Genomic DNA, 55969 nt, shown 5'->3' with positions numbered 1-55969 from the left:
TTCGAGCACCTGCGGGTACTTGTCGTGAAGGATCTGGGTCAGGTCGCCGCCGTCGTCGAGGATCATGTTGGCGTCCCACGGCTGGCCGTCCTTGAGGATGGTCTGCTCGATGCACCACTCGTATTCTTCTTCGGTCTCGCCCTTCCAGGCGAACACAGGGATGCCGGCAGCTGCGATGGCGGCAGCGGCCTGATCCTGAGTCGAGAAAATGTTGCACGAGGACCAGCGCACTTCGGCACCTAGCGCCGTCAGCGTCTCGATAAGTACAGCGGTCTGGATGGTCATGTGGATGCAGCCGAGGATCTTCGCGCCCTTGAGCGGTTGCTCACCGGCGTACTTTTTCCGCAGGCCCATCAGTGCCGGCATTTCCGATTCGGCGATGATGATTTCGCGGCGGCCCCAGTCGGCCAGGGAAATGTCGGCAACCTTGAAATCGTTGAAACCGGCAGGCGTCATGACAGCGCTCATTGAACAGTTCTCCATTCGTTTATGCGAATGGGCGCCGTTGGTGCGTATGGTTAACGCCCTGACCGAGCCTGACAGGTGAAACCTGATGGATCTGCTGTCGCGACAGCTCAGCCGCGTGGCTTTTGAGATCCGGAACAGGTTTCTGCCCTGCTGCAGCGCCCCTCGGACAGGTGGCGGGCACGGCCGAACGGTGTCGGCTGTGTGAAGCCTGGCGAGTATAGCCGCGCAGGCGTGCAATCCCAAGCCTGGGCGTGACCGGCTCAGTGCCGTTCGGCGCTCTGCTGAGTGCATATCCGGCGAACTAGGCGACCGATGCTCAGGCCCTGCACCAGAATCGAGAACAGCACCACCAGGTAAGTGATGTTGAGCAGCAGGTTGCGCTCCTCGCTGGCTGGCAACGCGAGCACCAGCGCGACTGAAATACCGCCGCGCAAACCACCCCAGGTCAGGATGCGCACTGTACCGTTCGGCAAGGCACGGCCCATCTGGCGCAGCAGCAGGGCGGGCGGGCCGACCGCGACCAGGCGTGTGCCGAGGATCAGCAAGGTCACGCACAGTGCGATCAACAGATACTGCGCGCTGAACGGCAGCAGCACCAGCTCCATGCCGATCAGCACGAAGAGCACCGCGTTAAGGATCTCGTCCAGCAGTTCCCAGAAATTGTCGAGGTTCTCCCGGGTGTGGGCCGACATGGCGTGGCGGCGCCCCTGGTTACCGATTATCAGGCCTGCCACCACCATCGCGATTGGGCCGGACACATGCAGGTGCGTCGCCAGGGTATAGCCGCCGAGCACCAGTGCGAGCGTCAGCAGGACTTCCACCTGGTATTGGTCGATGCTCTTGAGCAGGGCGAAGGTCATTGCGCCGAGCAAGGCGCCGAAGAGCATGCCGCCGCCCGCTTCCTCGACGAACAACCACACCGCTTCGCCCGCTCCCGGCGCTTCACCGCGGGCCAGCACGCCAAGGAGCACGGTGAAGACGACCACCGCGACGCCGTCGTTGAATAGCGATTCGCCCACAATGGTGGTTTCCAGCGCCTTGGGTGCGCCTGCTGAACGCATGATGCCGAGTACCGCGATAGGGTCGGTCGGCGAGATCAGCGCACCGAACAGCAGGCAGTAGATCAATGGTGGTTGCAGGCCGAAAAGGTCCAGCAGCCACCAGCTACCGAAGCCAATCACGGCCGTCGAGAACAGCACGCCGACGGTCGCCAGCAGGCCAATGGCCCAGCGCCGCGCGCGCAGGTCGGCGAGATTGATGTGCAGCGCACCGGCGAACAGCAGGAAGGACAACATCCCGTCCATCAGCAGGTGATTGAAGTCGATCCGCCCGACCAGTGCCTCGATCCGCTGTTCGAAGGCCGGCAAGCCGAGCATCGCCAGGCCGTGCAGCAATACCGAGAACACCAGGGCTGTCGCCATGACGCCGATGGTCGGAGGCAGCCCGATGAAGCGGTAGTTGAGATAGGCGAGCAGCGCAGTGAGGCTGATGAATATGGCGGACAGTTCCAGCATGCGGACCCCAAGCCGTTTCGGGTGACAGTCATGTGTGGACCGTGCGGGGCACCGATTTGGTGCGGCTGCCCACGGGACGAGCGGACGAACTCAACCCGCTGCCTGTCGTCGAACCCTTAAGGTTCGGTGAACCTCGCCGGGCGATTGTCCTTCAGGAGCTGCCAACCATGAACATCGCGTTCCGTGCTGTCCTGCTAGCCGTTGCCGCCATGCTGAGCCTGCCGGCGGCGGCCAATTCCTGCTACGTCACTGTCGACACTTCCGGGGCTGTGCCGCCACCGGTAGTGACAGAGAAGTGCTTCGAGTATCAGGGGGTGGAAGACAACTCGATCGACTGGGTTTGCCAAGATAACGAAGCGATCAAAAATACCCGCAATGAGATCCGGGACAGTTGTCCGGCGGGTGCCTTTGGTATCTGTACTGCTCCGATGACGCCCGAGACATTGGCCAATCCGCGTGCTCAGGGCAGCCAGGCGACGACGACGCCCGCGCCGTCCACCGTGCCGGAGCACGCCCACATCGTGACCTACAATTACGCCGCCAGCGATCGTGCGCAGGCGAAGATCGATTGCGAAAACGCCGGCGGTCAATGGTCGCAGTAGAGCGGTTTGGCGAAACCTCCGGCAGCAGGGATAATCGCGGCCCGTCCTGTTACTGGTAGATCGGCCATGAAGTCGCTGCTCCTCGTTTCGCTGGTGGTGCTGTTCGCCCTGACCGGGTGCGACCGTATCGACCCAAACTCCCCGCTCGGCAAGCGCAAGGCCATCTACCAGCAAATGCTCGACGTCAAGGAGGACCTGGGTGGCATGCTGCGCGGCCGTCTGGCGTTCGATTCGCAGGGCTTCGCCAGCGGCGCGGCGAAACTCGACGAGTTGTCGCGCCAGCCCTGGCAGTTCTACCCCGAGGTCAAGGAAGCCGGGAGTGACGCGCGTGACGAAGTCTGGCAGCAGCAGGCGCGCTTCAACGAACTGGCCCGGGCGCTCGAAGCGCGCACAGCAGCGCTGGTGACGGCCACGACCTCGGGCTCACTGACGCCCAAAGCTGTCGCGCCGGCCTTCCAGCAGGTCGAAGACGCCTGCGAAGCCTGCCACAAGGAATTTCGAAACTACTGATGGTTTAGCGCTTGGCGGCTTCCAGCTGCCGCCGCGCGTGGTCGAGGCGGCGCTTGCTCAACTCGATCCGCGTCGGATCGCCGCTGCCCAACGCTTCGCGCAGCTGGGCTTCGCGCTGCTCAGCCAGGCGCGTCGCTCGTTCGATGGCCAGATGGTTGGGTTGCACCGGTGTCACGCCTCGGCATTGTGTCGCGAGCGCCTGCAACTGCTCTTCCAGCGCAGTGCGCCTGGCGTTGTCGCCCTTCAGCCGCGCCTCGGTGATCTGCTCGCCAATCATCCGCCTCGAGTCGCTGCAGGGATCGACCGGGTCCGGCGCGGCCGTCGCCAACCGCGCCAAGCTGGCAAGTACCAGTGGAAACAGGATGTATCGCCTGACAAACATGCACGCTCCGTTCTTATTGTTCTTGCTTTGAGACTGGAGCAGGCCGGCTTAGTGCCCTTGGAAGCCGGCGATGCCCTCGGCCTGCAGGGCTTGTTGCAGGGCCTGGACGTCGCGAGAAGCGAAAAATGCATGCAGCTGTTGTGCTCGTCGTGCACCAATGCCTGGCTCTGCTTGCCACTGCGCCTGGCTGCGCGCCGCCAGCGCCGCCCAGCTCGTATCGTCCGCCGGTATATAGCCCGGCGGCAGGCCGAGGGCGCGTAGCCAGGCAGAAAAGGGCCGCGTGCGGGCCAAGCGGAAACTCGCGATCAGTTCGCGCGCCGTGCTTTCGCCGATACCCGGCAGCTGGCGCAGGCGAACTTCATCGAGTGAAAGCCAGCCGTGCAGGTCAGTCAGCGCACCGGTTTCGATCAGGCGTTTCCAGGTGCCTGGGCCTAGGTGCGGCAGGTTGAGACCCTTCTTGCCGCTTAGCCAGACGAGCCGGGCCAGGAATTGCTGCTCGCAACCGGGCGTCGCGTGCCAGCAACTGTCGGCATGGTAGCTGGAAGCGGTCGGCGCCTGGATGGCCGACCTGTGTCGTGCGCGCCAGGCAACGCGTTCGAACCGTGGGATGGCATGGCCGGCGAGTCCCAGCGTGATCTGGTCGCCGGGCAAGATGTCCGCCTGCCGCCACCGCTCGACCGAGCCTAGGCTGACGCGGCTGATACGGCGCCCATCCAATAGCAGCGGATCCAGCTCAAGGATCGGAGTGATGCGCCCGCTGCGGCCGATGCTGAACGTCACCTCGCGGACGTCGGCCAGCGCGGTGCGCAGCGGGTATTTCCAGGCCGCGGCCCAATGCGGTGGTTCGGCTTGCCAGCGCGTGGCGTCGGGGCGACGGCCCTGGCGCAGCACCACGCCGTCGGTGGCGAAGGGCAGCGGTTGGCGATACCAGGTGTCGCGCCAGTGGGCGGCCTGCTCTGGAGTCGCGACGGAGTGGGTCAGCGCGGTGCTCTCGCCGAAGCCCATCGCGGCGAGCCCGTCGAGCCGGGCCTGCATGGCCTCGGGGCCGGTTGGCCAGTCCCAGACGAACAGGCCGATCTGCGCGGCCTCGTCGTTGGTCAACGTATCGCGTGCCATGGCACCGGCTACTTTTCCTCGCGCGCCAACACCGCCTGCGCTTGCTTGGACATGACTATCGAGTCGCCAGTAGAGCTCGCCCTGCAGGACCAGCTCGCCAGTTTGGGCGATGCGCTCAGGCACGGCGGGCAGGTGCCGGGCGACCCGGGTCCAGTCCTGCCCGTGGCGGCCATCACCTCGGCTGATCAAGCGGATCAGCGCGCCCTGGCGGTAATGCAGGGTCACCGCCACACCGTCGACCTTTGGTTGGATCCACAAGTCGTTGCGCGAGGACATCCAGCGCGTGACGGCGGTGCTGTCGGCCAGCTTCGCCAGGCCGGTCTGCGCCACCGGATGGCGCACCTCGCCCGACGCAGTGTCCAGCGGGTCGGGCAGGGCTGGGGTGCTGTCCGGGAAGCAGGCGCGCCAGTGTTCGAGACGCTGGCTGGCTTGGTCGTAGACTTCATCGTCGACCAGCGCCACGCCACGACGGTGGTAAGCGTCGTTCCACTCGGCCAGCTGTTGATGGAGGGCGGCGGTTTCCGTCCGCGCCTGTTCAGGCGACCAGTCAGGGCAGCCGGCGAAGGAAAACGTGGCGGCGAAGCACAGCGATAACGCGCTCAGGCGTTGCATAGGAGCATCCTTGCTCAAGAGGGAAGGCCGCATTTTGCCCACCAGCACGTAGGCTCGCTATGCACTGGCGCACGTTGGGCTGTGCAGGGTCTGGTTGCCGTCGCGCCAGCGGGGTGAACCATGCGTGCGCGTTCGGGCCAGATACACAGGCATCCCGGCCAATCGACAGACGAAACGCCGCGAAGCTGCGAAGGCAGTGCGTAGGACAGCACGCGTAACGAACTCGCTTTACAATCACCCGCCCATCGTCGTGGAGTTATCGACCCGTGCAGCCCGTGATATCCATCGAGAAGCTGAGCAAGACCTATGCGTCGGGCCATCCGGCGCTCAAACAGATCGACCTGGAGATCCGCCAGGGTGAGATATTCGCCTTGCTGGGCCCCAACGGCGCCGGCAAGACGACGCTCATCAGCATCATCTGCGGCATCGTCAATCCGGGCGGTGGGCAGGTGAAGGTTGGCGGCTTCGATATCGTCAAGGACTACCGAGATGCGCGTTCGAAGATCGGCCTTGTGCCGCAGGAGCTATTCAACGAAGGCTTCGAGAGCGTCTGGGCCACGGTGCGTTTCTCGCGTGGGCTGTTCGGCAAGGCGCCGGACGACGCCTATCTGGAGAAGTTGCTGCGCGACCTTTCGCTGTGGGACAAGCGCAAGGCGCGGATCATCGAGCTGTCCGGCGGCATGAAGCGCCGCGTGATGATCGCCAAGGCGCTGTCGCACGAACCGAGCATCCTCTTTCTCGACGAACCGACCGCGGGCGTGGACGTCGAGCTGCGCCGCGACATGTGGGAGATGGTCCGTGGCCTGCGTGAGCGCGGCGTCACCATCATCCTCACCACGCACTACATCGAGGAAGCCGAGGAGATGGCCGACCGCATCGGGGTGATCAGCAAGGGCGAGATCATTCTGGTCGAGGACAAGCACCGGCTGATGCAGAAGCTCGGCAAGAAACAGCTGACGCTGCACCTGCAACGCCCCCTCTCGGCGATCCCCACGGAGCTGGCCGGCTATCCGCTGGAACTGGTCGATGCCGGCAACCAGCTCGTGTTCACCTTCGATGCGCAGCATGAAGACACCGGCATTGCCGACCTGCTCAAGCGCCTTGCCGAGCACGGCATCGATTTCAAGGACCTGCAGTCGAGCCAGAGCTCGCTGGAGGAAATCTTCGTCAGCTTGGTCAAGGGCAGCCGCACATGAACCTGCACGCAATCCGCGCTATTTACCTGTTCGAACTGGCCCGCACCTGGCGCACGCTGCTGCAGAGCATCGCCACGCCGGTCATTTCCACGTCGCTGTATTTCGTGGTGTTCGGCTCGGCCATCGGCTCGCGCATGGAGGCCATGCATGGCATTCCGTACGGCGCTTTCATCATTCCCGGGCTGATCATGATGGCGCTGCTCACCGAGAGCATCTCCAACGCCTCGTTCGGCATCTACATGCCGCGCTATTCGGGGACGATCTACGAAGTGCTATCGGCGCCGGTGTCCTATCTCGAGATCGTCATCGGCTATGTCGGCGCGGCGGCGACCAAGTCGATCATTCTCGGCATCGTGATACTGCTGACGGCGCGGCTGTTCGTCGACTACGAGATCGCTCACCCGTTCGTCATGGCGTTGTTCCTGTTGCTGACGGCGGTGACCTTCTGCCTGTTCGGCTTCATCATCGGCATCTGGGCGGACGGCTGGGAGAAGCTTCAGATCGTGCCATCGCTGATCGTCATGCCACTGGCCTTCCTGGGCGGCAGTTTCTACTCCATCGAGATGCTGCCGCCGTTCTGGCAGAACGTCACGCTGTTCAATCCGGTGGTGTACCTCATCAGCGGGTTCCGCTGGAGCTTCTACGGGGTTTCCGACGTCAACGTTGGCATCAGCTTGGCCATGACGCTGGGCTTCCTTGCGCTGTGCCTGGTATTGATCGGTTGGATCTTCAAGACGGGTTATCGGTTGAAGAACTAGCGTCAACCTGAGACGGAGAAAGCCCCGCTCAGCAACGCTGGCGGGGCTTTCGTTTGCCGCTGGCGGGTACGTTACAGGTTGGCCGCCGCGCGCAGGGCGTCGGCCTTGTCGGTCTTCTCCCACGTGAAGGCGGTAAAGGTGTCGTCACCGACCGTCATTTGGTAGGGGTCGCGACCGAAGTGGCCGTATGCCGCGGTGGCCTTGTACATCGGGTGCAGGAGATCGAGCATGGTGGTGATCGCGTAGGGGCGCAGGTCGAAATGCTCGCGCACCAGCGCAACGATCTTCTCGTCGCTGAGCTTGCCGGTGCCGAAGGTGTTGATCGAGATCGAGGTCGGTTGGGCCACGCCAATGGCGTAGGAGACCTGGATTTCGCAACGCTCGGCCAGGCCTGCGGCGACGATGTTCTTGGCTACGTAACGACCGGCGTAAGCGGCCGAACGATCGACCTTGGACGGGTCCTTGCCGGAGAAAGCGCCGCCACCGTGACGGGCCATGCCGCCGTAGGTGTCGACGATGATCTTGCGTCCGGTCAGGCCGCAGTCACCTACCGGGCCGCCGATGATGAACTGGCCGGTCGGGTTGATGTGGAACTGCGTGTCCTTGTGCAGCAGTTCGGCCGGGATCACGTGCTTGACGATCAGCTCCATCACCGCGTCCTTGAGGTCCGAATGCTTGACCTCGGGATTGTGCTGGGTCGACAGCACGATGGCGTCGATGCCGACGACCTTGCCGCCTTCGTAGCGGCAGGTGACCTGGCTCTTGGCGTCCGGGCGCAGCCACGGCAGCAGGCCGTTCTTGCGGGCCTCGGCCTGGCGCTCGACCAGCGCGTGGGAGAAGCGGATCGGGGCGGGCATCAGCACGTCGGTTTCGTTGCTGGCGTAGCCGAACATCAGGCCCTGGTCGCCCGCGCCCTGGTCTTCCGGCTTGCTGCGGTCGACGCCTTGGGCAATGTCCACCGACTGCTTGCCGATGATGTTGATGATGCCGCAGGTGGCGCCGTCGAAACCGACGTCCGAGCTGTTGTAGCCGATGTCGATGATGACATCGCGCACCAGCTGCTCGAGGTCGACCCAGGCGCTTGTAGTCACTTCACCGGCGACGATGGCTACACCCGTCTTTACCAGCGTTTCGCAGGCCACGCGGGCATGCTTGTCCTCGGCGATGATGGCGTCCAGCACCGCATCGGAGATCTGGTCGGCAATCTTGTCCGGGTGCCCTTCGGACACGGACTCGGAGGTGAAAATCGAGTATTCGCTCATCTATCGGTTTCCTATTACCGGTGGGTGAGTCGGCTGTCAGTGGCGGGCCGGGAAAAGTACCGGGCCTGGATCTGAAAACCGTTCTTCAAGCCAATGTAGAGGCTCTCGCCGGGCGTGAGCCCCGCGGCATCGGCCCAACGGGCCAGATCATCCTGTTCGAAGCCCAACCAGAGATCGCCGCAGGCCTCCCTGGCCCAACTCTGGTTGTGGCTGCACAGTTCGGTGACCAACAGGCTGCCGCCCGCGTTCACCAGCCGTGCCAATTGTTTGAGTGCCTCGCCCGGCGCCGCTAGGTGATGAAGCACCATGTTCAGCACCACGCAGTCGGCCGGCGGGCAGTCGTCCTGCAGCGCATCGGCCAGCTTCAGTTCGACATTGCCAAGCGCCGCCTGCTCACAACGGGCACGTGCCAGTTCGAGCATCGCCGGGCTGTTGTCGACTGCCAGCACGTGAGCGAAGCGGTGCGCCAGTTCGGGTAGGAAACTGCCATCTCCCGGCCCCACTTCGAGTGCCGTCGCGTTTGCAGGGAAGTTCAGCGCATCGAGCAGGGCCACCACGCTGTCACGGTATTGCGGCAGGCCGGCGATCATGTCCTGGCGCGCCTGGAAGCTGCCCGCCATGCGCGTGAAAAAGTCGGCGCTGGCGGCGTTGCGCTGGGCATGCACGGCGCCGATGCGTGCCTGCACGTCGGCGGGCAGGGCCAACTGGTCGACCTCTTCAAGCAACGCAGCGTGAAGCCGGCCGCCGAGGGTTTCGGCCAACGGCAGGGCGCGCCGGTAGAAGATCGCGTTGCCTTCGCGGCGCGTCGCGAGCAGGCCGGCCTGGGTCAGTACTTTGAGGTGATGGCTGATGCCTGACTGGCCTGTGGCGAAGATCTGCGCCAGTTCGAGCACGCCGAACGAGTCGCTGGTAAGTGCGCGCAGAATGTTCAGCCGCAGCGGATCGCCGCCGGCCTTGCACAGGGCGGCGAGCTGGTCGCTGTGATCGAAGGACATCCGAGGAATACGCAGGCTCATAGGCTGCGCAGTCTAGTCGGTCGTTTTTCGTCCAGCAACGCCAATATCAAAAAGTTTTGATATTGGCGTGCGCGATTAGCTGATCAAGCTGTTGATACCCATCCCGCATGACACCAGGCCCAGCCCAAGCAGGAAGAAGCTTGGCAGCAGCTCCAGTGCCCGCTGCAGTCCTTCACGGCTGGCCAGCTGGCGTGAGACGAGGCTGTAGGTCACCAACACCGAGATGTCCACCAGTGCCCAGATGGCGATCAACGTTACCGCCTGCGGGGCGAAGGGTTGCGCGGGCAGGATGAAACCGGGCAGGAAGGCGAGGAAGAACAGGATGTCCTTGGGGTTGGACAACCCCACCGCCATGGCGCGCCAGAAGTAGTGGGCCTGCGAGCGCGGCGCCTGATCATTCGTTGTGCCGCCGCCGCAGAGGCCGTCCGCGCCGAGCCAGATCAGATAGAGCCCGCCGATGACCTGGCCCCATTCAAGAATCACCGGCTGCAGATCGAGCGCCAGGTAGATGAGCACCAGCGCCGCGACCATCAACACCTGCGCTGACAGCACTCCGCCGAGAATTGTCCAGGCCGGCCAGCTGCGTCGGGCATCGGCGATGACGAGCGCGACCACCGGCCCGGGCGAGGCGATTAAGAGAATGACGGCGGCGGCAAAGGCGAGGTAGGTAGCATTCATAGTTCGGTTACCAGTTCGAAGATGCGCGACTGCTTGCCCAGTCGCTCGGTGTAGAACCGCTGGTTGCAGCTGGCGAAGGTGCGCTGCATCCAGCGGTCGTTGCCATCGAAGTTCGCAGTGAATGGGCTGCGTGCGTGGGCGGTGCGGCGGTTGTCGATGATCAGCAGATCGCCGCGCCGCAGGCGTACCGGCTCGACCACATCCCACGCGACGGTGCGGAGGCGTTCCAGGGCCTGCTGGGCGCGGTCGCTGTAGGCAACCATGAAGTGCGGGTCGAATCGCATGAACGGCGCATCCGGGTCGCCGTAAAGCACGGTCTGGTGCTTGTCGATATCGATGCGCTGGTTCTTCTCGCTGGGGCCGTAATCCGAGAGGAAGTTGTAGGGTTCGTTGAGAAAGAATGCCTGGTCTTCGTAGGACAGGCGCTCGACGATGCGATCGGCCGAGGCGATGTAGGTAATGGCCTCAGCGGCTGGATCCTGGCGCAGGCAGAGCAGCAGGAGGTAGTCGGGCTGTACCGCGTGGAAAGCGTTCTCGGTGTGCAGGTCCAGCTCGGTATCGAAACTGTCCGAGGTGGCTGCGCGTGATTGGGTCTGTTGCGGGAAAAAGTTGTTGACGATGGCGCCGCCCGATTCCTGCACATAGCCGATCGGCTCGCCCAGCAAGGCAGTGGCTTGCAGCAGCAGGCGTTCGCTGCGGCTGTCTGGCTTGTTCAGGGCATTGCGCGAGGCCGGCGTCGGCGGAATTTCACCGATCTCGGTCTCCTCCAGCAACAGGAAGCCCTTGGCGTTGCCGAACAGCTTGAACTCGAGGATTTGCGCCATCTGCGCTTGACTGAGCCCTCCATGGCGGATGCTGGCAGATAAAAGTTGGTCAAACTCACGAGTGGGCATGTCATCCTTCCCTAGTGTTATGTGCGGCTTGGGCCTTGTTATGGCGTCCGTGCCATTGCAATGCTGGCCCGGTTGCCGGCGAGTATTGGTGGGGTCTAGGGGGTTGCAAAATGGAAAAAACGGCCAGCTCCGATGAGTTTTACTCATGCGGTCTTTACCCGGCATGACGGTGCGCATGCCGCCGCTGTATGCGCTGCGCGCCTTCGAAGTTGCGGCGCGCTTCGGCTCGTTCACTCAAGCCGCCGAGAGCCTCTGCATCACCCAGAGCGCGGTAAGCCGGCACGTCAAGACCCTGGAGGAAAGCCTTGGTTGCCAGCTATTCGAGCGGCGCGGTTCCCGGCTCGCGCTGACCGATACCGGTCGGGTGCTGGCGCAGGAGCTCAAGGCGGGGTTTCGCACCCTGGAGAACGCCTGCATTGCCGTGACACGCCAGCGTGACGCCTTGCGCTTGAAGGCGCCGTCCACGCTGACCATGCGATGGTTGCTCGGCGTGCTGGACGACTTCCATCTGCACCACCCGCAGGATCGCGTTCAGCTCACCAGCGCCTGGATGGACCTCGATGCGGTGGACTTCCACAACGAGCCTTTCGATTGCGCGATCCTGCTCGGCCACGGTGGTTTCCCCGCGGACTGGAATCGCGTCAAGCTGTTCGATGAATGGCTGGTGCCGGTCTGCTCGCCCGCGTATCAGGGCGGGCCGCCGTGGACGCAGGCGCGCCTGAGCACTGCCGAGCTGATCCATCCGTCACGTGACTGCCGGGACTGGCGCCGCTGGCTGCAGCGGATTGGCTGGGTCGATGCGGTCGCCTGGCAGCAGGGCAAGCTGTTTGACACCCTGGAGCTGGGCATCTCCGCCGCCGCGCAGGGCCACGGAATCTCCATCGGCGATCTCGCGTTAGTCGATGCCGAACTGCAAAAGGGCTCGCTGATGCTGCCGTTCGACCAGGCGGTGCGCTCTGGTGACAGCTACTACCTCGTTTGGCCGGCCAGTGGCGAGACGCCGCTGACCCTGACGCGCATGAAGGAGCATCTGCTGCAGCACTTGCCGGACCCCGACAACCGCGGTGTGCGCCTGCTCGATTGAGCGCGACGAGGCAATCATTCAGTCATTGCCCCACTCCGCCCGGTAGGGGAAAATGGCCGCCTTTTTCTCAGTACACCCCCGCAGGAGATTCAGCGATGCCCAGCCGTCGTGAGCGAGCCAATGCCATCCGCGCCCTCAGCATGGATGCTGTGCAGAAAGCCAACAGCGGCCACCCGGGTGCCCCGATGGGCATGGCGGACATCGCCGAAGTACTCTGGCGCGACCACTTGAAGCACAGCCCGACCAACCCGCAGTGGGCCGACCGCGACCGCTTCGTGCTGTCCAACGGTCACGGCTCGATGCTGATCTATTCCCTGCTGCACCTGACCGGCTACGACCTGTCCATCGATGACCTGAAGAACTTCCGCCAGCTGCACAGCAAGACCCCGGGTCACCCGGAGTTCGGCTACACCGCCGGCGTCGAGACCACTACCGGCCCGCTGGGCCAGGGGCTGGCCAACGCCGTGGGCTTTGCCCTGGCTGAGAAGGTCATGGCTGCGCAGTTCAACCGTCCAGGCCACGACATCGTCGACCACTTCACCTACGTCTTCATGGGCGACGGCTGCATGATGGAAGGCATCAGCCACGAGGTCTGCTCGCTGGCCGGCACCCTCTCGCTGAACAAGCTGATCGCTTTCTACGATGACAACGGCATCTCCATCGACGGCGAAGTGCACGGCTGGTTCACTGACGACTCCCCACGCCGCTTCGAGTCCTACGGTTGGCAGGTGATCCGCAACGTCAACGGCCATGACGCCGACGAGATCCAGATCGCCCTGGAAACCGCGCGCAAGAGCGACCGCCCGACCCTGATCTGCTGCAAGACCATCATCGGCTTCGGCTCGCCGAACAAGCAGGGCAAGGAAGAATCCCACGGCGCCGCCCTGGGTGACGCCGAGATCGCTCTGACCCGCGAAGCGCTGGGCTGGACGCATGGCCCGTTCGAGATTCCGGCTGATATCTACGCCGAGTGGGACGCCAAGCAGAAGGGCGCCGATGCGGAAAACGAGTGGAACAAGCGCTTCGCTGCCTACGAAACCGAATTCCCGGCACTGGCCGCTGAATTCAAACGCCGCATGGCCGGCGAGCTGCCAGCCGATTTCGCGGAAAAGGCCAGCGAGTTCATCCGTGAAGTCGCTACCAAGGGCGAGACCATCGCCAGCCGCAAAGCCAGCCAGAATTGCCTGAACGCCTTCGGCCCGCTGCTGCCGGAGCTGCTCGGCGGTTCGGCGGACCTGGCCGGCTCCAACCTGACCCTGTGGAAAGGCTGCAAGCCGGTGGTTGCCGAGGATGCATCGGGCAACTACATGTACTACGGCGTGCGCGAGTTCGGCATGGCCGCGATCATGAACGGCGTCGCCCTGCATGGCGGCCTAATCCCCTACGGCGCGACCTTCCTGATGTTCATGGAATACGCCCGTAACGCCGTGCGCATGTCGGCGTTGATGAAGCAACGTGTCATCTACGTCTTTACCCACGATTCCATCGGTCTGGGCGAAGACGGCCCGACCCACCAGCCGATCGAGCAGCTGACCAGCCTACGCACCACGCCGAACCTGGACACCTGGCGCCCGGCGGATACCGTCGAATCTGCCGTCGCCTGGAAGCATGCGGTCGAGCGCAAGGACGGCCCGAGCGCGCTGATCTTCTCGCGTCAGAACCTGCCGTTCCACGTGCGTGACAACGAAACCGAAGCGGCGATCGCCCGCGGCGGCTACATCCTGAAGAACTGCACCGGCGAGCCGGAGCTGATCCTGATCGCGACCGGTTCGGAAGTCAGCCTGGCGGTGCAGGCCGCGGACAAGCTGACCGAACAAGGCCGTAAGGTGCGCGTCGTCTCGATGCCGTGCACCAGCGTGTTCGACAGCCAGGACGCCGCCTACAAGCAGCAGGTTCTGCCGGTGGAAGTGGGTGCGCGCATCGCCATCGAGGCGGCCCATGCAGACTACTGGTACAAGTACGTCGGCCTCGAAGGGCAGATTATCGGCATGACCACCTACGGCGAATCGGCCCCGGCCGGCCAGCTGTTCGAGGAGTTCGGCTTCACCGTCGATAACATCCTCGCGGTAGCCGGAGAGCTGCTGGAAGACTGATACCGCGCAGCGGTGGATGGCTTCGGCCATCCACCTACGTCACGCCACCTTCCGTAGAGTGGAAGACCCGCAACGCGGTTTCCACCGCCAGGATCGATGAATCCAATGGCCAATGCCCGTCCCTATCGCGTCGCCCTCAACGGTTACGGCCGCATCGGTCGCTGTGTGCTGCGTGCCTTCTATGAGCGCGACGCCGCTTTCGATTTTCAGATCGTTGCCCTCAACGACCTGGCCGACATGGCCAGCATCGAATACCTCACCCGTTTCGACTCCACCCATGGCCGCTTTCCCGGCGACGTGGGTGTCGACGGCGATTGCCTGCACCTGAACGGCGATTGCGTAAAAGTGCTGCGCGAATCTACGCCTGAGGCCATCGACTGGCGGGCGCTGGATGTCGACCTCGTCCTTGAGTGCTCCGGCGCCTATAACACCCGTGCAGGCGGTCAGCGTTTCCTTGAGGCCGGTGTGCCACGCGTGCTCTTTTCCCAGCCCATGAGCGGCGCAGCGGATGTCGACGCCACCGTCGTCATGGGCATCAACCACGGCCAGCTGAAAGGCAATGAGCGGCTGGTGTCCAACGCCTCTTGCACCACCAACTGCGGCGTGCCGCTGCTCAAGCTGCTCAACGATTCCATCGGCCTGGACTACGTCTCGATCACCACGATTCACTCGGCCATGAACGATCAGCCGGTGATCGACGCCTATCATCACGATGATCTTCGCCGCACCCGCTCGGCCTTCCAGTCGGTGATACCGGTGTCCACCGGCCTTGCGCGTGGCATCGAACGGCTGCTGCCGGAACTCTCCGGGCGGATTCAGGCCAAAGCGGTGCGGGTGCCGACGGTGAACGTGTCCTGCCTGGACATCACCGTGCAGACCTCGCGTGACACGGATGCGCACAGCGTCAATCGAATCCTGCGCGAAGCCGCCGAATCCGGACCCTTGCACGGCCTGGTGGGCTACACCGAATTGCCGCACGCCAGTTGTGATTTCAACCACGACCCGCATTCGGCGATTGTCGATGGCAGCCTGACGCGCGCCTCCGGCCCGCGGCTGGTGAACCTGCTGGCCTGGTTCGACAACGAGTGGGGATTCGCCAACCGCATGCTCGACGTGGCCGATCACTACTTGCGTGTCGCCAACCGCCACTAACCGGCGGTGGTAACCGGCTCGACGTTTCGCCGTTCTTGAACTTAAGGAAGATCACATGACCGTTTTGAAGATGACCGACCTCGACCTCCAGGGTAAGCGCGTGCTGATCCGCGAGGACCTCAACGTGCCGGTCAAGGATGGCGCGGTAAAAAGTGATGCGCGCATCCTGGCCTCGCTGCCGACCATCAAGCTGGCGCTGGAGAAGGGCGCTGCGGTGCTGGTCTGCTCGCACCTCGGCCGCCCGGATGAGGGCGTCTACAGCGAAGAAGATAGCCTCAAGCCGGTCGCTGACTACCTGGCCAAAGCCCTCGGTCGTGAAGTGCCATTGGTCAAAGACTATTTGGACGGCGTCGACGTGAAAGCGGGCGAGCTGGTGCTGCTGGAAAACGTGCGCTTCAACAAGGGCGAAAAGAAAAACACCGACGAGCTGGCGCAGCAGTACGCGGCGCTCTGCGACGTTTTCGTCATGGATGCTTTCGGCACCGCCCACCGCGCCCAGGGCTCGACCCATGGCGTTGCCAAGTTCGCCAAGGTCGCCTGTGCCGGCCCGCTGCTGGCCGCTGAGCTCGACGCGTTGGGCAAGGCGCTGAAGAGCCCGGCCAAGCCCATGGCGGCCATCGTCGCCGGCTCCAAGGTGTCCACCAAGCTGGACGTGCTCAACAGCCTGAGCCAGGTCTGCGATCAACTGATCGTGGGCGGTGGCATCGCCAATACCTTTCTCGCAGCGGCCGGCTTCCCGGTAGGCAAGTCGCTGTATGAAGCCGATCTGGTCGACACCGCCAAGGCCATCGCGGCCAAGGTCAGCGTGCCGTTGCCGGTGGATGTGGTGGTCGCGAAGGCCTTCGCCGAAGATGCCGAAGCCACCGTCAAGGCGGTGGGCGATGTGGCCGACGACGACATGATCCTGGACATCGGCCCGCAGACCGCGGCCAACTTCGCCGAGCTGTTGAAGTCGTCCAAGACCATTCTGTGGAACGGCCCGGTCGGCGTGTTCGAATTCGACCAGTTCGGCAATGGCACCAAGGTCCTGGCGCAGGCCATCGCCGAAAGTCCGGCGTTCTCCATTGCCGGCGGCGGCGACACCCTGGCGGCGATCGACAAGTACGGCGTGGGCGAGCAGATCTCCTATATCTCCACCGGTGGTGGCGCCTTCCTTGAGTTCGTCGAGGGCAAGGTTTTGCCAGCGGTTGAAGTGCTCGAGCAGCGCGCCGGCTGATTTCTAGCCATACAAGCGCAACGGCAAAAGGCAACCCTACGCAGTCGGTGCTGTCTCTGTTCTGTTCAGACAAGGAATGGAGACTCACCATGCGTCACGTCGCGATTGCGGTATGCCTGCTCGGCTTGGCCGGGTGTGCGGGAAACGGTCCGGATTCGGCCTGCGAAGTGTTCGACCCGCCGCCTGCCCAGAGCCCCACGGCGCAGAACGATCAGCGGGTAGAGATGCAAAGCACCGGCGACCCTACCGCTGGCACCACCGCCGACGTACAGGACTGCCCCTGAACCGAGGCGGCCAAGGCAAGGAGAAGCAATGAAAGGCCTGTTCATTCCCATCACAGCTGCCGTGCTGCTTGGCGGTTGTGGCTACTGGCAGTCTGGTCCCGATGCGCCCTTTGTTCGCTGGAAATGCCAGAGCGCGCAGAACATTGCCTGGCGTTATGCCGACGACGGTCGGCAGGTGGTAGACCTGAAGATCGGTAGCAGCGAAGAGGTTCATACCCTGCGCAAGGAACCAGCCACCCGCGGTGCTTTCTATAGCGATGGCGTAGTGGCCTTCCACGACAAAGGTAACGAAGCGCTGGTCTACCGGATCGCCGACGACAAGCTGCTGGCCCACGGCTGCAGCGCTTCGCTGATTACCCTCTGATTGGCGGCCGCTACCCGAACCCTGTTTTTTAGCGGATGGCTTTTACCCCGTTCGCCACTACAATGCCGCGCCACGTTGCGCGGTGTTTGAATACCGCCAGCCGCTGCGGCAGGCTACAGATGATTAATCGACCCTAACCGGGAGAAAGGAAACCATGGCACTCATCAGCATGCGCCAGATGCTCGACCACGCCGCCGAATTCGGCTATGGCGTGCCGGCTTTCAACGTGAACAACCTCGAGCAGATGCGAGCCATCATGGAAGCGGCCGACAAGACCGACTCCCCGGTGATCGTCCAGGCTTCGGCCGGCGCTCGCAAATACGCTGGCGCGCCGTTCCTGCGCCACCTGATCCTCGCCGCGGTGGAAGAATTCCCGCATATCCCTGTCGTTATGCACCAGGACCACGGCACCAGCCCGGACATCTGCCAGCGCTCGATCCAGCTGGGCTTCAGCTCGGTGATGATGGACGGCTCGCTGAAGGAAGACGGCAAGACGCCGTCGGACTACGAATACAACGTCCGCGTGACCCAGCAGACCGTTGCCTTCGCCCACGCCTGTGGTGTGTCGGTAGAAGGCGAACTGGGTTGCCTGGGTTCGCTGGAAACCGGCATGGCCGGCGAAGAAGACGGCGTCGGCGCCGAAGGCACCCTGGATCACAGCCAGCTGCTGACCGATCCGGAAGAGGCGGCCGACTTCGTGAAAAAGACCAAGGTCGATGCCCTGGCGATCGCCATCGGCACCAGCCACGGCGCCTACAAGTTCACCAAGCCGCCGACCGGCGACACCCTGTCGATCCAGCGCATCAAGGAAATCCACCAGCGCATCCCCGATACCCACCTGGTGATGCACGGCTCCTCCTCGGTCCCGCAGGAGTGGCTGAAAATCATCAACGAGTACGGTGGGGACATTAAAGAAACCTACGGCGTGCCGGTCGAAGAGATCGTCGAAGGCATCAAGTACGGCGTGCGCAAGGTCAATATCGACACCGATCTGCGCCTGGCGTCCACCGGCGCGATTCGTGAATTCATGGCCAAGAACCCCAGCGAGTTCGACCCGCGCAAGTACCTGGCGAAGACCGTAACTGCAATGCGCGACATCTGCATCGCGCGTTACGAGGCCTTCGGCACCGCCGGCAATGCCTCGAAGATCAAGCCGATCTCCTTGGAAGGTATGTTCCAGCGTTATGCCAGCGGCGAGCTGGACCCCAAGGTTCGCTGATTCATCGCGCTAACAACGACGAGCCCGCCCTGTGCGGGCTCGTTGCGTTATGGGGATAGGCGGGTCAGGCGAGCAGCTGGCGGATCTGATCGCGCAAGGTGTCGAGCGAAAAGGGCTTGGCCAGGATCGGCGCGGAGAGGGCGATTTCGCTACCCGACTCGTAGATCTCGATCGGGTAGCCGCTGATAAAGATCAGCTTCATGTCCGGACGCAGCTTGAGCGCCGGTTCGGCGATCATCACGCCTGACACGCCGCCGGGCAGCCGGAAGTCGGTCACCAGCAGGTCGAGCTGCGGCTTGGTCGCAAGGATATCGAAGGCTTCGGTGGCGTCTGCCGCTTCCAGCACCTGATAGCCTTCACTGGCGAGGTAATCGGCCAACAGGGCGCGAATGTGGGGCTCGTCTTCAACGAGCAGGACGACTTTGGCAACGTGGCTCATTGGAGCTTTACTCGGCGTGTTTCAGAGGCGGATCGCTGACGATACTACGCGAACCTCTAGGCGAGGGGTTTGAGCTTCCCAGCCCCATGCAAGTTCAGGGTCGTCGACCATCCGTCAATCGCTCGTTGAGAATTGCCAGGCAATGCCGTTTTTGAGGATTGAAACATGCCAGAACCGAGCACCCGGGAAATCACCGAACGTACGCTCGATGACTACCGTGCCAACGCCGACGCGTTTCGCGAGGGCACGCGCGATCACGATGTCAGCCAGAACATCGAGGCGTTATTGCGGCATATCCGTGGCGAGCCACCGTATCGCATTCTCGATCTGGGATGCGGGCCGGGGCGCGACCTGAAGACCTTCACGGCGCTAGGGCACGTTGCGGTCGGGCTCGACGGCGCGGAGCCGTTCGTTCGTATGGCCCGAGAGGCGACCGGTTGCGAAGTGCTTCACCAGCAGTTCCTGGCGCTGGACCTGCCCGCGGCATCGTTCGATGGGATTTTCGCCAACGCGGTCCTGTTCCATGTGCCAAGCCGAGAATTGAGTGCGGTCTTGAGCAACCTGCATGCGGCACTGCGACCTGAGGGCGTGCTCTTCGCCTCGAACCCGCGCGGCGAGAATCAAGAGGGGTGGAGCGGTGCGCGCTACGGTGCCTGGTACGACTGGCCAGCTTGGCAGCGCTGCATGATCGCAGCGGGGTTCATCGAGTTGGAACATTACTACCGGCCCGCCGGCCTACCGCGCGACCAGCAGCCCTGGCTGGCCAGCGTATGGCGAAAGCGAGCGTTGGCTGGCACAGGGCTCTGAAGGGCTCGCGGCGCCGGCCTGGACATCCCATGCCGGATGCTTCAGCCGTTTCGGTTGCGGCCAGCCCGCATCCCAGAGCCTTCGTCAGGGCAAAGCAGAATGCATGCCGTATCCGGCTTCTTCATGCGTTTTGCATGCAAACATATTGCCATTATGTGACGTAAGTCACTGATTTTAGTGGCCTCGGCTATTCGCTCCGGTTGGCACGAACGGTGCTCCAGCACCGTACGCTGGAAACATAACCGGAGTAACAATAATGATTGCCGCTGATAAAGTTCTCGCTGCCGCGTTCCCCGAATTCGAAGTAGTCACCAAGCCCCGCCCGGATGGCGGGTTGTTGCTCACGCTGCGCAACGACGATCGGGACATCATCAGGCGCGCCCTGTCCCGAGGGCAGACGCAGACCAACATCCAGCTCGAATGGGTGGTCAGCTCGATCCGCCGTGACCTCGCCCTCGAAGCCGGCATGTCGCCCGCTATCGCGCGTCTTCAGAGCCAGAGCCGCACCGGCCTGCCCACCTACGATTACGCCTGACTTGCCTGCGAGGCTCACCCGGTGGGCCTCGCATCCGCTTGACGCTGCCGTCGGCAGCAACGCATGCACCAGTCCGTAGAGCCTGGGCAGCACCCCTGATGAATGATGAGGAAGCCCGCATGAATGCCATCGACCTGTTGATCGAAGACCACGAGACCCTCAAAGACATCCTGTCCCGCCTGAGCGACAGCACCGAACGCGCCGTCAAGACGCGTACCGAGCTGCTGCAGAAGCTGGAAATGGAAGTCTCCATCCACACCCAGATCGAAGAACAGATTCTCTACCCGGCCTACAAGGAAGCCGGCGGCAAGGAGGAGCTGCGGATGTTTCACGAGGCCAAGGAAGAGCATCGGACCGTCGATGCGCTGGTCTTGCCTGACCTGAAAGCAACCGATCCGGCGAGCTACGAATTCACGGGCCGCGTGAAAGTGTGCAAGGAGCTGCTCGAACACCACATCGAGGAAGAGGAAGAGGAAATGTTCCCGCAGGCGCGCGAGTTGTTCGACAAGAGCAAGCTCGAAGAGATGGGCCAGCAGATGGCTGAGCTCAAGACCCGCCTGAAGAAAGAGTTCAACGCACGCAACGCGGCGTGAATGCCTGGGCGGGTCTCGCTTGACCCGCCCGATTGTTGCAGTTGCCCCGCCTGATTTCGGCGCTCGCCGACCTCGCTACATCCCGCTGACCTGTATCAATAATCCAGTCCCGCCGTGCTGCCACGCTTAATGGCTTAGTGCTATCTGTTGGTGTCTGGTCACATGGCTGGTCGCCTACAGGCGGTAGCAGCGGTTCGACGGGGTGGCCATGGACAACAAAATAAAGGCGGTGCTCGATCGCATGGGTCTCGATGCCGAGACCATAGAAACGCGCAAGCGCTTTCTGCAATGGAACGAAGCCGACACGCAGCGCCTCAACGGCCACGCAGCGGCGGTTGAACAGGCGCATCAGCAGTTTATCGAGCGGCTATACGAACACATGGGCCGATTCGACGTGCCGGCCGGGTTGCTGTCCGACCCACAGCGCCTGGCTCGTCTCAAGCGCAAGCAGCAGGAGTATTACCATCGGCTTTGGAGTGGGCCCTACGAGCGCAGCTACGTGGACGACCGCCTGCTTGTCGGGCTGGTGCACCAGCGCGTCGGGGTAGACCTCGAATGGTATATGGGCGCCTATCGACTCTACCTAGGCGAAATGGCCGCGTCGCTGATCGGCGACGCGCCCGGGCGTGAAGCGTTCGACAGCCTGCTCAAGGTCGTCTTCTTCGACATGATTCTGGCGATCGACACCTACACCATGGCGCAGCGCAAAACGCTCGAAGACAGCGAGGCGCGGCTGGCGCGAGCCCTGCGCGGCACCGAAGACGGCATCTGGGACTGGCACATCGACGATGACCAGCTCTACCTGTCCGAGCGTTGGACGGCCATGCTCGGTATACCGGCAGCGGCGAAATACACCAGCGATAGCTGGTTCTCTCGCGTCCACCCCGACGACCTGGCCGGCCTGCGGGAGTCCATCAGCGCGCACCTGAATGGCTGGACCAACGCGCTGGCCCACGAATACCGCATCCGCACCCAGTGCGGCGATTACCTCTGGGTGCTGGTGCGCGGCGTGGTCGAGCAATCGGCACGCAGTGGGCGGCGCATGGCTGGCTCGCAGACCAATATCAGCGCGCGCAAGGTCGCCGAGAGCTGCCTGCAGCACGCCGCTCGACATGATTCACTCACCGGCCTGGCCAATCGGCTACACCTGGACGAGCTGCTCAAGGCACTGCAGCAGCGCGGTGGCACCCGGGCATCGGCATTACTGTTCGTCGATCTGGATCGTTTCAAATTGATCAACGACAGCCTTGGCCATCGCGTCGGCGATCAGGTGCTGGTGGAAGTGGCCAAGCGGCTGGCCTGTTGCATTCGCCCGGGCGACCATCTGGCGCGATTCGGCGGCGACGAGTTCGTCGCATTGCTTGGCGACCTGGCCTGCGCAAGCGATGCCGAGCGGGTCGCTCAGCGAATGCTCAACGCCTTGCGTCGCCCTTTGATGATTGGCGAACGCACCCTCTCATTGAGTGCGAGCATTGGCATCGCGCCGCTGCAGCGCGACGGCAAGCCGCTGGACGCTCTGCAGGCTGCGGACCTTGCGCTTTATCGCGCCAAGGGTGCCGGCAAAGACCAGTTCGCGCTCTATCACGACGGTCTGCAGAGCACCGCGCAGCGCCGACTCGAACTGGAAAGCGCCCTGGCCCCCGCGCTCGCACGGGGCGAGTTCGCGCTGCATTACCAGCCGATTTGCCGCATCGTGGACGGTCGGCCATACCTGGCAGGTGTCGAAGCCCTGCTGCGCTGGTGCCATGACGGGCGACTGGTGGGCCCGCAAGAGTTCATCCCGATCCTTGAAGAGTCGCGCGAGATCGTTCGGGTGGGCGAGTGGGTGCTCCGCGAGGCCTGTACACAGGTGCGCCGCTGGCAGGCCGAAGGGCAGCCCGACCTGCACTGCTCGGTCAATTTGTCGACTCGCCAGTTGCAGCAGCCGGACTTCACGCGCCGCCTCGCCCGGGTCTTGGAGGAGACCGGGCTGTCACCGGCCCATCTCGTACTGGAGATCACCGAGACGCTGCTGATGCAGCAGTGCGACGAAATGCTCGCCGCGCTGCATGGCATCGCCGACCTCGGCGTGCGTCTGGCGCTGGACGACTTCGGTACCGGTTATTGCTCGCTCGGCTATCTCAAACGCTTCCCGCTGCACATCCTCAAGGTCGATCGCAGCTTCATCGCCGGCGTCCCGGACGATGCGGACGCTGCGGTGATCAGCCGAGCCATTATCGGCCTCGGCCATAGCCTCGGGTTGACCGTGGTGGCCGAAGGCGTGGAACAGGTCGCGCAGCTCAGGTTTCTTGGCGAGGAGCGTTGCGGCTATGCGCAGGGCTATCTGTTCGCCCAGCCCTGCACCGCCGGCGAGCTGCAGGTGCGCTTCGGATCGCTGAACGAGCGTCGTGGCGTGGAAGAGGTGCTGCCCTAGCCCCGAGGGACCGTCGGGCGGACGGCGCCAGCAGGGCGGGCACTCAAACACTGTCGCACGGTCAACTTTCACAGAGGATCGATCGATCCGAACGCTGCCGGCTCAGACGCCGGCTCGATTATTTCTGTTGGAGGTTTCCATGCGTCTTGCTTACTTGTCTGCCCCTCTTCTAGGCCTGCTACTTGTTGGTTGCGGCCCGGACGAAGAACGTGAGCGTGAGGCGACACCGCCGCAGCCGACCACCGAGCAGCCCGCCGCTCCGGCCACTGGCACCCCGCCAAGCAATTCCGGTACCACCGGCTCCGGCGCCAACGCCAGCCCGGAAACCAGCACCGGTAGCACCACGGGGATCAACGCAGGCACGGAAGCGGCGGGTGATGTGGAGACCGCTCCCGCCGACAACGGCAGTGGCTTAGGCACCCAGTCTGGGGCAGGTACTGCGCCGAACACCACCGGTACCGGAACGGGCGCAGCCCAGTAACCGCTCACCGCATGAGGTGTCGCAGCCGCCGCACCTCAATCCGAGGAGGATTTAGATGACTAAGCGTTTATATGCTGCCGCACTGGCGCTACCCATTGCTGCGGCTCTAGCGGCCTGTTCACCGGACGACGAGCGTTCCGCAATGGAGAACAACGAGCGCAACCAGCAGGAATTCCAGAACACCGCGACCGACCCGGCCGGCCCGCGCGAGGTTTCGCCGCCGTCCAACCTGTCCAACGAATAGGCCGGGCGCTTATTCGGCTTCAGCAGGTTCAGACGTGTTGCGCAGCTGCGTAGCCCGACGCCCATGCCCATTGAAAGTTGAAGCCGCCGAGGTGCCCGGTTACGTCCAGCACCTCGCCTACGAAATACAGCCCAGCCGCTTTTTGCGATTCCATTGTTTTCGACGACACCTCACGTGTGTCCACCCCGCCCAGCGTAACTTCCGCGGTGCGGTAACCCTCCGTGCCTGCCGGCACCAATTGCCAGCAGGCGAGCTGACCGGCAACGGCGTCGAGCTCCGCCTTGGTGTACTGCTTCAGCGGCCGCGACTCAAACCAGTATTCGGCCAGCAGTGTGGCCATCTTGCGCGTGAACAATTCGCCCAGCAGCGTCTTCAGCTCAGTGTTCGGCCGCTCCTGGCGCTGCGAGTCGAGCCAGGTGGGCAGGTCGAGGTGGGGCAGGAGGTTGATTTCCACGGTATCGCCCGGCCGCCAATAGGACGACACCTGCAGGATGGCTGGGCCAGAGAGACCGCGGTGGGTGAAAAGGATGTTCTCGCGAAAGCTCTGACCGTTGCAGCTTACCAGGCAGTCCTCAACGGAGGTCCCGGACAGCGCTTCGCACATGGCTTTGAGCTGCGGTTCGGTGATCGTGAAAGGAACCAGCCCGGCACGGGTCGGCAGCACGTTGTGGCCAAACTGCCGCGCCACCTGATACCCGAAGCCAGTCGCCCCCAACGTCGGGATCGACAATCCACCGGTGGCGATCACCAGCGACTGGCAAGCAACTTCGCCGACGTCGCTCTGCAGATGGAACCCGTCCGCAGCCTGCTCGATGCCGGTCACCGCTGTATCCAGGCGCAGGTCGACATCGGCCTGGCGACACTCATCGAGCAGCATGCCGAGGATGTCGCTGGCCTTGTTGTCGCAGAACAGCTGGCCGAGTTTCTTTTCGTGATACGGGATGCCGTGGCGGCTGACCAGGTCGATGAAGTCCCATTGGGTGTAACGGGCCAGCGCGGACTTGCAGAAGTGCGAGTTGCCGGAAAGGAAATTGGCCGGCTCGGTGTAGAGGTTGGTGAAATTGCAGCGACCGCCGCCGGACATGAGAATTTTCTTGCCGGCCTTGTTCGCGTGGTCGAGCAGCAGCACCCCGCGCCCACGGGCGGCCGCCGTGAACGCGCACATCAGACCTGCCGCGCCCGCGCCTATGATCACCACATCCGTTTGCAACACGGCCACCTCGGTCAGGTCTGGAAAACGCGGCATGGTACTCCGGGCTCAGTACAACTGCAGCAACGGCGCGAGCCGGCTAGCGGATCGACTGCTTCAACGCCGCTTCATGTGCTTTGCTCATGAGAGCGGCCATTTGCCATGAGGTTTCGGCGTGAGGGTAAAAATGCAGGTGCTGTTGCTCATTGCATTGCTGGGCAGCACCTCGGTAACTGCCGAGGTGCTGCGTTTGGCGGGCAATGCCTGGCCGCCGTATACGGATCAGAGGCTGCTTCATTCCGGCCTGTCCGTGGATTTGATCACGACTGCACTGGGGCGGGCCGGTTATGAGGTGCGCTATACCGAAGTGCCATGGGAGCGGGCATTGCGGGGTCTGGAAAGCGGGAGTTACGACCTTATCAATGGGTGGCCGTCCGAAAGCCGCGCTCGTTTCACAGCCGTATCCCGCCCCTTCCTGACCAACCGCATGCGATGGGTACAGCGTGCCGAGGACGACGTCCCGGCGGACGGACTCCACAGCCTGGAGGGCTACGCTATCGCTCTGAACCGCGGCTATGCCTACGGTGAGGAGCTGACCCACAACGCTCGACTGAGCATCGGCTACACCACCAACTTCCTGCAGGCGGCGCGCATGCTCGTGGCGGGCCGCGTGGATTTGACCCTCGAGGATGAACGCACTGCGCAGTTTCATTTCGATCGCGAACTGGCGGATGTCAGCGATCAGCTGAGTTTTCTCCCCGGCGAATATCTCGCGCTGGACCTGTCGCTCGTGGTGCGCAAAAACCATCCATATCAGGCGCAGATCATCGAGGCGTTCAACCATGAGATGGGCGAGATGCTTGAAGACGGCACTTACGCGGCGATTTTCGCTCGCCACGGCCTTCCGGTGCCGGCACAGCTGCCTTGACGCTACGGCGGCGCTTGGCGTAGAAGGTGGGCGACCATACCTCGCAAGGGTGCGAGTTGTCGGCAGATGAGGCCGAGTTGCGTCTGCAACAACCGGTGTGCGTCATCCATCTCTTCCGGCGCTTGCTCCAATTGTTGGGCCAGCGCTTCCTCCGCCTCGCTGTAGACGGCGACCGTCTGGTTCTCCTGCAGCGCCTTCGCCAGTTCATCCAGGCTACCGGCCAGGCGCGCCGCGGCATCCTCGAGCAGCTCGTCGCGGGCATCGTCCGGCAGGCTTTCGCGATGGGCGCCCAGGCCCGAGAGGTAATTGAGCAACGTGTGCGAGAGGATCAGGAACCGGAAGCCGGTTTCGGCCTCCTTCCTAAAATGGCCAGGCTCGAGCAACATGTTCGCCAGTGTGGTCGACAGCGCCGCATCGGCGTTGTGCGCATTACGCCGGGCCAGGCGGTACGCGAGGTCGTCGCGCTTGCCGCTCTCGTACTGCGCCATGATCTGCCGCAGGTAGTCGGCACTGCGGGCGAGCGTGTTCGCCACCACCTGGTTGAGCCGTCGCCCTTGCCAATCCGGCAGGATGAGAAACACCGCTGCGGCGGCGATCAGGCTACCCAATAGCGTATCGATCAGGCGCGGCCAGAACAGGCCATACCCGTCGCCAACCTGATTGAAGCAGAACAGCACCAACAGAGTGATCGCCGCGGTTGCCAAGGTGTAGCGGCTGCTGCGCGTGGCGAAGAACACCACGCCGGCGATCACCGCGAACAGCGCTTGCACTTGCTGGCTGGGGAAGAGATCGAACAGCGCCCAGCCGACGCCCAGCCCAAGTGCCGTTCCGGTAATGCGCTGCACCAGCTTGATCCGCGTCGCGCCGTAGTTCGGCTGGCAGACGAAAACGGTCGTCAGCAGCACCCAGTAGCCCTGTTCCGGGTGGATGGTGTGCAGCACCGCATAGCCAGCCAGCAGGGCGACGCTCATGCGCAGGGCGTGGCGAAACAGCAGTGAGGTGGGCGTCAATTGCAGGCGGATACGGCCGAGCGCGTCGCGCAGCGATTGTGGGTCGCGATCGAGCAGGCTGCTGTCCTGCTCACCTTCGAGCGCATCGGGATTGCTCGCGCTCGCCAGCTGGCGCTGCATGTTGGCGAGGTTGCCGGAAAGCGCACGTAGCGACCGCAGCAGCCCGCGCCAGGCCGGGTTGCTCTGCAAGCGCAGGTGCTCGAGGGAGGCCTCCAGATCCGCCAGCGCCTGGGCATTCGCCTCGCTGTAACGAAAAGGCTGACGCAGCTGGACGGCCCCGGCCAGCTCGGCACAGGCGACGCTTTGCAGGCGCAGCAGGCGGCCGCAGCGAAACAGCACGTCACTGTGAAAGAACGCCTCGGCCAGAGCCTGATAGGGATAGTGCGACGAGCTGACCCGCTCGTGAAGGTCTTGTGCGAGGAAGTACAGCTTCAGGTAGTGGTTGATGCGCACGCCCGGGCGGCCGTTACCCAGGCGGTGCAGCAAGGTTTCCTTCGTCGCGTTCAGCGCACTGACGACACGGCCGTTCTGCCGGGCAAGCTCCAGGCGCCGCTCTTCTACATCCAGCTGGCGCACCGGCTCGAACAGCGCGGCCTTCAACTTGAAGTACTGGCCCAGCTCGCGATAGAGACGGGCCAGGCTGTGCTGCACCGGCTGATGGGCGAAAAGAGCGTTCCAGGCGATCGATAGCAGACCGTACCAGGCTGCCCCAGCGAGCAGCAGCAGCGGATCTCGCCAGGGGTGAAGCACCTCGCCGCCGCGCTGGTCGGCGGCGATCATGCTGTAGATGGAGAGGATGAGCGTTGCCTGCGCGATGGTCGCATAGCGCTCACCGAGCGCGCCCAGCATCACCAGGCAGAACGTGGCCCCAGCCATGGCGGCGGCGAACAGCAAAGGGTAGGGGAACAGCAATTTCACCGACACGGCCGCGATACTGAAGCAGAACAGTGTTACCAGCAGCGCGGACAACCGGCCCAGCCAGCTGTCGTCGGTTTCCGCCAGGGCGCTTGCGATGATCCCCAGGAACAGCGGAATGACCATCGATGGCTCGGCCATATACCAGCTGAGGCCCATGCTCGAGGCGAGCGCGATGGCGACCCGCAGGCTGTAGCCGAACTTGTCCTGTGCCCAGAGGCGCCGCAGGGAGTGGCTGAGCGAGGGTGAACGCATGGGAGGGTCCGGGCGGCTGATGGAGAAACGGATTGGACGCGGTTCAGATGACGGCGTCACGACGAACGCAGCAAAGCTTATACCGACCGTTGGTCCCGTATCACCGGAACGAAACCGCATGTTCATCGAATAGCCGTATTTGACTGGCTTCATTCATGCCGCCCCTCCCACCAAACTTATAAACAGAGGACACCGCATGAACCGTGAACATGATGCCAGCCGCCGCAATCTGCTCAAGGGTGGCGCCGTTGCCGCTGTAGTCGCTACCACCCCGTTCCTCGGTACGTTGCAGGCCTTCGCCGCGCGCAATGCCCAGGGCCGCAACGCTGGCGTCGTGCGCAGCAGCTACGGCCCGCTGCGCCCGACGCGGGACCTGTCTACAGGCCTTCAACTGCTGCAGCTGCCAGACGGTTTCCAGTACAAGAGCTTCTCCTGGACCGGCGACATGATGGAGAACGGCCAACCAGTACCCACCTCTCACGACGGGATGGGGGTCATCGGCGTGCGCCGCGGCGCCAAAGGCCCGGAAATCGTGCTGGTACGCAACCATGAAGCCGGCACCGGCAACCTGATCGAAGCCAACGGCATCTATGACGGTGTCACCTTGTCGAATGGCCAGCGCCCGGCCGGCGGCACTACCAACCTGTATTTCTCTCGCGGCATCGACCAGCCGGTGCGCACCGTGCCCAGCCTGGGTGGCACTCGCACCAATTGTGCGGGTGGCGTCACGCCCTGGGGTACCTGGCTGTCTTGCGAGGAAACCACAGCCGACTACAGCAGCGTGGGTGGTCGTGCGCACGGCTATGTCTTCGAAGTTACCGCTGACCCGGCGCTGACCACCGGCCAGCCGATCGTGCAAATGGGGCGCTTCGCCCACGAAGCGGTCGCCGTCGACCCGCGCAACAGCTATGTTTACCTGACCGAAGATGCCCGCAACCGCGCGGGCTACTACCGCTATATCCCCACCGATGCCAGCCAGCAGCCAGGTTCGCTGGCCGCTGGCGGTATTCTCCAGGCCGCGCGGGTACGCAACCGCGACCTGGTCGACCTGCACGCACCCAGCCAGGGTGACAGCTACCAGCTCGAGTGGGTCGAAATCGCGAACCCGGACCTCGAACCGCAGCCCGAAGGCAGCGGCCCGTTCGCCCAGTCGCGTCGTTCTGGCGGGCTGAGCATGAGCCGCGGCGAAGGCATCTGGTTCAGTGAAGGCAAGCTCTACATCGTCGACACCAGCGCCGGCACCGACGCTCAGGGCCGCGCTGGCTACGGGCGCGGCGCGGTGTGGGTGCATGATCTGGCGACCGATCGCCTGACCTGCATCTTCGCCTCGACCGACGCGGAGATTGCCAATAACCCGGATAACGTCACAGTCAGCCCGCGAGGCGGCGTGCTGCTCTGCGAAGACGGTGGCGGCGTGCAGGATATGTACGGTTTCGGTGAACGACTGCTGGGCCTGACAGACGCGGGCGAGGCCTACATTTTTGCCAAGAACAATGTGGTCTTCGATGACGTCCAGGCCGCTGCGGCGGGCAAGAAGGTCTCCGGTGGCGACTACCGCAACCGCGAATTCTGCGGTGCCTGCTTCGACCCGACCGGGCACTTCCTGTTCGTCAACATCCAGACCCCGGGCATCACCTTCGCGATCTGGGGTCCCTGGGCGCGCGGCTCTCTGTAACCCACGCTTTGGCGAACCGAGCGACAAGGATGTCGTCCGGCTCGCCGCTCGCTTCGATGCCTAGAACGAGGCGAACCGCTCTACGGAACGGGCAATCCGTTTCGCAGCGAGCCTGCACGAGGACCCGGCAGGCTCGTTAATTCTCGACTGACTTAAAGCGTGCGAACTTTCAGCGAGCGTCCCTTGATCTTGCCCGCATTGAGGCGATTCAAAGCCTGCTTGGCGACCGCTCGCTCGACGGCAACGAACGCTTGGAAATCGAAGATCGCAATCTTGCCGACCTGGTTGCCGGGAATTCCCGCATCGCCCGTCAGCGCACCGAGGATGTCGCCGGGCCTCAGCTTGTCCTTGCGGCCGGCGCCGATGCACAGCGTAACCATGGGCGGCTGCAGCGGCTCCCCTGGCTGGGCTTTCAGTTCGCTCAACGGCTGCCAGTTGAGCGGTGCCTTTTGTCGATCCTCGATGGCCTGGGCGCGGTGGGCTTCGGCCGGGGCGACGAGGCTGATAGCGATGCCTTTCTTGCCGGCCCGACCGGTACGCCCCACGCGGTGAATGTGAATCTCTGAATCGCGTGCCAACTCGACGTTGATCACCATATCCAGCGCGTCGATATCGAGGCCCCGGGCGGCCACATCGGTGGCGACCAATACCGAAAGGCTGCGGTTGGCAAACATGGCGAGCACCTGGTCGCGGTCGCGCTGTTCCAGGTCGCCGTTCAATGCCATGGCCGAGATGCCTTTTGCCGTAAGGGCATCAACCAGTTCCTGGCATTGCTGTTTGGTAAAGCAGAAGGCTACGCAGGTCTCCGGGCGGAAGCTCGCAAGGACACGAATGACCGCTTGCATGCGATCCACGGGATCGATTTCGTAGAAGCGCTGCTCGATCTGCGCATCGTCATGCAGGGCTTCGACCTTGACCTGCTGTGGGTCTCGCATGAAGGTCGATGCCAGCTGCTTGATCCCGGCGGGGTAGGTCGCCGAAAACAGCAGTGTCTGCCGCTTGCTTGGGGTCTGCCCGATGATCTCGGCAATGGCGTCATAGAACCCCATGTCGAGCATGCGGTCGGCTTCGTCTAGGACCAGCTTGTTAAGGCCGTCGAGTTTGAGGGAGCCCTTTTTCAAGTGTTCCTGGACGCGCCCCGGTGTGCCGACGATCACGTGGGCGCCGTGTTCCAGCGAGCCGATCTGCGGGCCGATAGAGACGCCGCCGCAAAGGGTGAGAATCTTGATGTTGTCTGCCGCACGTGCCAGCCGGCGCAGTTCCTTGGCGACCTGATCAGCCAGCTCACGCGTCGGGCACAGCACCAGTGCCTGGCAGCCGAAATAGCGCGGGTTGAGCGGCTCCAGCAATGCGATCCCGAAGGCGGCCGTCTTGCCGCTGCCGGTCTTGGCCTGCGCGATGAGGTCCATGCCCTTGAGCATGACCGGCAGGCTTTGCGCCTGAATTGGCGTCATCTCGGCGTAGCCGAGCGCATCCAGATTGGCCAGCGTGGCGGGGCTGAGGGGAAGAGTGGCGAAGGCTGTACTGGGCACGGTCGTGGTCTGCGTAAAAAAGTGACGCGCAGTCTAACAGGCGGGTGGTCTCGAGGCGTGCCGCCTGAACCCCGGCAGCGCGGGCGGAACGGATGGTGGCGACGGTCGGTCCCACGGAAGGTCAATACTGAATCAGGAGGCGATTTTGTCCCGTTTGTTGTTGCTGTTGAGTGCGTTGACCCTTCCCGCCATGGCCGCTGAGCCAACCCTGTTCGGTCGATATGAACAGGTCAAGATCGAAGACCTTGGCAAGACACTCAAGGCCAAGATGGATACCGGCGCGATGACTGCCTCCCTGTCGGCGCGGGACATCGAGCGATTCGAGCGTGATGGCGAAGACTGGGTGAGATTTCGCTTGGCCGTCGAAGGTGCGGACGACACCCTGTTCGAGCACCGGCTGGCACGCATTGCCGAGATCAAGACGCGCGCCGAGGAAAAGGCCGATCCCGATGATGACACCGATGCCGAGCGCGGCCCCGACGTGGCCGAGCGGCCAGTGGTCGAGATGCAGCTATGCATTGGCGATCAGCTACGCGAAGCCGAAGTCAACCTGACCGATCGCAGCCACTTCCGCTACCCGCTGCTGATCGGCGCCACGGCTATCCGAGACCTCGAAGCCGCAATCGATCCCGCCCAGAAATACACCGCGGGCCGCCCCGCCTGCTGAGCTTATTGGCAGTTTGAAACCACTTGCACCTTTGTGCGGGTGGTTCATTGGCTCCAATTAGTCATCGGCCCGCGCGCGCTTATACGTGAATGGTGTTTTACGAAAAAGCATCGTTTAGTTTGAGTGGCTTGTAATTTATTCAAATATTTAGGTGTAAAGTTTAATTGTCACGATATTAAATTAACGTGCTCTGTGAAGTGTTATCCCGAATTGCGTTGCCGCCGCTGATTCGACATGTTTTCTATTTATGGATCATCGACACCTGCGCCTTTTCGAGGCCAGGCCGCTACTGCCTGGCCAACGGTTCGGGGCGTGACCGCCAAGTCGCGCCTGGCTTGGCGTTCCAAGCGCGTTCGGGCCGGCCAAGAAGCGGGCCTTCGCAGGGCTCTGCAAGGCCGCTCGGCATGCGATCCAGAGCGCTTGTCAGACTAAAGTCGGGGCTTACTTTCGAGTGCGCAACCTTGCTAAATTCAGGCTGTGGTTTCCATCACTCTGTAATAACAATAAGACGGAGAACGTCATGGCCGACGGCGACGACAAAACAAATGCTGCTGCGTACTGGAAGGCGAATGTTCGCCTTATCACGTGGAGCCTGGTGGTATGGGCTCTTGTCTCTTATGGCTTCGCCATTCTTCTGCGCCCTTTGCTGGCGGGTATCCCGGTCGGGGGGACTGACCTGGGGTTCTGGTTCGCTCAACAGGGTTCCATCATTACGTTCATTTTGATCATCTTCCACTACGCGTGGCGGCTGAACAAATTGGACAAGGAATTCGGGGTTGAGGAGTAACCAGAATGAGCCAGTATTGGATCAATATGCTGTTCGTGGGCGCCTCGTTCCTGCTCTATATCGGGATCGCGGTCTGGGCTCGCGCTGGATCGACTAAAGAGTTCTACGTCGCCGGTGGTGGCGTTCACCCCGTGACCAACGGGATGGCGACCGCAGCCGACTGGATGTCCGCAGCGTCCTTCATTTCCATGGCCGGTATCATCGCCTCCGGCGGTTATGCCACCTCCGTCTACCTCATGGGCTGGACTGGTGGCTACGTGCTGCTGGCCATGCTGCTTGCGCCTTACCTGCGCAAGTTCGGCAAGTTCACCGTACCGGACTTCATCGGCGACCGTTTCTACAGTCGTGGCGCACGCCTGGTTGCTGTTGTCTGCCTGATCCTGATTTCCGTGACCTACGTAATCGGCCAAATGGCCGGTGCGGGTGTGGCGTTCTCTCGCTTCCTGGAAGTGAGCAATTCCGCCGGTATCTGGATTGCCGCCGCGATCGTGTTCGCCTACGCCGTGTTCGGCGGGATGAAGGGTATCACCTACACCCAGGTGGCTCAGTACATCGTACTGATCATTGCCTACACCATCCCGGCGGTGTTCATCGCCATGCAACTGACCGGCAACCCGATCCCGATGTTCGGCATGTTCGGCACGCACACCGAGTCCGGTATGCCGCTGCTCGAGAAGCTGAACCAGGTTGTCACTGATCTTGGTTTCACGGCCTACACCGCTGACATCGACAACAAGCTGAACATGTTCCTGTTCACCCTGTCGCTGATGATCGGTACCGCTGGTCTGCCGCACGTCATCATCCGCTTCTTCACCGTACCGAAGGTGGCTGACGCCCGTTGGTCTGCCGGCTGGACGCTGATCTTCATCGCCCTGCTGTACCTGACCGCTCCGGCCGTTGCCTCCATGGCGCGCCTGAACCTGGTCCAGACCATTTACCCAGAAGGCCCCACCGCCGAAGCGATCCGCTACGAAGATCGTCCGGAATGGGTGCAGACGTGGGAGCGTACCGGCCTGATCAAGTGGGAAGACAAGAACAGCGATGGTCGGGTGCAGATGTACAACGACACGAACGCTACCTTCACTCCGACCGCTCAAGAGCGTGGCTGGAACGGCAACGAGCTGACCGTGAACAATGACATCATCGTTCTGGCCAACCCGGAAATCGCCAACCTGCCGGGCTGGGTCATCGGTCTGATCGCTGCGGGTGCGATCGCTGCTGCACTGTCCACTGCCGCGGGTCTGCTGTTGGCGATTTCCTCGGCCATCAGTCACGACCTGATCAAGACACTCATCAATCCGAAGATCAGCGAGAAGAATGAAATGCTGGCCGCGCGGATCTCCATGACCGCCGCCATCCTGCTCGCGACATATCTGGGCCTCAACCCACCGGGCTTTGCGGCCCAGGTCGTGGCCCTGGCGTTCGGTCTCGCGGCAGCGAGCCTGTTCCCGGCGCTGATGATGGGTATCTTCTCCAAGCGCGTGAACAGCGCAGGCGCCGTCGCCGGTATGTTGGTCGGTGTGGTGAGTACCGCCGTGTACATCTTCCTGTACCTGGGCTGGTTCTTCATCCCTGGCACCAACAGCCTCGCCAACACGCCGGATCAGTGGTGGATGGGCATCTCCCCGCAGGCCTTCGGTGCCGTGGGCGCCATCCTGAACTTCGCGGTCGCCTACGCCGTCTCGATGGCTACCCAGGCTCCGCCGCAGGAGATTCAGGACCTGGTCGAGAGCGTCCGTACGCCCAAGGGTGCTGGTGCTGCGCTTGATCACTAACTGATAATGCGCCAACCGTCAGGCCTGGCCTGACACCGAAGTAAAGTCGGGCTTCCATCTGGAAGCCCGACTTTTTTAAGGAAGCTGTTTTTATGATCTGGCATCTCATCGCTGCAATTGTCGCCGCTGTGGCGGGGGCAGGGATCGCATTGCTGTTGCGCTCTCTGACTCGAAAGCGGCTGCCGAAGTGGATCATTCCAGTCTTTGCCGGCCTGGGCATGCTCGGCTATACCGTCTATTACGAGTACAGCTGGTTCGACGCCAAGCAAGCACGGCTACCGGAAGGCGCGGTCGTGGTATCCAGCGAAGACGGCAGTATGCTGTGGCGGCCGTGGACATTGGCCTACCCCATGCCGATGGCGTACACGGTGCTGGACAAGGCCAACGCCCAGATTCAGGACACGCCGCAGGGGCGTGTGGCGCGGTTCGTCCTGTATCGCTTCGAGAAGGAGCACTTGATATCGACAGTGAAGAGTGCGCCCTACCAAGCGATCTGCACTGAGCACGCGATGTTTCAGCTCAATGATGCTGGCGAGGCGAAGGCCGACAGCCTGACCACATTGGATGCAGCGGGCCCCTTGTATAGGGCGCTCTGCGAAACCGGCCAGTAACGTAGCGACGGTTGCGTGGGCGTCAGCCCACGCGCGATTGCGGCGCTCATCCTGACTAGGGTGGGCGCCGTTTTCGTTTCCGGGGAGGAGAAAGTCGAGCCGCGCCGGCTAGGCCTACATGAAGTTCGCCTGCTGCCGTTGCCGCCAGTTGGCCAGGCGCTGGGTCAAGGTCTGCAGGCTGTCGACACCTTGCCGGTGCGCCTTGCTGAAGAGGATAAGTGCCAGTTCGGCCGTCGCCAGGGCATCCGCGCTGGCGTGGTGGCGCTGCATCACGTGCAGGCCGAAATGCGCACACCAGTCATCCAGCCCGTTCTGCCGCGGGCGGTTGTCCGGGCAGAGCATCGGCGCCAGTTCGGCCACGTCGAGAAAGGGGTGGCGCAGCTTGTAGCCCAGGGTTTTCTTCAATGCCCGGGTCAGCATGCGTTGGTCGAACGGGGCGTGGAAGGCCAGGATCGGACTCTCACCGACGAACTCCATGAAGTCGAGCAGAGCCTCCGCCGGGTCATCGCCCGCCTCGAGCTCGCTTGGGGCGATACCGTGGATCAGCACGCTTTCGCTGACCTTCTGCGACGGGCGCAGCAGGGTGGATTCGAACTGATTGCCCAGGTCGATGCCGCCTTCCTCGATTACCACCGCACCAATGGACAGGACGATGTCCTTGCGCAGGTCAAGCCCGCTGGTTTCCAGGTCGAGCACGACCAGCCGCTGCTCGCATAGCGCGCAGGTGCCGAGCGGAGCGGGCACAGGCAGCGAGTCGCGGCGCTGCAGCTGTTCGAGGTCCAGGGCCGGACCATTCAACTTGAACCAGGGCATATTCATAACTGATAGCGAAGCGCTAGGCTGCTCTGTAGGCGCTGGGCCTGGCGGAAGGATTCACGCAGGATGCGGCGATCCAGATGGTTGAGCGTATCCGGGTCGAGACGGTTGGAATAGGGCTGCCCCTGACGAGCCTGCTGCTGATGCTGCTGCATGCGGGTTTGCTGAATGAAATGGTAGGCCTCTTCATAGGCCGCGCCATCCTTATCATCGATCACGCCGCTGGCTACCAGCTGGCGCAGACGATCGAGCGTGTTGCAGGTGGTTACGCCGTGACTCAACGCGAGCAGGCGCGCGCCATCTACGAATGGAGTCAGGCCCTGCACTTTGAGGTCGAGCGTCGCCTTGCTATCCCCCTTTCGCGACACCACGAAATCTCGGAACCGCCCAACGGGCGGGCGATGGCGCAGCGCGTTCTCAGCGAGCATGCGCTGAAAGAGCCGGTTATCCGCGATCTCGCTCAACAGAAAGGCCCGAAGCTGCTCATAGCCTTCGCAGGGGCCCCACACTGCGCGCAGGTCAAAAAAGATGGTGCTGCCAAGCAGGTTTTCAGGTGTCGCTTCGCGGATGAAGGTGCCGAAGCGGCGACGCCATTCCTGGCGCGACAGGCACAGCTCCGGGTTGCTGGCCATGATGTTGCCTTTGCACAGGGTGAAGCCGCAGGTCGCCAGATCCCGATTGATGCGTTCGGCCAGCGGTAACAGCCGGCCACGAATATGGGCAGCTTCGGCAGCGTCCTCGGCTTCGAAAAGGATGCCGTTGTCCTGATCAGTGTGCAGCGTCTGCTCGCGGCGGCCTTCGCTGCCGAAGCACAGCCAGGTGAAAGGCACGCCGGGGTGCCCCAGCTCGGCGATGGCCAACTCGATCACCCGGCAGACCGAGTGGTCGTTGAGCAGGGTGATGATGTGGGTGATCTGTGTCGACGAGGCGCCGTGCGCCAGCATGTTGTCGACCAGTTGCAGGATGCGGCTGCGAATGATCACCAGCGTTTCGACGCGATCGGCGTGCGAAATCGCCTGCGCCAGATGTACCAGGTCGACCCGTTGCAACGAGAACAGATCACGTTCGGATATCACACCGCGCAGCAGCCCGTCCTCGACCACGCAGACATGCGCGATGTGACGTTCGGTCATCGCGATGGCCGCATCGAAGGCCGTCGCGTCCGGCGGCAGGTGAAAGGGATCGTGTGTCATGAAGCCGGCGATCGGAGCCGTCAGGTCGGTCGTGCCGGTGCCGATCACCCGGCGTAGATCGCGAAGCGTGAAGATGCCCTGGGGATGCAACGCCTCGTCCGTGATGACGACGCTGCCGACATTGTTTTCATGCATCAGCCCGACCGCCTCGGCGAGCGGCATCGTCGGCTGGCACGAAACCGGATGGGGCAACGCAAGCTCGCCGACCCGTGTTTCCAGGGAATACTGCTCACCCAAGCTCTCGACTGCGCGCATCTGCGCCTGTTGATTGACCAGGTCCAGCAGGCTGCTGACGCCGCGCATGGCGAAATCGCGGAACGAGGCCGATTTGGAGACGAGCTTGACGAACGCCGGCTTGTTCAACAGGTAGCAGAAGGTGTCTTCAGCGGCGAAATGGCCGGTGCGGGTGGCGCGCTCGCCCATCAACGCGGCCATCGGAAAGCATTCGCCGACGATCACTTCGAATGTAGTGTCGGTGCCGCGTTTACTGGTGTGCGGGCGCTGGCCGTGAACCCGCCCCTGCTTGACGATATAGAAGTGCTCAACGACGCCGTCATCGGGCGAAATGATGCAGTCGCCAGCGCTGTAGAAGCGCAGCTGGCAGTTCTCCACCAGATAGGCCAGGTGCCCCGGCTCCATCTGATTGAACGGCGGATACTTGCGCAGGAATTCCATGGTCCCGTGGATGTTCTGCAGCACGGCAGTCTTGCCTGCAGCGGCGAACGCATCGGCTTTGCTCATGGTTGGCTTCCATTTTTTGCGGCCAATGGTGGGCCGCAGGTCAGGCGTGGCACATTGGACGTAAGTCTAGTCGCCAGCAGGCCAGGGCGGGCAGGCGAGCGTCGGACTCGAAAAACGAAGACAAAGAAAAACCGCCCCGAAGGGCGGCTTTCTGGGCTTCGATCGCGTTACAGGCCGTTCTTGGCCTTGAACTCACGGCGGCGGCGATGCAGGACCGGCTCGGTGTAGCCGTTGGGCTGCTTGGTGCCCTCTAGAACCAGCTCCAGCGCGGCCTGGAAGGCGACGTTGTTGTCGAAGTCCGGCGCCAGTGGGCGGTAGGTGGGGTCACCGGCGTTCTGGCGGTCGACCACCGGCGCCATGCGCTTGAGGCTTTCGACGACCTGGTCTTTGGTGACCACGCCATGGCGCAGCCAGTTGGCCATGTGCTGGCTGGAAATGCGCAGGGTGGCGCGGTCTTCCATCAGCGCGATGTCGTTGATGTCCGGCACCTTGGAGCAACCGACGCCGGCGTCAATCCAGCGGACCACGTAGCCGAGGATGCCCTGGGCGTTGTTGTCCAGCTCGTTGCGCTTTTCTTCCTCGCTCCAGTCGGTGCTCGGCGCCAACGGGATGGTAAGGATGTCGTCGACCGACGCCTTCTCGCGCTTGGCCAGTTCGGCCTGGCGGGTGAAGACATCGACCTTGTGGTAGTGCATCGCATGCAGCGTGGCCGCGGTCGGCGACGGAACCCACGCGGTGTTGGCGCCAGCCATGGGATGGCCGATCTTCTGCTCGAGCATGCTCGCCATCAGGTCGGGCATCGCCCACATGCCCTTGCCGATCTGAGCCTTGCCTTGCAGGCCGCAAGCCAGGCCGACGTCGACGTTGTTGTTCTCGTAGGAGGCGATCCACTTTTCAGCCTTCATCGCCGCCTTGCGGACGACCGGGCCGGCTTCCATGGAGGTGTGGATCTCATCACCGGTGCGGTCGAGGAAGCCGGTGTTGATGAACACCACGCGCTCGCGCGCTTCCTTGATACAGGCCTTGAGGTTGACCGTGGTGCGGCGCTCCTCGTCCATGATGCCGACCTTCAGCGTATTGCGCGGCAGACCGAGCACGTCCTCGACGCGGCCGAACAGCTCGGTGGCGAACGCCACTTCTTCCGGACCGTGCATCTTTGGTTTGACGATGTACATGGAGCCGGTGCGGCTGTTGGCGCGGGTGGTGTTGCCCTTGAGGTTGTGCATCGCGGCTAGGCCGGTGAACAGGCCGTCCATGATGCCTTCTGGCACTTCGTTGCCTTCCTTGTCGAGGATGGCGTCGTTGGTCATCAGGTGGCCAACGTTACGGATGAACAGCAGCGAGCGGCCGTGCAGGGTCAGGTCGCCGTTGCCGTCGGCCTGGGTGTAGACGCGGTCCGGGTTCATGGCGCGGGTGATGCGCTTGCCGCCCTTATCCAGCTCCTCGACCAGGTCGCCCTTCATCAGGCCGAGCCAGTTGCGGTAGACCAGGGTCTTATCGTCAGCGTCGACCGCGGCGATGGAGTCTTCGCAGTCCATGATGGTGGTCAGGGCCGATTCCATCAGCACGTCCTTCACGCCAGCGGCATCGGTCTGGCCGATGGGGCTGGTGGGGTCGATCTGGATTTCGAAGTGGATGCCGTTGTGCTTGAGCAGGACCGCGATTGGCGCCTGAGCATCGCCCTGGAAGCCACGCAGCTGGGCGGGATTTTGCAGGCCGGTGCTGCTGCCGTCCTTCAGGGCGACGGCAAGCTTACCGCCTTCGATGCGGTAGCCGATGGCGTCGGCGTGCGAGCCGGTTTCCAGCGGCGCGGCTTCGTCGAGAAAAGCGCGTGCGTAGGCGATGACCTTGTTGCCGCGAACCTCGTTATAGCCTGGGCCTTTGGTCGCGCCGCCTTCTTCGGTAATGGCATCGGTGCCATAAAGCGCGTCATACAGCGAGCCCCAGCGGGCATTGGCCGCGTTCAGGGCGAAGCGCGCATTCATGATCGGCACGACCAGCTGGGGGCCGGCCATGCGGGCGATTTCCTCATCGACGTTCTGGGTGGTGGCCTGGAAATCGTCGGCTTCCGGCAGCAGGTAGCCGATGTCTTGCAGGAAGGCCTTATAGGCCACCGGGTCATGGGCTTGGCCGGCGCGGGCCTGGTGCCAGGAATCGATCTGTGCTTGCAGGTCGTCACGCTTGGCCAGCAGCGCGCGGTTCTTCGGCGCCAGGTCGTGGATGACGCTGGAAGCGCCGGCCCAGAAGGCATCAGCATCCACGCCAGTGCCGGGAATCGCCTCGTTGTTCACGAAATCGTAAAGGACTTTGGCAACCTGCAGGCCACCCACTTCAACGCGCTCAGTCATCTCTCGCCTCACTTGATTCATCAATCCGAAACGGACGATTGGTTTCTTGTAGTTCGGGTCGCCGGATACTACATGAAGCCGTTTGGAAAATCAGTCCGCCGAATTGACAGCCGATTTGCGTCCATCAGCGCATTGCCGAGGCGGATCAGGCGGGCATCCGGGCGCCGAACGCGGTAGTTTGTCGTTTGCCTGGCGCGGGCGGCCCAGAGGCTTGCCGGCCATACTTGAGTGGCTCGGTCGATCGCCGGGCCTACACGAAGAGGAGCCACCGATGGACCATCTCGTACTTACTGTCATTGCCGAGGATCAGCCCGGGCTGGTCGAGCGCGTCGCCAAGTGCATCAGCGAGCACGGCGGCAACTGGCTGGAGAGCCGCATGTCGCGGATGGCCGGGCAGTTTGCCGGCATCCTGCGGGTGGCGGTGCCGGTTGCGGCGCACGCTGGGCTGATCGAGGCGCTACACGGCCTGGAGCAGCAGGGCATCCGAGTGTTGGTCGCGGCCAGCGGGGATGCGCCCGAGCGTAGCTGGCGGATGATTCAGCTGCAGTTGGTGGGTAACGACCGCACCGGCATCGTCCGCGACATCACACGGCTGTTGGCCAGCCACGGCGTCAATCTCGAAAGCCTGGACACCGACGTGTTGCCGGCGCCGATGACCAACGAGCTGCTGTTCCACGCCGACGCGCTGCTCGCTGTGCCCGCCGAGCTGTCACTGGACGAGCTTCAGGGCCACCTGGAAACGCTGGCCGATGACCTGATGGTGGAGCTCAAACTGCAGCCGGCGGGCTGACTCGCCTTAGCGCGCAGGGCTTTTGCGCAGCGTCCGCCAGATGTCGTAGCTGTAGACGGCCAGGCCGGCCCAGATGCAAATGAACGCCACCTGGCGGTCGGCCGGGAAGGGTTCGTTGAACATCCAAACGGCCAGGATCAGCAGCAGGGTCGGGGTGATGTACTGCAGAAAGCCCAGCGTCGAGTAGGGCAGGTGCCGGGCGGCGGCGTTGAAGCACAGCAGCGGGACTAACGTTACCGGGCCGGCCGCCACCAGCCAGAGTGACTCGGGCGTCGTCCAAAAGTCCCATTCGGTGCTGGGCCCGCTGCCAAAGAAAAACAACCAGCCAAGGGCGACCGGTAGTAGCAGCCAAGTTTCCACTACCAAACCGGGCAGTGCCGCAACCGGCGCCTGTTTGCGCAGCAGGCCATAGCTGCCGAAACTCAGCGCCAGGGCGATCGACACCCAGGGGAAGTCGCCGAGGGTGATCAGCTGCAGCGAGACGCCGGCTGCCGCCATGCCGACCGCGAGCCATTGCAACGGGCGCAGCCGTTCACGCAGAACGATCAGCCCGAGCAGCACGTTGACCAGCGGATTGATGTAGTAGCCGAGGCTCGCCTCGAGCATGTGCTCGTGGTTGACCGCCCAGACGTAGATCAGCCAATTGCTGGCGATCAGTACGCTGGAAATCATCAGCACGCCGATTCGCTTGGGATGGGCGAGCAGTTCCTGCCACCAGCCGCGGTGGCGCCAGATCATCAGCACCAAGGTGCCGAACAGCGCAGACCAGATCGCCCGCTGGGTGACGATCTCAAGTGCCGCGTACTGCTCGATGGATTTGAAGTACAGCGGAAACAGGCCCCAGATGCTGAAGGTCGTCAGACCCAGCAGGTAACCCTTGCGCAGATCGGCGGTGGCCATGGATGTCCTGAAACGAAGGCAGTTGGAAAGCCGGCCATTGTGCGCCTGCCGCCTGCGCTTGTCTGCCTGGCTGACCGCCCGGACAGTCCCTGAAGCATCTGTAAAAACCCAGGCGTGAACGCAACGGCCAGCGACCCGTCAGAACAGGTAATCGACCCATGACGAGGTGCCGAATGAAGCTCGAGAACAAGGTTGCGCTGGTCACGGGCAGTACGCAGGGGATCGGCCGCGGCATCGCCTTGCGGCTGGCCGAGGAGGGCGCGGACCTGGTCCTCAACAGCCGCCAAGCGAATGCGCTGTCGGACGAGACGCTCGCGCAGATCCAGGGTTTGGGCCGCCGCGCCTGCTTCATTCCGGCGGACGTCGGCGTCGTCGCCGATTGCCGGCGTCTGGTCGAGCAGGCCGTCGAGCAGATGGGGCGCCTCGACATTCTGGTCAACAACGCGGGCGTGCAGACGCATGCGTCATTCCTGGACGCCAGCGAAGAGGACTATGACCAGGTGCTCGACATCAACCTGCGCGGACCTTTCTTTCTCGCTCAGTCCTTTGCCCGCCATGTACGCGACTGCGGGCACCGAGGCCGCATCATCAACAACAGTTCGGTGCACGAAGAGCTGCCGCATCCCAATTTCACCGCCTACTGCGCAAGCAAGGGCGGCTTGAAGATGCTGATGCGCAACATCGCCATCGAGCTCGCGCCGCTGGGCATTACCGTCAACAACATCGCGCCGGGCGCCATCGAGACGCCGATCAACCGCGACCTGATGAACCAGCCGGACAAACTCGGCGCGCTGCTGCAGAACATTCCCGCCAATCGGCTCGGCCAGCCGCGCGATGTGGCCGGTGCGGTGGCCTTTCTCGCCTCTGACGATGCCGACTACATCACCGGCGCGACCCTCGTGGTCGACGGCGGCTTGCTATGGAACTACAGCGAACAATGACCGACACCCGCAAAGGCCTCTTCGACTACGACACCCACAGCGTATCGGCTGCCGATACCCTGACCCCGGCCGATCGCTACCAGGAACTTTTCGTCGCGGTGCAGACCGGGCGCGTCTTCGAGGACAGCAAAACCTTCGTCGACTGCGCGCCGCGCATCGACCCCGAACGGATTCTCGACAACTATCGGGCGCGCTGTCATGAGCCGGATTTCGATCTGGTCGCCTTCGTGAATGACCACTTCAGCGTGTTCGAAATGCCGCCCAAGGAATTCGTCGCCAACCCCAACGACTCCCTGGCCGAGCACATCGACCGGCTCTGGCCGGTGCTGACTCGTCATCCCAAGCTTCACCCACCGCATTCCTCATTGCTGCCGCTGCCGCACGATTACGTGGTGCCGGGCGGCCGCTTCACCGAGATGTACTACTGGGACTCCTACTTCACCATGCTGGGCCTCGATGAAAGCGGGCATTGCGAGCTGCTACGCGCCATGGCGGACAACTTCGCCTACCTGATCGACACCTACGGGCACGTGCCCAACGGCAATCGCTCCTACTACCTGAGCCGCTCGCAACCCCCCGTTTTCGCCCTGATGACCGACCTGTTCGAGGAAAGCGGCGTACACCGTGCCAGTGATTACCTGCCACAACTGCTCAAGGAGCACGCTTTCTGGACCGAAGGGGCCGACCGACTACGCCCTGGCGAGACGCACCGGCGCTGCGTTTGCTTGGACGATGGCAGCGTGCTCAACCGCTACTGGGACGAGCGCGACACCCCGCGCGAGGAGTCCTACCTGGAGGACATCGAAACGGCGCGCTCATCCAGCCGGCCGGCGCACGAGGTCTATCGCGACCTGCGCGCGGGTGCCGAATCCGGCTGGGATTTCAGCTCGCGCTGGCTGGGCGACCCGACCCGGTTGTCGAGCATTCGCACCACCAACATCATTCCGGTCGACCTGAACAGCTTTCTGTACTACCTGGAGCTCAAGATTGCCCAGCTCAGTGAGGTCAAGGGCTGGCAAGGCTGCGTCAAGACCTTTCGGGCGCACGCCGAGGCGCGACTGGCGGCGATCGACCGCTACCTGTGGCACGACGAGCGCGGCGCTTACTTCGACTACGACTGGACGCTGCAGGCCGCGCGCGACAACCTCACGGCGGCGACCGTCACGCCGCTGTTCGTCAGGTTGGCCAGCGACCAGCAGGCGGCGCGGGTCGCGGATGTGGTGCGTGACCGTCTGCTGGCGCCGGGTGGCCTGTCCACCACCGAGGTGAGCGGCAGTGGCGAGCAATGGGACCGCCCCAACGGCTGGGCCCCGCTGCAGTGGATGGCGATTCGTGGCCTGCAGCGCTACGGTCACGACGCCCTGGCGTTGCAGATCGAGGAGCGCTGGCTGAGCATCGTTTCGCACCTCTACGAGCGCGAGAGCAAGCTGGTCGAGAAATACGTGCTCAGGCCTTGCGTCGAGCATGCCGGCGGCGGCGAATACCCCCTGCAGGACGGCTTTGGCTGGACCAACGGCGTCACCCGCAAGCTCATGCAGGAAGACCCGAGCCACGAAGCGCACCGATGCCGGGCGGGGCAGTGCCGTGTGGATTGAGCGACAGCGTCTGGGCCGAGGCGACGGCACGCCAGCGCCTGGTTCTGCGGTAGGCGTGAGGCACGGATCGCCAGCAGGCTGGCTCCTACGGACGCGGCTGGGTATAGCAATCGTGATTTAACCGACTTCTCGTGCTCTTCGTAGGAGTGGGCTCGCTCGCGATCGGGCGTATCGACCATTCGAAGTTCAGGCAACCCACCGTACAGAAGTCCGTTGGACGCCCCGGCACTATCGCCGATAGGGATTGGGCAGCGCGCCTTGGAGATCCAGGGTGCCGCGCTCGACGAAGCGCTGGGTGCCGAACAGCCCTCCAGCCAACTTACCGCGTAGCACGTAGGGCACCTCGTCCAGGCCAATGTGCTCGGCCAGGCCCAGTGCCTGGCGTGCGGCCGAGAAGGCGGAGATGGTGACCGGCACGCGCAGCACCGTCTCGCCGAAACGCGGCACACTGCCGCTGGCATCGCTGACGCCACTGGCCAGGCGTCGGCCGTTGACCTCCAGATCCAGCGCCACGCCGTTGTATTCCAGCGCCATGTCGTTGGGATTCTGCACCCTGAGCTTGACCGCCATGCGCAGTTCCAGCCCTTCGCCGGGCAGTGGCTCGACGCCTGCAACCTGCACGTTCAGCGGATCACGCGGGCTGAAGGCCGCGCAGGCGGCCAGGGCGATCGCCAGCACGGCGAGCAGCGACAGACGGACGGTTGAAGCGACGAGACGCGGCGGCATAGAACCTTCTATTCGGATTTCTTGTTGAGATTGCCCAGGCCCTGCAGCAGCTCCATGGGCAGCGGGAAGACGATGGTGGAGTTCTTGTCGCCGGCGATATTGCTCAGCGTCTGCATGTAGCGCAGCTGCATCGCGCCGGGCTGGCGACCGAGCATCTCGGCGGCCTGCATGAGTTTTTCCGACGCCTGCAGTTCGCCCTCTGCATGAATGACCTTGGCCCGCCGCTCGCGTTCCGCTTCGGCCTGGCGGGCGATGGCGCGGATCATGGACTCGTCGAGGTCCACATGCTTGATCTCCACGTTGGCGACCTTGATACCCCAGGCATCGGTCTGCGCGTCGAGCACCTGCTGGATGTCGTTGTTGAGTTGTTCTCGCTCGGCGAGCATGTCGTCCAGGTCATGCTTGCCGAGCACGGCACGCAAAGTCGTCTGGGCCAGCTGACTGGTCGCCGAATGATAGTCCTCGACCTGGATGATGGCCTTTTCGGCATCCAGGACGCGGTAGTAGACCACCGCGTTGACCTTCACCGAGACGTTGTCACGCGAGATCACGTCCTGCGTGGGGACGTCCAGCACCAGGGTGCGAAGGTCGACCCGTACCATTTGCTGCAGACCGGGAATCACCAGAATCAACCCCGGGCCCTTGACCCTCCAGAAGCGCCCCAGCTGGAACACGACGCCGCGTTCGTATTCGCGCAGGATGCGAAAAGCCGATGCGAGAATCGCGATCAGCAGCACCAGTACCGCGATGAAGCTCATTTCAAAGCCCATGGATCACCTCGTTTCAGGAGGCGGCTCGTCGGCCGCCGTGACGTCCAGTTGCAGCCCGCGCCTGCCCACGACGCGCACTTGTTGGCCCGGCCGCAGCGGCGTCGGGCTGTGCACTTGCCAGTGTTCCCCCTGCAGTTGGATCCAGCCGCAGGCCGAGTCGTCGGCGCGAATGCCGGTGACCTGAGCGAGGCTGCCGACCAGGCTCGCGTCGCCGCTGACCAGGCGCTGCCGACGCGCCTTCAGCGCCATGCTGACAATCAGAAAGAGCAGCAATGCACTGGCCACGGCGAGCGTGCCGATCAAGGCCAGCGGGATGCCAAAGCCGGGGACCTCGGTGTCGATCAGGATCACCGCGCCGGCCACGAACGCCGCGATGCCGCCCAGGCCCAGCACGCCGAAACTGGGTACGAAGGCTTCGGCGATCATGAACGCGAGCCCTAGCAGGATCAGCGCCACGCCGGCGTAATTGACCGGCAGCAGTTGCAGTGAGTAGAACGCAAGCAGCAGGCAGATCCCGCCAATGACGCCGCCTCCGCCGCTGCCGGGATTGGTGAATTCGAAGATCAGCCCATAGATGCCGATCATCATCAGGATCAGGGCGACGCTGGGGTTGGTGATCACGGCCAGCAGGCGTACCCGCCAGTCCGGGTCGTGCCGTTCCAGGCTCGCCTGGGCCGTTTCGAGCGTCCGTTCGCCGGTGCGGGTCTGCAGCGTCTTGCCGTCCAGTTGCGTCATGAGGTCGGGGAGGTCGGTGGCAATGTAATCGATGACGTCACGCTCCAGGGCTTCGCGCGCCGACAGGCTGACCGACTCCCGCACCGCCTGCTCGGCCCAGTCGGCATTGCGTCCGCGCAGCTGCGCCAGCCCGCGGATGTACGCCGCGGCGTCGTTGACCTGCTTGCGTGCCATGGCGCCGTCTTCGTCCTTGGCGTCGGCATCCGGGCTGTCGGATGCCTTGCCAGGCGTGCCGCCGAGCTGGACGGGTGTCGCCGCGCCAAGGTTGGTGCCTGGCGCCATGGCCGCGACATGGCTGGCATAGAGCAGGTAGGTCCCGGCACTGGCCGCGCGTGAGCCGCTGGGGGTGACGTAGGTGGCAATGGGGACCGGGCTGGCAAGCACGGCCTTGATCATCTCGCGCATGGCGCCGTCGAGCCCACCGGGCGTGTCGAGCTCGAGCACGACCAACTGCGCTTCGTCGAGCTGGGCGCGCTCCAGCGCCCTGGTCAGGTAATCCACGCTGGCCGGGCCGATTGCGCCGTCGATTCGCAACACGGTTACGGGCGCTGCGCTGAGGGCTGTCCCGCTGAAGATCAACAGCAGGAGCAGCAGCCAGGTATGCGGGCGGAAGGGGCAGCGCATCGGTAAGGGCCCTCCGGCGAGCGGGTGAGCGACACGAGTCGCGTGCGTCCCTTGAGCATAGTCGAGTCGTGGGGCATGGCCCGACGGGCCGAAGGCCTGAACTCTGTAGCGGGCCCGGGCCTCACAATGAGTACAGAACGACAATTCGGTCGGCGGCCGTCGGGGTTGCGGCCGCGAGGAGTCCATCATGCGCGTTCATCACCTCAATTGCGGTTGCATGTGCCCGGTCGGCGGCAAGCTGTTCGACGGCTTCAGCCAGGGGCTGACCGCCAGCCTGGTCTGCCACTGCCTGCTCGTCGAAACCGACGCCCACGGGCTGGTGCTGGTCGATACCGGGTTCGGCACCTGCGACGTGCTGGAGCCTCGCAAACGGCTCAGCCACTTTTTCATTGCCTTCAACAACATCCAGTTCGAACGCCGCTATACCGCTTTGGAACAGGTTCGACAGCTCGGCTTCGATCCGGCTGACGTGCGCCACATCGTGCTGACCCATCTCGATTTCGACCATGCTGGCGGGCTGGAGGACTTTCCCGAGGCACAGGTACATGTGCTGCAGCGTGAGATGGACGCGGCGCGCTCGACGCGGAGCTTTCTCGGCCACCGACGCTACCGGCCCAGCCAGTGGGATGCGGTGCGTCACTGGCAGTTCTACGAGCCAGGCGGTGACATCTGGTTCGGCTTTCAGGCTGTCCGGGCGTTACGCGGCCTGCCGCCAGAAATCATGCTGATTCCGCTCACTGGCCATACACACGGGCACGCAGGCGTGGCCCTGGACACGGGCAATGGCTGGCTGTTGCATGCCGGCGATGCCTACTTCTATCGAGAGGAAGTTGGCCAGACCGAGCGCCACTGCACGCCTGGGCTTCGCTTCTATCAGCGCATGATGGAAGTCGACCGCACGGCACGGCTGGCCAATCAGCACCGGCTCTGGACGCTCTCGCTGGAGCGCAAGGATGAAGTCACGCTGTTTTGCAGCCACGATGCCAAGGAGCTCGAGCGCATGCGAGGGAGGACGGCCTAATGGCGCCGCAACAAAACCCCGTCCGCACGGTGATGGGCTACGTGAGCTGGGTCGGGTTGGTCGCCTGCTCGATCGCCGGGCTGGGCTACCTGCTGGCGGGTGCCTTCAACCTGGCCGGCCTGATGATCGCCCTGGCAGTGCTTTCGTGGATCAACATCCAGCGCAAGCGCAAGCCCCGGCGCGACGACCCGCGCAACCCCGACTAGTGCAGCGGGGCTGGCGTGGCAAGGAACCCCTTTCAGCGGCGCAGGTCGATTTGACAGAGCCATATGGCATTACCGCATGCGAGGGGGAACGTAAAACATGGACCTGATCCGAATCATCATCGCGATTCTGCTGCCACCGCTGGGCGTGTTCCTGCAGGTCGGTCTGGGCGGCGCGTTCTGGCTGAATATCCTGCTGACGTTGCTGGGCTACATCCCCGGCATCATTCACGCGGTCTGGGTGATCGCCCGCCGATAGCGCACACCTTCGTTGTATCTAAGCCCGGCCATTCAGCCGGGCTTTTTGTGCTGAACAGCGAGCCGGTGTAGAGTGCCGGGTCACCTTGCGTGTGCGGCCTAAATCACGCGAAAAAACCAGAACATGTCGGGATCGGCAATGGACCTCGGGTCCGCCGGCCTTTTTGCCGTGGGCGACAGCCATAGGGCGGTCCGGAAAGGAAACCAGATGGGCGACACCTTCATCGATCAGAACGAGTTTCGGCGCATCCTCAATCGCAACGTGGCCGTCCCGCTGGGGTTCGGTTTCCTCAGCGCATTTTTCTTCTGTGCCATCGTGTACTACCTGCTGAACGTCGGGCAGTGGGTCGAGCGGTCAGTCGCTGGCGTAGCGTATGCGCATGACATGCTGAAGGTCGTCGCCGACATGGAAGCCTCGATGCGCGGCTATCTGATCGCAGGCGAAGAGGTCTTTCTCGAGCCCTATCAGAACGAGCTCCCGGTCTTCGCTGAGCAGCTGCAGAACCTGAAGAGCTACGCCAACGAGGATCCTGTTCAACTCAACAGAGCCGAGCGGGTGGGCATGCTCCACGATCAGTGGGTGACCTTTGCCGAAGAGGCGATCTCCCGCCGTGCGCAAAATGAGTCCGTGGTCGACTACGTTCGCAGCAAGCGCGGCCTGCAGCTCAAGGAAGAGCAGAGGCGGTTACTCAACGAGTTCATCGCGTACGAGCGCCAGATACGTGCCGATCGAACGGATACGACGGAAATGGTCACTACCGCGCTGATCGGTGGTTTCCTGGCGCTCAGTCTGTTGTTTAGCGGCCTGTTGGCCTATTTCGGCAGGCGCGATCTGTACAGCTTGTCAGACAGTTATGCCGAGTCGCTGGAGCAGCAGCGGGCGCATGCCGCTGCCCTTGAAAAGCAGGCCTGGTATCGCGCCGGGCAAACCCAGCTCAGCGAAGCCATCATCGGTGAGCAGACGCTGCCAGCGCTGGGCCAGAACATCCTCAATTTCCTTTCGCGCTATCTCGGCGCCTCGGTCGGCGCGCTTTACGTCGCTCAGGAAGGCAAACTTCAGCGTGTCGCGGAGTTCGCGTGGGACAGCGACAAATTGCATGCCGCTCGCAACCTCGAATTTGGTGAGGGGCTGGTCGGGCAGGTCGCCCTCGAACGCCGGCCGATGATGCTGGAGCGGGTGCCGACCGGTTACCTGAAAGTCAGCTCGGCGCTGGGCGAGACGGATGCCGGAGCGGTTCTCATCGTTCCGGTCGAGGACAGCGGCATGCTCAACGGCGTGCTCGAGATCGGCTTTTTGCGCCCATTGCGCGAAGAGGATAGCGAGCTGCTCAGGCGCATCAGCGACAACATGGGCTCGGCCATCGAGGCGGCGCGCTATCGCCAGCGCCTGCAGCGCATGCTGGCTGAGACCCAGCAACTCAACGAAGAATTGCAGGTGCAGCAGGAAGAGTTGCGTGCCGCGAATGAGGAGCTTGAGGAGCAATCCAACGCACTGCGCGAGTCGCAGGCGCACATGGAGGAGCAGCAGGCCGAACTGGAGCAGACCAACGAGCAGCTCGCCGAGCACACCGAGGAGCTTGCCCGCCAGCGCGACGAAATGGACCTGAAGAACCATCGGCTGCAGGAAGTGCAGGAGATGCTCGAAGAGCGTGCTGAAGAACTGCAGCGCGCCAGCCGGTACAAATCCGAATTCCTTGCCAACATGTCCCACGAGCTGCGCACGCCGCTCAACAGTTCGCTGATTCTCGCCAAGCTGCTGGCAGACAACCCGGACGGAAACCTCCACGACGACCAGGTGCAGTTCGCGCGCTCGATTTACTCGGCCGGTAACGACCTGCTCAACCTGATCAACGACATCCTCGACATTTCCAAGGTCGAGGCCGGGAAGCTCGACGTGCGGCCTGAATTGCTGATCCTGTCGCGGATGATGGACGGGCTGAAGAGCCTGTTCCTGGCGCAGGCCCTGGAGAAGTCGCTGCAGTTCAACGTAGAGCTGACGGACGACCTGCCGTCCAGCCTCTACACCGACCGCCAGCGCTTGGAGCAGATCGTCAAAAACCTGCTGTCGAACGCATTCAAGTTCACCGAGAAGGGTTCGGTCACGCTCAAGGTCGCGCGCCACGACGAGCAACGAATCGCCTTTGCCGTACAGGATTCCGGCATTGGTATCCCGGCGGACCAGCACGAGGTGATCTTCGAGGCGTTCCGCCAGGCCGACGGCACCACCAACCGCCGCTATGGCGGCACCGGTCTCGGGTTGTCCATTTCACGCGAGCTGGCGCACCTGCTGGGCGGCACCATCGAGGTCAGCAGCGAGCCGGGCAAGGGCAGCGTCTTCACGCTTGTCGTGCCTGAGCACTACACCCCGCCCGAGGAGATTGAACCGGCGGAAGCGGCGCCGCTGCCGCCTTCTCGCCAGCAAGTCCAGCCCCTTGCTGCCGACATCGCGGTGGCCGAACCCGTTGCCGCCACGCCCGTGGCACCTGCACAGGCGCCTTCGCTATCGACCGTGCCAGATGATCGTGATGCCTTTCCGTTCAGCGAGCGGTCGGTGCTGGTGATCGAAGATGAGCCGCAGTTCGCCGGCATTCTTCGCGACTTGGCTCATGAGCTGAAGTACAGCTGCCTGATCGCACAGAATGCTGATCACGGCTTCGATACTGCGGTTCAGTACCGCCCTGACGCGATCCTGCTCGACATGCGCCTCCCGGATCATTCCGGGCTGACCGTGCTCGAGCGGCTCAAGGAGAACCCCGTCACACGGCACATCCCGGTTCACATCGTGTCGGTTGAGGATCGCAAAGAGGCTGCGCTGCAGATGGGCGCAATCGGCTATGCGACCAAACCAACTACCCGCGAGGACCTGAAGGAAGTCTTCGGTCGGCTCGAAGCCAAGCTGGCACAGAAGGTCAAGCGCATCCTGCTGGTCGAGGACGATGCCCGTCAGCGAGAGAGCGTGTCACGGCTGATCGAGGACGTGGACGTCGAGATCACTGCGGTTGAATTCGGCGAGAAGGCGCTGGAGCTACTGCGTCATACCGTCTTCGACTGCATGATCATCGACCTCAAGCTGCCCGACATGGATGGCCACGAACTGCTCGAACGCATGGCTCACGAGGAGATTTGCTCGTTCCCGCCGGTGATCGTTTACACCGGGCGCAACCTCACGCGCGATGAGGAAGCCGCGCTGATGAAATATTCGCGCTCGATCATCATCAAGGGCGCTCGCTCGCCCGAGCGCCTGCTCGATGAGGTCACGCTGTTCCTGCACAAGGTCGAGTCAGACATGCCGCCCGAGCGGCAGAAGATGCTCAAGAGCGTGCGCAGCCGCGAGAAGGCCTTCGAGGGCCGCAAGATCCTTGTCGTCGATGACGATGTGCGTAACGTCTTCGCCTTGACCAGCGCGCTCGAGCAGAAGGGCGCATTGATCGAGATTGCCCGCAACGGCCATGAAGCCATCGCCCAACTGCGAAACGTAGATGACATCGATCTGGTGTTGATGGACATCATGATGCCGGAGATGGATGGCTTTACCGCCATGCAGGAAATCCGCAAGGATCCGCGCCTGGCCAAACTGCCGATCATCGCTGTCACCGCCAAGGCCATGAAGGACGACCAGGACCGCTGCCTGCGCGCTGGTGCCAATGATTATCTGGCCAAGCCCATCGACCTGGACCGCCTGTTTTCGCTGATCCGGGTGTGGTTGCCAAAAGTGGAGCTGCTGTGACATGCCGGACCGCATGCTGGCCATTGAGCTGAAGCTGCTGATCGAGGCGATCTACCTGCGCTACAGCTACGATTTTCGCGACTATTCCAGCGCCTCGCTCAAGCGCCGCGTGCTATTAGCGCTCAAGCAGATGCAATGTGAAAACGTGTCGGCTCTGCAGCGGCGCATCCTCTACGATCCGCAGGCGTTCATGGAGCTGCTGCAGTACCTCACCATTCCCGTGAGCGAGATGTTCCGCGACCCGGGTTACTACCTGAGCCTGCGCGAGCAGGTCGTGCCCGTGCTGCGTACCTATCCGTCGCTAAAAATCTGGATCGCAGGCTGTAGCACGGGCGAGGAAGTCTATTCGATGGCGATCATGCTCAAGGAGGAAGGACTGCTCGAACGCACCATCCTCTACGCCACGGATATCAACCCGCGCTCGCTGGATCAGGCACGCAAGGGCATCTTCAACATCGAGCACATGCGCCAGTACACCGACAACTACCAGCGAGCCGGCGGCAAAGGCAGTCTCAGCGATTACTACACCGCCGCCTATGATGCGGCGATCATGGATAAGTCGTTGAAAGAAAAGGTAACTTTCGCCGACCATAGCCTCGCGACCGACAGTGTCTTCGCCGAGACGCAACTGATCTCCTGTCGCAACGTGCTGATCTATTTCAACAAGCCGCTGCAGGATCGAGCTTTCGGTCTGTTTCACGAATCACTTTGCCATCGTGGATTTCTCGGGCTCGGCAGCAAGGAAACGGTGGAGTTTTCCGGGTACGCCGATCGCTTCGAGGCGTTCGACAAGCAGGAACGGGTGTTCCGTAAATCATGACGTCTACTTCAGTCGAGGTTCTCGACGCGCTGCGCCGCCGGCCGATCGATGCCGTGGTGATCGGCACATCGGCTGGCGGGCTGGCGGCGCTCAGCGTGCTCGTCGCCGGCTTGCCTCGTCGCTTTCGCCTGCCGCTGCTGGTGGTCCAGCACGTGCCGCCAATCGGGCCCACGCAGCTGGTCGAAATCTTCCGGCGCAAGACGGAGCTGGCCGTTCAGGAAGCCTCGGACAAGGCACCCGTGCGCGGCGGTACGTTGTATTTCGCCGCACCGGGCTACCACCTGTTGGTCGAGCCCGACCTGAGCCTTTCGCTCAGCCAAGACGACGCGATGCATTTTTCCCGGCCCTCGATCGATGTGCTCTTCGAGTCGGCAGCCGATGCCTGGGGTGAACGGTTGGCGGGTATCCTGCTGACCGGCGCCAACGAGGATGGCGCCGCCGGGCTCGAGGCCATTGCCCAGGCAGGCGGCTTGACCATCGTTCAAGACCCTGACGAAGCCGAAGTCGTTACCATGCCCCGTGCAGCACTCCAGCGCTTTGCGCCGGATTTCATTTTGCCCTTGCGCGATATCCATCGACTGTTGCGCGAACTGGAGTGACCCATGCCTGACCGAATGGACGAAGCGAACCTGCTGATCGTCGATGACCTGCCGGAGAACCTCCTGGCACTCGACGCCCTGCTCAAGGCGCCGGGCTTGCGTGTGCACCAGGCCGAGTCGGCCGAGCAGGCGCTGGAGTTACTGCTGCGCCATGAGTTCGCGCTGGCCATTCTCGACGTGCAGATGCCCGGCATGGACGGTTTCCAGCTGGCCGAACTCATGCGCGGCACCGAACGCACGAAACAGATCCCCATCGTGTTCGTCAGCGCCGCGGGTCGGGAGCTGAATTACGCGTTCAAAGGTTACGAAAGCGGTGCGGTCGACTTCATGCAGAAGCCGCTCGACACCCACGCGGTGCGCAGCAAGGTCAGCGTGTTCGTCGACTTGTACCGCAACCGCAAGCGCATGGCCCGTCAGCTCGAGGCGCTCGAACAGAGCCGCCGGGAGCAGGAAGTGCTGCTCGACGAGCTGCGCAGCACCAAGGCAGAACTTGAAGACGCCGTGCGCATGCGCGACGACTTCATGTCCATCGTCTCGCACGAACTGAAGACACCGCTGAACACGCTTATCCTCGAGGTGCAGCTGCGCAAGTTGCAGCTGGCCCGCAACAACTTTGCGGCGTTCAGCGAAGAACGGCTGCGGCAGATGGTCGACAAGGACGAGCGGCAGGTGCAAAGCCTGATTCGACTGATCGACGACATGCTCGATGTGTCACGCATTCGTACCGGGAAATTGTCGATCCAACCCACGCGCGTCGACCTGTGCCATCTTGTCGCCAACGTGGTCGAAAATTTCGCCCCCCAGATGGAAGCGAGCGGCTGCGCACTGATATTCCAACGCCCCGAACCGGTGGTTGGCATATGGGACGAATTTCGTATCGAGCAGGTGCTGGCTAACCTACTCACCAACGCCATGCGCTACGGCGCAGGTAAACCGGTACAGGTCTCAGTGGGCCAACAGGGCGAACAGGCCTGGATCGAAGTGCAGGACCAGGGCATCGGCATCAGCCAGAAGAGCCTTGAACGTATCTTCTGCCAGTTCGAACGCGCCGAGGGCAGCGAACGCAGCGCGGGCCTAGGCTTGGGCCTGTTTATTGCCGAGCAGATCGTCCGGGCGCACCAGGGCTGCATTGCGGTTGAAAGTGAAGAAGGTCAGGGATCGACCTTCCGGGTGTCGCTGCCGTTGACAGCTGGGGGCTGATGCAGCCCCGGTCGCGACTCAGGCCCAGCTGAGCACCGGCCAGCCCCGGGCCTCGGCCTGTTCGCGCAGCAGCGGATCGGGATTGACCACGTGCGGATGCGCCACCTGTTCGAGCAGCGGCAGGTCGTTGATCGAGTCGGAGTAGAAGTGCGCGCCGTCCAGCGACTCGCCTGCCGCTTCGGCCCACTCGCGTAACCGCGTCACCTTGCCTTCACGGTAGGTCAGCACGCCACGGGTGTTGCCGCTGTAGAAGCCGTGCTGCTCTTCCAGCTGGATGGCCAAAACCTCGTTGATTCCGAGCCGCTCGGCAACCGCGCCGACGAGGAACTCCGCCGACGCGGAAATCACCAGAATGCGGTCGCCGGCTTTGCGATGTTCGGCGATATGGCGCATGGCGTCGCTGTAGATCAGCGGCTCGATCACGTCCTCGACGAAGGGCCCAACGATGTGGTCGACCTCTTCGGCCGTGCGGCCGACCAGCGGCGCCAGGCTGAACGTCATGTAGTCCTCCATCGCCAGCCGACCGAAGGCGTACTCGGCCATCAGCTCGGCATCCTTGCGCAGGAAGGATTCCCCATCCACCCAGCCGATCTTGGCCATTTCATGGGACCAAAGACTGGCGCAGTCGCCGTCGATCAGGGTTTCGTCCAGGTCGAAAATTGCCAGGGCCATCAAGCCACCTCGTGA

Annotated in this window: 54 protein-coding genes and 1 riboswitch (2 of these 55 running past the window's edge); of the genes, 33 read left to right on the top strand and 21 right to left on the bottom strand. The window is 63.1% G+C overall.

Features of this window, described 5'->3' with window-relative positions; genetic code table 11:
• Together ahcY and KXR72_RS16985 are read right to left on the bottom strand one after the other, a co-directional pair.
• A protein-coding gene (gene ahcY / locus KXR72_RS16990; RefSeq protein WP_437422271.1) for an adenosylhomocysteinase crosses the window boundary here: on the bottom strand, positions 1–468 show its 5' portion. The gene continues 939 nt to the left of window position 1, outside the view; the window shows 468 of its 1407 coding nt (coding positions 1–468); the start codon lies at positions 466–468; the stop codon falls past the left edge of the window.
• 22 nt (positions 469–490) lie between these two features.
• Positions 491–638, bottom strand: a riboswitch (S-adenosyl-L-homocysteine riboswitch).
• 90 nt (positions 639–728) lie between these two features.
• Positions 729–1982 carry a cation:proton antiporter gene (locus tag KXR72_RS16985; protein ID WP_437422270.1) on the bottom strand — a complete coding sequence of 418 codons (1254 nt, stop codon included), beginning with the start codon at positions 1980–1982 and terminating at the stop codon, positions 729–731.
• A 167-nt stretch (positions 1983–2149) separates the two neighbouring features.
• On the opposite strand from KXR72_RS16985, the gene KXR72_RS16980 reads away from it, so the two are divergent.
• Together KXR72_RS16980 and KXR72_RS16975 are read left to right on the top strand one after the other, a co-directional pair.
• On the top strand, positions 2150–2584 hold the full coding sequence (locus tag KXR72_RS16980) for a hypothetical protein (RefSeq protein WP_437422269.1): 435 nt from the start codon (positions 2150–2152) through the stop codon (positions 2582–2584).
• 66 nt (positions 2585–2650) lie between these two features.
• Positions 2651–3094: a c-type cytochrome gene (locus KXR72_RS16975; RefSeq protein WP_437422268.1), complete on the top strand. Its 444-nt coding sequence runs from the start codon at positions 2651–2653 to the stop codon at positions 3092–3094.
• 4 nt (positions 3095–3098) lie between these two features.
• Here the strand turns inward: KXR72_RS16975 and KXR72_RS16970 are convergent, their stop codons facing one another.
• Together KXR72_RS16970 and ligB are read right to left on the bottom strand one after the other, a co-directional pair.
• On the bottom strand, positions 3099–3476 hold the full coding sequence (locus KXR72_RS16970) for a DUF1090 family protein (RefSeq protein ID WP_437422267.1): 378 nt from the start codon (positions 3474–3476) through the stop codon (positions 3099–3101).
• Between the two features lie 48 nt (positions 3477–3524).
• The gene (ligB, locus tag KXR72_RS16965) at positions 3525–5204 is read right to left on the bottom strand and encodes an NAD-dependent DNA ligase LigB (RefSeq protein WP_437422266.1); all 1680 of its coding nucleotides are present in this window, start codon (positions 5202–5204) and stop codon (positions 3525–3527) included.
• 266 nt (positions 5205–5470) lie between these two features.
• On the opposite strand from ligB, the gene KXR72_RS16960 reads away from it, so the two are divergent.
• On the top strand, positions 5471–6400 hold the full coding sequence (locus tag KXR72_RS16960) for an ABC transporter ATP-binding protein (RefSeq protein WP_437422265.1): 930 nt from the start codon (positions 5471–5473) through the stop codon (positions 6398–6400).
• Positions 6397–7158 carry an ABC transporter permease gene (locus KXR72_RS16955; RefSeq protein ID WP_437422264.1) on the top strand — a complete coding sequence of 254 codons (762 nt, stop codon included), beginning with the start codon at positions 6397–6399 and terminating at the stop codon, positions 7156–7158. The genes KXR72_RS16960 and KXR72_RS16955 overlap by 4 nt, the downstream gene beginning before the upstream one ends.
• Before the next feature lie 71 nt (positions 7159–7229).
• Here KXR72_RS16955 and metK read toward each other — a convergent pair whose 3' ends face one another.
• The 4 genes from metK to KXR72_RS16935 all read right to left on the bottom strand — a co-directional run bounded on the left by metK (position 7230) and on the right by KXR72_RS16935 (position 11007).
• On the bottom strand, positions 7230–8420 hold the full coding sequence (metK, locus tag KXR72_RS16950) for a methionine adenosyltransferase (RefSeq protein WP_437422263.1): 1191 nt from the start codon (positions 8418–8420) through the stop codon (positions 7230–7232).
• Positions 8421–8434: 14 nt separating this feature from the next.
• Complete coding sequence (locus tag KXR72_RS16945; RefSeq protein ID WP_437422262.1) at positions 8435–9436, bottom strand: ArsR/SmtB family transcription factor; 1002 nt, start codon at positions 9434–9436, stop codon at positions 8435–8437.
• A gap of 75 nt (positions 9437–9511) precedes the next feature.
• Positions 9512–10114, bottom strand: a complete 603-nt coding sequence (locus tag KXR72_RS16940; protein ID WP_437422261.1) for a LysE family translocator — start codon at positions 10112–10114, stop codon at positions 9512–9514.
• Positions 10111–11007: a TauD/TfdA family dioxygenase gene (locus KXR72_RS16935; RefSeq protein WP_437422260.1), complete on the bottom strand. Its 897-nt coding sequence runs from the start codon at positions 11005–11007 to the stop codon at positions 10111–10113. The genes KXR72_RS16940 and KXR72_RS16935 overlap by 4 nt, the downstream gene beginning before the upstream one ends.
• A gap of 163 nt (positions 11008–11170) precedes the next feature.
• Here KXR72_RS16935 and KXR72_RS16930 point away from each other — a divergent pair, with 163 nt between their 5' ends.
• The 7 genes from KXR72_RS16930 to fba all read left to right on the top strand — a co-directional run bounded on the left by KXR72_RS16930 (position 11171) and on the right by fba (position 18419).
• Positions 11171–12091, top strand: a complete 921-nt coding sequence (locus tag KXR72_RS16930; protein ID WP_437422513.1) for a LysR substrate-binding domain-containing protein — start codon at positions 11171–11173, stop codon at positions 12089–12091.
• Between the two features lie 95 nt (positions 12092–12186).
• Positions 12187–14184: a transketolase gene (tkt, locus tag KXR72_RS16925; RefSeq protein ID WP_437422259.1), complete on the top strand. Its 1998-nt coding sequence runs from the start codon at positions 12187–12189 to the stop codon at positions 14182–14184.
• A gap of 105 nt (positions 14185–14289) precedes the next feature.
• The gene (gene epd, locus KXR72_RS16920; protein WP_437422258.1) at positions 14290–15336 is read left to right on the top strand and encodes an erythrose-4-phosphate dehydrogenase; all 1047 of its coding nucleotides are present in this window, start codon (positions 14290–14292) and stop codon (positions 15334–15336) included.
• A 55-nt stretch (positions 15337–15391) separates the two neighbouring features.
• The gene (locus KXR72_RS16915; RefSeq protein ID WP_437422257.1) at positions 15392–16552 is read left to right on the top strand and encodes a phosphoglycerate kinase; all 1161 of its coding nucleotides are present in this window, start codon (positions 15392–15394) and stop codon (positions 16550–16552) included.
• An 89-nt stretch (positions 16553–16641) separates the two neighbouring features.
• On the top strand, positions 16642–16836 hold the full coding sequence (locus KXR72_RS16910) for a hypothetical protein (RefSeq protein ID WP_437422256.1): 195 nt from the start codon (positions 16642–16644) through the stop codon (positions 16834–16836).
• A gap of 28 nt (positions 16837–16864) precedes the next feature.
• A complete protein-coding gene (locus KXR72_RS16905) occupies positions 16865–17200 on the top strand; it encodes an MliC family protein (RefSeq protein WP_437422255.1) in 336 nt (111 codons plus the stop codon).
• Between the two features lie 154 nt (positions 17201–17354).
• Positions 17355–18419 (top strand): class II fructose-bisphosphate aldolase, encoded by a 1065-nt coding sequence (gene fba / locus KXR72_RS16900; protein WP_437422254.1) that lies wholly within the window; start codon positions 17355–17357, stop codon positions 18417–18419.
• A 64-nt stretch (positions 18420–18483) separates the two neighbouring features.
• Here fba and KXR72_RS16895 read toward each other — a convergent pair whose 3' ends face one another.
• Entirely contained in the window at positions 18484–18858 is a 375-nt protein-coding gene (locus tag KXR72_RS16895) for a response regulator (protein WP_437422253.1), read from the bottom strand.
• A gap of 165 nt (positions 18859–19023) precedes the next feature.
• Between KXR72_RS16895 and KXR72_RS16890 the strand changes: the two genes are divergently transcribed.
• The 6 genes from KXR72_RS16890 to KXR72_RS16865 all read left to right on the top strand — a co-directional run bounded on the left by KXR72_RS16890 (position 19024) and on the right by KXR72_RS16865 (position 23931).
• Positions 19024–19665 carry a class I SAM-dependent methyltransferase gene (locus KXR72_RS16890; RefSeq protein WP_437422252.1) on the top strand — a complete coding sequence of 214 codons (642 nt, stop codon included), beginning with the start codon at positions 19024–19026 and terminating at the stop codon, positions 19663–19665.
• Positions 19666–19921: 256 nt separating this feature from the next.
• Positions 19922–20200, top strand: a complete 279-nt coding sequence (locus KXR72_RS16885; protein WP_437422251.1) for a DUF3509 domain-containing protein — start codon at positions 19922–19924, stop codon at positions 20198–20200.
• A 119-nt stretch (positions 20201–20319) separates the two neighbouring features.
• On the top strand, positions 20320–20793 hold the full coding sequence (locus KXR72_RS16880) for a hemerythrin domain-containing protein (RefSeq protein ID WP_437422250.1): 474 nt from the start codon (positions 20320–20322) through the stop codon (positions 20791–20793).
• Positions 20794–21001: 208 nt separating this feature from the next.
• Complete coding sequence (locus KXR72_RS16875; RefSeq protein WP_437422249.1) at positions 21002–23206, top strand: putative bifunctional diguanylate cyclase/phosphodiesterase; 2205 nt, start codon at positions 21002–21004, stop codon at positions 23204–23206.
• Positions 23207–23345: 139 nt separating this feature from the next.
• The gene (locus KXR72_RS16870) at positions 23346–23687 is read left to right on the top strand and encodes a hypothetical protein (protein ID WP_437422248.1); all 342 of its coding nucleotides are present in this window, start codon (positions 23346–23348) and stop codon (positions 23685–23687) included.
• Positions 23688–23742: 55 nt separating this feature from the next.
• Positions 23743–23931, top strand: coding sequence for a hypothetical protein (locus tag KXR72_RS16865; RefSeq protein WP_437422247.1), 189 nt, complete (start codon positions 23743–23745; stop codon positions 23929–23931).
• Between the two features lie 28 nt (positions 23932–23959).
• Here KXR72_RS16865 and KXR72_RS16860 read toward each other — a convergent pair whose 3' ends face one another.
• Positions 23960–25144: an NAD(P)/FAD-dependent oxidoreductase gene (locus tag KXR72_RS16860; RefSeq protein WP_437422512.1), complete on the bottom strand. Its 1185-nt coding sequence runs from the start codon at positions 25142–25144 to the stop codon at positions 23960–23962.
• A 163-nt stretch (positions 25145–25307) separates the two neighbouring features.
• Here KXR72_RS16860 and KXR72_RS16855 point away from each other — a divergent pair, with 163 nt between their 5' ends.
• The gene (locus tag KXR72_RS16855) at positions 25308–26048 is read left to right on the top strand and encodes a substrate-binding periplasmic protein (protein WP_437422246.1); all 741 of its coding nucleotides are present in this window, start codon (positions 25308–25310) and stop codon (positions 26046–26048) included.
• 2 nt (positions 26049–26050) lie between these two features.
• Here the strand turns inward: KXR72_RS16855 and yccS are convergent, their stop codons facing one another.
• On the bottom strand, positions 26051–28228 hold the full coding sequence (gene yccS, locus KXR72_RS16850; RefSeq protein ID WP_437422245.1) for a YccS family putative transporter: 2178 nt from the start codon (positions 28226–28228) through the stop codon (positions 26051–26053).
• A gap of 196 nt (positions 28229–28424) precedes the next feature.
• Here yccS and KXR72_RS16845 point away from each other — a divergent pair, with 196 nt between their 5' ends.
• Complete coding sequence (locus KXR72_RS16845) at positions 28425–29903, top strand: PhoX family protein (protein WP_437422244.1); 1479 nt, start codon at positions 28425–28427, stop codon at positions 29901–29903.
• Between the two features lie 152 nt (positions 29904–30055).
• On the opposite strand, the gene dbpA is transcribed toward KXR72_RS16845, so the two are convergent.
• The gene (dbpA, locus tag KXR72_RS16840; RefSeq protein WP_437422243.1) at positions 30056–31435 is read right to left on the bottom strand and encodes an ATP-dependent RNA helicase DbpA; all 1380 of its coding nucleotides are present in this window, start codon (positions 31433–31435) and stop codon (positions 30056–30058) included.
• 145 nt (positions 31436–31580) lie between these two features.
• Here dbpA and KXR72_RS16835 point away from each other — a divergent pair, with 145 nt between their 5' ends.
• From KXR72_RS16835 to KXR72_RS16820, 4 genes are all read left to right on the top strand, one after another.
• The gene (locus KXR72_RS16835; protein ID WP_437422242.1) at positions 31581–32102 is read left to right on the top strand and encodes an ATP-dependent zinc protease family protein; all 522 of its coding nucleotides are present in this window, start codon (positions 31581–31583) and stop codon (positions 32100–32102) included.
• A gap of 520 nt (positions 32103–32622) precedes the next feature.
• On the top strand, positions 32623–32889 hold the full coding sequence (locus KXR72_RS16830; RefSeq protein WP_437422241.1) for a DUF4212 domain-containing protein: 267 nt from the start codon (positions 32623–32625) through the stop codon (positions 32887–32889).
• A 5-nt stretch (positions 32890–32894) separates the two neighbouring features.
• Positions 32895–34664 (top strand): sodium:solute symporter family protein, encoded by a 1770-nt coding sequence (locus tag KXR72_RS16825; protein WP_437422240.1) that lies wholly within the window; start codon positions 32895–32897, stop codon positions 34662–34664.
• Between the two features lie 92 nt (positions 34665–34756).
• The gene (locus KXR72_RS16820) at positions 34757–35275 is read left to right on the top strand and encodes a hypothetical protein (RefSeq protein ID WP_437422239.1); all 519 of its coding nucleotides are present in this window, start codon (positions 34757–34759) and stop codon (positions 35273–35275) included.
• 114 nt (positions 35276–35389) lie between these two features.
• Here the strand turns inward: KXR72_RS16820 and KXR72_RS16815 are convergent, their stop codons facing one another.
• The 3 genes from KXR72_RS16815 to KXR72_RS16805 all read right to left on the bottom strand — a co-directional run bounded on the left by KXR72_RS16815 (position 35390) and on the right by KXR72_RS16805 (position 40373).
• On the bottom strand, positions 35390–36094 hold the full coding sequence (locus tag KXR72_RS16815) for a 3'-5' exonuclease (protein WP_437422238.1): 705 nt from the start codon (positions 36092–36094) through the stop codon (positions 35390–35392).
• Positions 36091–38025, bottom strand: a complete 1935-nt coding sequence (locus KXR72_RS16810) for a putative nucleotidyltransferase substrate binding domain-containing protein (RefSeq protein ID WP_437422237.1) — start codon at positions 38023–38025, stop codon at positions 36091–36093. The genes KXR72_RS16815 and KXR72_RS16810 overlap by 4 nt, the downstream gene beginning before the upstream one ends.
• Before the next feature lie 167 nt (positions 38026–38192).
• Positions 38193–40373, bottom strand: a complete 2181-nt coding sequence (locus KXR72_RS16805) for a malate synthase G (RefSeq protein ID WP_437422236.1) — start codon at positions 40371–40373, stop codon at positions 38193–38195.
• A 271-nt stretch (positions 40374–40644) separates the two neighbouring features.
• On the opposite strand from KXR72_RS16805, the gene KXR72_RS16800 reads away from it, so the two are divergent.
• Complete coding sequence (locus KXR72_RS16800) at positions 40645–41163, top strand: glycine cleavage system protein R (RefSeq protein ID WP_437422235.1); 519 nt, start codon at positions 40645–40647, stop codon at positions 41161–41163.
• Between the two features lie 6 nt (positions 41164–41169).
• On the opposite strand, the gene rarD is transcribed toward KXR72_RS16800, so the two are convergent.
• Positions 41170–42063: an EamA family transporter RarD gene (gene rarD, locus KXR72_RS16795; protein WP_437422234.1), complete on the bottom strand. Its 894-nt coding sequence runs from the start codon at positions 42061–42063 to the stop codon at positions 41170–41172.
• Positions 42064–42236: 173 nt separating this feature from the next.
• Here rarD and KXR72_RS16790 point away from each other — a divergent pair, with 173 nt between their 5' ends.
• On the top strand, positions 42237–43004 hold the full coding sequence (locus KXR72_RS16790; protein ID WP_437422233.1) for an SDR family NAD(P)-dependent oxidoreductase: 768 nt from the start codon (positions 42237–42239) through the stop codon (positions 43002–43004).
• A complete protein-coding gene (gene treF / locus KXR72_RS16785) occupies positions 43001–44599 on the top strand; it encodes an alpha,alpha-trehalase TreF (protein ID WP_437422232.1) in 1599 nt (532 codons plus the stop codon). The genes KXR72_RS16790 and treF overlap by 4 nt, the downstream gene beginning before the upstream one ends.
• A gap of 228 nt (positions 44600–44827) precedes the next feature.
• Here the strand turns inward: treF and KXR72_RS16780 are convergent, their stop codons facing one another.
• Genes KXR72_RS16780 through KXR72_RS16770 form a run of 3 tightly spaced genes read right to left on the bottom strand, consistent with a single transcriptional unit; the run spans position 44828 to position 47454 of the window.
• The gene (locus KXR72_RS16780; protein WP_437422231.1) at positions 44828–45325 is read right to left on the bottom strand and encodes an LEA type 2 family protein; all 498 of its coding nucleotides are present in this window, start codon (positions 45323–45325) and stop codon (positions 44828–44830) included.
• An 8-nt stretch (positions 45326–45333) separates the two neighbouring features.
• Positions 45334–46095, bottom strand: coding sequence for a slipin family protein (locus KXR72_RS16775; RefSeq protein WP_423705916.1), 762 nt, complete (start codon positions 46093–46095; stop codon positions 45334–45336).
• 3 nt (positions 46096–46098) lie between these two features.
• Positions 46099–47454 (bottom strand): NfeD family protein, encoded by a 1356-nt coding sequence (locus KXR72_RS16770; RefSeq protein WP_437422230.1) that lies wholly within the window; start codon positions 47452–47454, stop codon positions 46099–46101.
• Positions 47455–47641: 187 nt separating this feature from the next.
• Between KXR72_RS16770 and KXR72_RS16765 the strand changes: the two genes are divergently transcribed.
• The 7 genes from KXR72_RS16765 (at position 47642) to KXR72_RS16735 (ending at position 55282) form a co-directional block, all read left to right on the top strand.
• Complete coding sequence (locus KXR72_RS16765) at positions 47642–48475, top strand: MBL fold metallo-hydrolase (RefSeq protein ID WP_437422229.1); 834 nt, start codon at positions 47642–47644, stop codon at positions 48473–48475.
• Entirely contained in the window at positions 48475–48681 is a 207-nt protein-coding gene (locus KXR72_RS16760; protein ID WP_437422228.1) for a hypothetical protein, read from the top strand. The genes KXR72_RS16765 and KXR72_RS16760 overlap by 1 nt, the downstream gene beginning before the upstream one ends.
• 97 nt (positions 48682–48778) lie before the next feature.
• The gene (locus KXR72_RS16755) at positions 48779–48937 is read left to right on the top strand and encodes a YqaE/Pmp3 family membrane protein (protein ID WP_122163549.1); all 159 of its coding nucleotides are present in this window, start codon (positions 48779–48781) and stop codon (positions 48935–48937) included.
• A 207-nt stretch (positions 48938–49144) separates the two neighbouring features.
• On the top strand, positions 49145–52663 hold the full coding sequence (locus tag KXR72_RS16750; protein WP_437422227.1) for a response regulator: 3519 nt from the start codon (positions 49145–49147) through the stop codon (positions 52661–52663).
• A gap of 1 nt (position 52664) precedes the next feature.
• Positions 52665–53483, top strand: coding sequence for a CheR family methyltransferase (locus tag KXR72_RS16745; RefSeq protein ID WP_437422226.1), 819 nt, complete (start codon positions 52665–52667; stop codon positions 53481–53483).
• Positions 53480–54082 carry a chemotaxis protein CheB gene (locus KXR72_RS16740; protein WP_437422225.1) on the top strand — a complete coding sequence of 201 codons (603 nt, stop codon included), beginning with the start codon at positions 53480–53482 and terminating at the stop codon, positions 54080–54082. Before KXR72_RS16745 ends, KXR72_RS16740 begins: the two co-directional genes overlap by 4 nt.
• 3 nt (positions 54083–54085) lie before the next feature.
• Positions 54086–55282 (top strand): hybrid sensor histidine kinase/response regulator, encoded by a 1197-nt coding sequence (locus KXR72_RS16735; protein ID WP_437422224.1) that lies wholly within the window; start codon positions 54086–54088, stop codon positions 55280–55282.
• Positions 55283–55300: 18 nt separating this feature from the next.
• Here KXR72_RS16735 and KXR72_RS16730 read toward each other — a convergent pair whose 3' ends face one another.
• On the bottom strand, positions 55301–55954 hold the full coding sequence (locus KXR72_RS16730) for an HAD family hydrolase (RefSeq protein ID WP_437422223.1): 654 nt from the start codon (positions 55952–55954) through the stop codon (positions 55301–55303).
• Positions 55954–55969 carry the end of an ABC transporter ATP-binding protein gene (locus KXR72_RS16725; RefSeq protein WP_437422222.1) on the bottom strand. Its footprint extends 986 nt past the window's final position, so only the last 16 of its 1002 coding nucleotides appear in the window; the start codon falls outside the window, past its right edge; its stop codon occupies positions 55954–55956. The genes KXR72_RS16730 and KXR72_RS16725 overlap by 1 nt, the downstream gene beginning before the upstream one ends.

Source organism: Stutzerimonas chloritidismutans (genome assembly GCF_051486945.1).
Lineage (GTDB): Bacteria > Pseudomonadota > Gammaproteobacteria > Pseudomonadales > Pseudomonadaceae > Stutzerimonas > Stutzerimonas chloritidismutans_B.
The sequence above is the reverse complement of the archived record's forward strand: the minus strand, read 5'-3'. Positions and strand labels throughout refer to the sequence as shown.

Excerpts from the sequence above, each read along its gene's own strand:
- KXR72_RS16975 (WP_437422268.1), top strand. The coding sequence starts at position 2,651 with ATGAAGTCGCTGCTCCTCGTTTCGCTGGTGGTGCTGTTCGCCCTGACC.
- KXR72_RS16845 (WP_437422244.1), top strand. The coding sequence starts at position 28,425 with ATGAACCGTGAACATGATGCCAGCCGCCGCAATCTGCTCAAGGGTGGC.
- KXR72_RS16980 (WP_437422269.1), top strand. The coding sequence starts at position 2,150 with ATGAACATCGCGTTCCGTGCTGTCCTGCTAGCCGTTGCCGCCATGCTG.
- KXR72_RS16750 (WP_437422227.1), top strand. The coding sequence starts at position 49,145 with ATGGGCGACACCTTCATCGATCAGAACGAGTTTCGGCGCATCCTCAAT.
- metK (WP_437422263.1), bottom strand. The coding sequence starts at position 8,420 with ATGAGCGAATACTCGATTTTCACCTCCGAGTCCGTGTCCGAAGGGCAC.
- KXR72_RS16765 (WP_437422229.1), top strand. The coding sequence starts at position 47,642 with ATGCGCGTTCATCACCTCAATTGCGGTTGCATGTGCCCGGTCGGCGGC.
- KXR72_RS16875 (WP_437422249.1), top strand. The coding sequence starts at position 21,002 with ATGGACAACAAAATAAAGGCGGTGCTCGATCGCATGGGTCTCGATGCC.
- fba (WP_437422254.1), top strand. The coding sequence starts at position 17,355 with ATGGCACTCATCAGCATGCGCCAGATGCTCGACCACGCCGCCGAATTC.
- KXR72_RS16815 (WP_437422238.1), bottom strand. The coding sequence starts at position 36,094 with ATGAATATGCCCTGGTTCAAGTTGAATGGTCCGGCCCTGGACCTCGAA.
- yccS (WP_437422245.1), bottom strand. The coding sequence starts at position 28,228 with ATGCGTTCACCCTCGCTCAGCCACTCCCTGCGGCGCCTCTGGGCACAG.
- KXR72_RS16915 (WP_437422257.1), top strand. The coding sequence starts at position 15,392 with ATGACCGTTTTGAAGATGACCGACCTCGACCTCCAGGGTAAGCGCGTG.
- KXR72_RS16930 (WP_437422513.1), top strand. The coding sequence starts at position 11,171 with ATGACGGTGCGCATGCCGCCGCTGTATGCGCTGCGCGCCTTCGAAGTT.
- KXR72_RS16740 (WP_437422225.1), top strand. The coding sequence starts at position 53,480 with ATGACGTCTACTTCAGTCGAGGTTCTCGACGCGCTGCGCCGCCGGCCG.
- KXR72_RS16935 (WP_437422260.1), bottom strand. The coding sequence starts at position 11,007 with ATGCCCACTCGTGAGTTTGACCAACTTTTATCTGCCAGCATCCGCCAT.
- KXR72_RS16870 (WP_437422248.1), top strand. The coding sequence starts at position 23,346 with ATGCGTCTTGCTTACTTGTCTGCCCCTCTTCTAGGCCTGCTACTTGTT.
- KXR72_RS16985 (WP_437422270.1), bottom strand. The coding sequence starts at position 1,982 with ATGCTGGAACTGTCCGCCATATTCATCAGCCTCACTGCGCTGCTCGCC.
- KXR72_RS16825 (WP_437422240.1), top strand. The coding sequence starts at position 32,895 with ATGAGCCAGTATTGGATCAATATGCTGTTCGTGGGCGCCTCGTTCCTG.
- KXR72_RS16820 (WP_437422239.1), top strand. The coding sequence starts at position 34,757 with ATGATCTGGCATCTCATCGCTGCAATTGTCGCCGCTGTGGCGGGGGCA.
- rarD (WP_437422234.1), bottom strand. The coding sequence starts at position 42,063 with ATGGCCACCGCCGATCTGCGCAAGGGTTACCTGCTGGGTCTGACGACC.
- epd (WP_437422258.1), top strand. The coding sequence starts at position 14,290 with ATGGCCAATGCCCGTCCCTATCGCGTCGCCCTCAACGGTTACGGCCGC.
- KXR72_RS16775 (WP_423705916.1), bottom strand. The coding sequence starts at position 46,095 with ATGGGCTTTGAAATGAGCTTCATCGCGGTACTGGTGCTGCTGATCGCG.
- KXR72_RS16910 (WP_437422256.1), top strand. The coding sequence starts at position 16,642 with ATGCGTCACGTCGCGATTGCGGTATGCCTGCTCGGCTTGGCCGGGTGT.
- KXR72_RS16855 (WP_437422246.1), top strand. The coding sequence starts at position 25,308 with ATGCAGGTGCTGTTGCTCATTGCATTGCTGGGCAGCACCTCGGTAACT.
- KXR72_RS16865 (WP_437422247.1), top strand. The coding sequence starts at position 23,743 with ATGACTAAGCGTTTATATGCTGCCGCACTGGCGCTACCCATTGCTGCG.
- KXR72_RS16745 (WP_437422226.1), top strand. The coding sequence starts at position 52,665 with ATGCCGGACCGCATGCTGGCCATTGAGCTGAAGCTGCTGATCGAGGCG.
- KXR72_RS16760 (WP_437422228.1), top strand. The coding sequence starts at position 48,475 with ATGGCGCCGCAACAAAACCCCGTCCGCACGGTGATGGGCTACGTGAGC.
- KXR72_RS16895 (WP_437422253.1), bottom strand. The coding sequence starts at position 18,858 with ATGAGCCACGTTGCCAAAGTCGTCCTGCTCGTTGAAGACGAGCCCCAC.
- KXR72_RS16880 (WP_437422250.1), top strand. The coding sequence starts at position 20,320 with ATGAATGCCATCGACCTGTTGATCGAAGACCACGAGACCCTCAAAGAC.
- KXR72_RS16805 (WP_437422236.1), bottom strand. The coding sequence starts at position 40,373 with ATGACTGAGCGCGTTGAAGTGGGTGGCCTGCAGGTTGCCAAAGTCCTT.
- KXR72_RS16770 (WP_437422230.1), bottom strand. The coding sequence starts at position 47,454 with ATGCGCTGCCCCTTCCGCCCGCATACCTGGCTGCTGCTCCTGCTGTTG.
- KXR72_RS16735 (WP_437422224.1), top strand. The coding sequence starts at position 54,086 with ATGCCTGACCGAATGGACGAAGCGAACCTGCTGATCGTCGATGACCTG.
- tkt (WP_437422259.1), top strand. The coding sequence starts at position 12,187 with ATGCCCAGCCGTCGTGAGCGAGCCAATGCCATCCGCGCCCTCAGCATG.
- KXR72_RS16940 (WP_437422261.1), bottom strand. The coding sequence starts at position 10,114 with ATGAATGCTACCTACCTCGCCTTTGCCGCCGCCGTCATTCTCTTAATC.
- KXR72_RS16970 (WP_437422267.1), bottom strand. The coding sequence starts at position 3,476 with ATGTTTGTCAGGCGATACATCCTGTTTCCACTGGTACTTGCCAGCTTG.
- ligB (WP_437422266.1), bottom strand. The coding sequence starts at position 5,204 with ATGCAACGCCTGAGCGCGTTATCGCTGTGCTTCGCCGCCACGTTTTCC.
- KXR72_RS16810 (WP_437422237.1), bottom strand. The coding sequence starts at position 38,025 with ATGAGCAAAGCCGATGCGTTCGCCGCTGCAGGCAAGACTGCCGTGCTG.
- KXR72_RS16890 (WP_437422252.1), top strand. The coding sequence starts at position 19,024 with ATGCCAGAACCGAGCACCCGGGAAATCACCGAACGTACGCTCGATGAC.
- KXR72_RS16885 (WP_437422251.1), top strand. The coding sequence starts at position 19,922 with ATGATTGCCGCTGATAAAGTTCTCGCTGCCGCGTTCCCCGAATTCGAA.
- KXR72_RS16955 (WP_437422264.1), top strand. The coding sequence starts at position 6,397 with ATGAACCTGCACGCAATCCGCGCTATTTACCTGTTCGAACTGGCCCGC.
- KXR72_RS16945 (WP_437422262.1), bottom strand. The coding sequence starts at position 9,436 with ATGAGCCTGCGTATTCCTCGGATGTCCTTCGATCACAGCGACCAGCTC.
- KXR72_RS16755 (WP_122163549.1), top strand. The coding sequence starts at position 48,779 with ATGGACCTGATCCGAATCATCATCGCGATTCTGCTGCCACCGCTGGGC.
- KXR72_RS16830 (WP_437422241.1), top strand. The coding sequence starts at position 32,623 with ATGGCCGACGGCGACGACAAAACAAATGCTGCTGCGTACTGGAAGGCG.
- KXR72_RS16800 (WP_437422235.1), top strand. The coding sequence starts at position 40,645 with ATGGACCATCTCGTACTTACTGTCATTGCCGAGGATCAGCCCGGGCTG.
- KXR72_RS16780 (WP_437422231.1), bottom strand. The coding sequence starts at position 45,325 with ATGCCGCCGCGTCTCGTCGCTTCAACCGTCCGTCTGTCGCTGCTCGCC.
- KXR72_RS16730 (WP_437422223.1), bottom strand. The coding sequence starts at position 55,954 with ATGGCCCTGGCAATTTTCGACCTGGACGAAACCCTGATCGACGGCGAC.
- KXR72_RS16905 (WP_437422255.1), top strand. The coding sequence starts at position 16,865 with ATGAAAGGCCTGTTCATTCCCATCACAGCTGCCGTGCTGCTTGGCGGT.
- treF (WP_437422232.1), top strand. The coding sequence starts at position 43,001 with ATGACCGACACCCGCAAAGGCCTCTTCGACTACGACACCCACAGCGTA.
- KXR72_RS16790 (WP_437422233.1), top strand. The coding sequence starts at position 42,237 with ATGAAGCTCGAGAACAAGGTTGCGCTGGTCACGGGCAGTACGCAGGGG.